This is a genomic window from Streptomyces sp. B93, from assembly GCF_018070565.1.
Taxonomy (GTDB): Bacteria; Actinomycetota; Actinomycetes; order Streptomycetales; family Streptomycetaceae; genus Streptomyces.
In genome coordinates this window covers 171,128-228,030 of the sequence record NZ_JAGPXL010000001.1, presented here as the reverse complement: position 1 = coordinate 228,030, position 56,903 = coordinate 171,128, and the positions used below count along the sequence as shown (strand labels likewise).

Annotated in this window: 51 protein-coding genes, 1 tRNA gene and 1 pseudogene (2 of these 53 running past the window's edge); 30 read left to right on the top strand and 23 right to left on the bottom strand. The window is 71.5% G+C overall.

Annotated features, from left to right (window positions below):
- A protein-coding gene (locus KBY47_RS01060) for an SDR family oxidoreductase (RefSeq protein ID WP_210918906.1) crosses the window boundary here: on the top strand, nucleotides 1-671 show its 3' portion. 91 nt of this gene lie to the left of the window's left edge; the window shows 671 of its 762 coding nt (coding positions 92-762); its start codon lies off the left edge, out of view; the stop codon is at nucleotides 669-671.
- A 1-nt stretch (nucleotide 672) separates the two neighbouring features.
- Entirely contained in the window at nucleotides 673-1,593 is a 921-nt protein-coding gene (locus tag KBY47_RS01055; RefSeq protein WP_210918905.1) for an SDR family oxidoreductase, read from the top strand.
- Between the two features lie 97 nt (nucleotides 1,594-1,690).
- Here KBY47_RS01055 and KBY47_RS01050 read toward each other — a convergent pair whose 3' ends face one another.
- Nucleotides 1,691-2,593: a hypothetical protein gene (locus KBY47_RS01050; RefSeq protein WP_210918904.1), complete on the bottom strand. Its 903-nt coding sequence runs from the start codon at nucleotides 2,591-2,593 to the stop codon at nucleotides 1,691-1,693.
- A 154-nt stretch (nucleotides 2,594-2,747) separates the two neighbouring features.
- Between KBY47_RS01050 and KBY47_RS01045 the strand changes: the two genes are divergently transcribed.
- The 4 genes from KBY47_RS01045 (at nucleotide 2,748) to KBY47_RS01030 (ending at nucleotide 7,957) form a co-directional block, all read left to right on the top strand.
- Complete coding sequence (locus KBY47_RS01045; protein ID WP_210918903.1) at nucleotides 2,748-3,098, top strand: chorismate mutase; 351 nt, start codon at nucleotides 2,748-2,750, stop codon at nucleotides 3,096-3,098.
- Between the two features lie 137 nt (nucleotides 3,099-3,235).
- On the top strand, nucleotides 3,236-3,775 hold the full coding sequence (locus KBY47_RS01040; RefSeq protein ID WP_210918902.1) for a two-component system response regulator: 540 nt from the start codon (nucleotides 3,236-3,238) through the stop codon (nucleotides 3,773-3,775).
- A gap of 67 nt (nucleotides 3,776-3,842) precedes the next feature.
- Nucleotides 3,843-6,338, top strand: a complete 2,496-nt coding sequence (pepN, locus tag KBY47_RS01035) for an aminopeptidase N (protein ID WP_210918901.1) — start codon at nucleotides 3,843-3,845, stop codon at nucleotides 6,336-6,338.
- Nucleotides 6,339-6,532: 194 nt separating this feature from the next.
- Nucleotides 6,533-7,957 carry a lysine N(6)-hydroxylase/L-ornithine N(5)-oxygenase family protein gene (locus KBY47_RS01030; protein WP_210918900.1) on the top strand — a complete coding sequence of 475 codons (1,425 nt, stop codon included), beginning with the start codon at nucleotides 6,533-6,535 and terminating at the stop codon, nucleotides 7,955-7,957.
- Nucleotides 7,958-8,002: 45 nt separating this feature from the next.
- Here KBY47_RS01030 and KBY47_RS01025 read toward each other — a convergent pair whose 3' ends face one another.
- Nucleotides 8,003-9,808, bottom strand: a complete 1,806-nt coding sequence (locus KBY47_RS01025) for a bifunctional UDP-sugar hydrolase/5'-nucleotidase (RefSeq protein WP_210918899.1) — start codon at nucleotides 9,806-9,808, stop codon at nucleotides 8,003-8,005.
- Nucleotides 9,809-9,996: 188 nt separating this feature from the next.
- Between KBY47_RS01025 and KBY47_RS01020 the strand changes: the two genes are divergently transcribed.
- The gene (locus KBY47_RS01020) at nucleotides 9,997-10,701 is read left to right on the top strand and encodes an SIMPL domain-containing protein (protein WP_210918898.1); all 705 of its coding nucleotides are present in this window, start codon (nucleotides 9,997-9,999) and stop codon (nucleotides 10,699-10,701) included.
- Between the two features lie 175 nt (nucleotides 10,702-10,876).
- A complete protein-coding gene (gene pyk / locus KBY47_RS01015) occupies nucleotides 10,877-12,307 on the top strand; it encodes a pyruvate kinase (protein ID WP_210918897.1) in 1,431 nt (476 codons plus the stop codon).
- A gap of 7 nt (nucleotides 12,308-12,314) precedes the next feature.
- Here pyk and KBY47_RS01010 read toward each other — a convergent pair whose 3' ends face one another.
- Both KBY47_RS01010 and KBY47_RS01005 read right to left on the bottom strand, forming a co-directional pair.
- Nucleotides 12,315-13,100: a helix-turn-helix domain-containing protein gene (locus KBY47_RS01010; protein WP_210918896.1), complete on the bottom strand. Its 786-nt coding sequence runs from the start codon at nucleotides 13,098-13,100 to the stop codon at nucleotides 12,315-12,317.
- Nucleotides 13,101-13,181: 81 nt separating this feature from the next.
- A tRNA-Leu gene (locus KBY47_RS01005) sits at nucleotides 13,182-13,265 on the bottom strand.
- Between the two features lie 99 nt (nucleotides 13,266-13,364).
- Between KBY47_RS01005 and KBY47_RS01000 the strand changes: the two genes are divergently transcribed.
- Nucleotides 13,365-14,021, top strand: a complete 657-nt coding sequence (locus KBY47_RS01000) for an ANTAR domain-containing response regulator (RefSeq protein WP_210918895.1) — start codon at nucleotides 13,365-13,367, stop codon at nucleotides 14,019-14,021.
- A gap of 88 nt (nucleotides 14,022-14,109) precedes the next feature.
- Here the strand turns inward: KBY47_RS01000 and KBY47_RS00995 are convergent, their stop codons facing one another.
- The 9 genes from KBY47_RS00995 to KBY47_RS00955 all read right to left on the bottom strand — a co-directional run bounded on the left by KBY47_RS00995 (nucleotide 14,110) and on the right by KBY47_RS00955 (nucleotide 24,112).
- Entirely contained in the window at nucleotides 14,110-14,826 is a 717-nt protein-coding gene (locus tag KBY47_RS00995) for an ABC transporter ATP-binding protein (protein WP_210918894.1), read from the bottom strand.
- Nucleotides 14,823-15,731, bottom strand: a complete 909-nt coding sequence (locus KBY47_RS00990; RefSeq protein ID WP_210918893.1) for an ABC transporter ATP-binding protein — start codon at nucleotides 15,729-15,731, stop codon at nucleotides 14,823-14,825. The genes KBY47_RS00995 and KBY47_RS00990 overlap by 4 nt, the downstream gene beginning before the upstream one ends.
- 5 nt (nucleotides 15,732-15,736) lie before the next feature.
- Complete coding sequence (locus KBY47_RS00985; RefSeq protein WP_210918892.1) at nucleotides 15,737-17,566, bottom strand: branched-chain amino acid ABC transporter permease; 1,830 nt, start codon at nucleotides 17,564-17,566, stop codon at nucleotides 15,737-15,739.
- A gap of 5 nt (nucleotides 17,567-17,571) precedes the next feature.
- Complete coding sequence (locus KBY47_RS00980) at nucleotides 17,572-18,504, bottom strand: branched-chain amino acid ABC transporter permease (RefSeq protein WP_210918891.1); 933 nt, start codon at nucleotides 18,502-18,504, stop codon at nucleotides 17,572-17,574.
- A 112-nt stretch (nucleotides 18,505-18,616) separates the two neighbouring features.
- On the bottom strand, nucleotides 18,617-19,846 hold the full coding sequence (locus tag KBY47_RS00975; RefSeq protein WP_210918890.1) for a branched-chain amino acid ABC transporter substrate-binding protein: 1,230 nt from the start codon (nucleotides 19,844-19,846) through the stop codon (nucleotides 18,617-18,619).
- Nucleotides 19,847-20,132: 286 nt separating this feature from the next.
- Complete coding sequence (locus KBY47_RS00970) at nucleotides 20,133-20,771, bottom strand: Tat pathway signal sequence domain protein (protein WP_210918889.1); 639 nt, start codon at nucleotides 20,769-20,771, stop codon at nucleotides 20,133-20,135.
- The gene (locus tag KBY47_RS00965) at nucleotides 20,768-21,148 is read right to left on the bottom strand and encodes a hypothetical protein (protein ID WP_210918888.1); all 381 of its coding nucleotides are present in this window, start codon (nucleotides 21,146-21,148) and stop codon (nucleotides 20,768-20,770) included. The genes KBY47_RS00970 and KBY47_RS00965 overlap by 4 nt, the downstream gene beginning before the upstream one ends.
- Before the next feature lie 114 nt (nucleotides 21,149-21,262).
- On the bottom strand, nucleotides 21,263-21,769 hold the full coding sequence (locus KBY47_RS00960) for a PaaI family thioesterase (protein WP_210918887.1): 507 nt from the start codon (nucleotides 21,767-21,769) through the stop codon (nucleotides 21,263-21,265).
- 63 nt (nucleotides 21,770-21,832) lie between these two features.
- On the bottom strand, nucleotides 21,833-24,112 hold the full coding sequence (locus tag KBY47_RS00955) for an FdhF/YdeP family oxidoreductase (RefSeq protein ID WP_210918886.1): 2,280 nt from the start codon (nucleotides 24,110-24,112) through the stop codon (nucleotides 21,833-21,835).
- Nucleotides 24,113-24,390: 278 nt separating this feature from the next.
- Between KBY47_RS00955 and polA the strand changes: the two genes are divergently transcribed.
- The 4 genes from polA (at nucleotide 24,391) to KBY47_RS00935 (ending at nucleotide 30,517) form a co-directional block, all read left to right on the top strand.
- Nucleotides 24,391-27,117 (top strand): DNA polymerase I, encoded by a 2,727-nt coding sequence (gene polA, locus KBY47_RS00950; RefSeq protein WP_210918885.1) that lies wholly within the window; start codon nucleotides 24,391-24,393, stop codon nucleotides 27,115-27,117.
- Nucleotides 27,118-27,460: 343 nt separating this feature from the next.
- Entirely contained in the window at nucleotides 27,461-29,215 is a 1,755-nt protein-coding gene (locus KBY47_RS00945; protein ID WP_210918884.1) for a lytic transglycosylase domain-containing protein, read from the top strand.
- 153 nt (nucleotides 29,216-29,368) lie between these two features.
- On the top strand, nucleotides 29,369-29,503 hold the full coding sequence (locus KBY47_RS00940; RefSeq protein WP_210918883.1) for an SPW_0924 family protein: 135 nt from the start codon (nucleotides 29,369-29,371) through the stop codon (nucleotides 29,501-29,503).
- Between the two features lie 21 nt (nucleotides 29,504-29,524).
- Entirely contained in the window at nucleotides 29,525-30,517 is a 993-nt protein-coding gene (locus tag KBY47_RS00935; RefSeq protein ID WP_210918882.1) for a DUF3068 domain-containing protein, read from the top strand.
- Here the strand turns inward: KBY47_RS00935 and KBY47_RS00930 are convergent.
- The gene (locus KBY47_RS00930) at nucleotides 30,507-33,305 is read right to left on the bottom strand and encodes an ATP-dependent RNA helicase (protein WP_210918881.1); all 2,799 of its coding nucleotides are present in this window, start codon (nucleotides 33,303-33,305) and stop codon (nucleotides 30,507-30,509) included. The two genes, KBY47_RS00935 and KBY47_RS00930, sit on opposite strands and share 11 nt — an antisense overlap.
- A 4-nt stretch (nucleotides 33,306-33,309) precedes the next feature.
- Complete coding sequence (locus KBY47_RS00925; protein WP_308404996.1) at nucleotides 33,310-34,143, bottom strand: class I SAM-dependent methyltransferase; 834 nt, start codon at nucleotides 34,141-34,143, stop codon at nucleotides 33,310-33,312.
- Nucleotides 34,144-34,524: 381 nt separating this feature from the next.
- On the opposite strand from KBY47_RS00925, the gene rpsA reads away from it, so the two are divergent.
- The 6 genes from rpsA to KBY47_RS00895 all read left to right on the top strand — a co-directional run bounded on the left by rpsA (nucleotide 34,525) and on the right by KBY47_RS00895 (nucleotide 39,536).
- Nucleotides 34,525-36,018 (top strand): 30S ribosomal protein S1, encoded by a 1,494-nt coding sequence (gene rpsA / locus KBY47_RS00920; RefSeq protein ID WP_210918880.1) that lies wholly within the window; start codon nucleotides 34,525-34,527, stop codon nucleotides 36,016-36,018.
- 149 nt (nucleotides 36,019-36,167) lie between these two features.
- A complete protein-coding gene (locus KBY47_RS00915; RefSeq protein WP_210918879.1) occupies nucleotides 36,168-37,106 on the top strand; it encodes a PAC2 family protein in 939 nt (312 codons plus the stop codon).
- A 52-nt stretch (nucleotides 37,107-37,158) separates the two neighbouring features.
- A complete protein-coding gene (gene coaE, locus KBY47_RS00910; protein WP_210918878.1) occupies nucleotides 37,159-37,779 on the top strand; it encodes a dephospho-CoA kinase in 621 nt (206 codons plus the stop codon).
- Between the two features lie 50 nt (nucleotides 37,780-37,829).
- A complete protein-coding gene (locus tag KBY47_RS00905; protein WP_210918877.1) occupies nucleotides 37,830-38,210 on the top strand; it encodes a M48 family metallopeptidase in 381 nt (126 codons plus the stop codon).
- 107 nt (nucleotides 38,211-38,317) lie between these two features.
- Nucleotides 38,318-39,007, top strand: a complete 690-nt coding sequence (locus KBY47_RS00900) for a bifunctional 2-polyprenyl-6-hydroxyphenol methylase/3-demethylubiquinol 3-O-methyltransferase UbiG (protein ID WP_210918876.1) — start codon at nucleotides 38,318-38,320, stop codon at nucleotides 39,005-39,007.
- Between the two features lie 61 nt (nucleotides 39,008-39,068).
- Nucleotides 39,069-39,536, top strand: coding sequence for a DoxX family protein (locus KBY47_RS00895; protein WP_210918875.1), 468 nt, complete (start codon nucleotides 39,069-39,071; stop codon nucleotides 39,534-39,536).
- Between the two features lie 4 nt (nucleotides 39,537-39,540).
- Here KBY47_RS00895 and KBY47_RS00890 read toward each other — a convergent pair whose 3' ends face one another.
- Nucleotides 39,541-40,272, bottom strand: a complete 732-nt coding sequence (locus tag KBY47_RS00890; RefSeq protein ID WP_247694012.1) for an RNA-binding S4 domain-containing protein — start codon at nucleotides 40,270-40,272, stop codon at nucleotides 39,541-39,543.
- 73 nt (nucleotides 40,273-40,345) lie between these two features.
- On the opposite strand from KBY47_RS00890, the gene KBY47_RS00885 reads away from it, so the two are divergent.
- Nucleotides 40,346-41,128, top strand: coding sequence for a uracil-DNA glycosylase (locus tag KBY47_RS00885; RefSeq protein WP_210918874.1), 783 nt, complete (start codon nucleotides 40,346-40,348; stop codon nucleotides 41,126-41,128).
- Between the two features lie 9 nt (nucleotides 41,129-41,137).
- On the top strand, nucleotides 41,138-42,103 hold the full coding sequence (pip, locus tag KBY47_RS00880) for a prolyl aminopeptidase (protein ID WP_210918873.1): 966 nt from the start codon (nucleotides 41,138-41,140) through the stop codon (nucleotides 42,101-42,103).
- 7 nt (nucleotides 42,104-42,110) lie between these two features.
- Here the strand turns inward: pip and KBY47_RS00875 are convergent, their stop codons facing one another.
- Together KBY47_RS00875 and KBY47_RS00870 are read right to left on the bottom strand one after the other, a co-directional pair.
- A complete protein-coding gene (locus KBY47_RS00875) occupies nucleotides 42,111-42,578 on the bottom strand; it encodes a GNAT family N-acetyltransferase (protein WP_210918872.1) in 468 nt (155 codons plus the stop codon).
- A complete protein-coding gene (locus KBY47_RS00870) occupies nucleotides 42,575-42,982 on the bottom strand; it encodes a RidA family protein (RefSeq protein ID WP_210918871.1) in 408 nt (135 codons plus the stop codon). The genes KBY47_RS00875 and KBY47_RS00870 overlap by 4 nt, the downstream gene beginning before the upstream one ends.
- Before the next feature lie 84 nt (nucleotides 42,983-43,066).
- Here KBY47_RS00870 and KBY47_RS00865 point away from each other — a divergent pair, with 84 nt between their 5' ends.
- The 5 genes from KBY47_RS00865 (at nucleotide 43,067) to KBY47_RS00845 (ending at nucleotide 48,361) form a co-directional block, all read left to right on the top strand.
- Nucleotides 43,067-43,828, top strand: coding sequence for a nucleotidyltransferase family protein (locus tag KBY47_RS00865; protein ID WP_247694011.1), 762 nt, complete (start codon nucleotides 43,067-43,069; stop codon nucleotides 43,826-43,828).
- A 137-nt stretch (nucleotides 43,829-43,965) separates the two neighbouring features.
- Nucleotides 43,966-45,852 (top strand): FUSC family protein, encoded by a 1,887-nt coding sequence (locus tag KBY47_RS00860; RefSeq protein ID WP_247694010.1) that lies wholly within the window; start codon nucleotides 43,966-43,968, stop codon nucleotides 45,850-45,852.
- Nucleotides 45,849-47,210 carry an amidohydrolase gene (locus KBY47_RS00855; RefSeq protein WP_210918869.1) on the top strand — a complete coding sequence of 454 codons (1,362 nt, stop codon included), beginning with the start codon at nucleotides 45,849-45,851 and terminating at the stop codon, nucleotides 47,208-47,210. The genes KBY47_RS00860 and KBY47_RS00855 overlap by 4 nt, the downstream gene beginning before the upstream one ends.
- A gap of 117 nt (nucleotides 47,211-47,327) precedes the next feature.
- On the top strand, nucleotides 47,328-48,017 hold the full coding sequence (locus tag KBY47_RS00850; protein ID WP_210918868.1) for a DUF899 domain-containing protein: 690 nt from the start codon (nucleotides 47,328-47,330) through the stop codon (nucleotides 48,015-48,017).
- 170 nt (nucleotides 48,018-48,187) lie between these two features.
- Nucleotides 48,188-48,361, top strand: coding sequence for a hypothetical protein (locus tag KBY47_RS00845; protein ID WP_210918867.1), 174 nt, complete (start codon nucleotides 48,188-48,190; stop codon nucleotides 48,359-48,361).
- A gap of 8 nt (nucleotides 48,362-48,369) precedes the next feature.
- Here the strand turns inward: KBY47_RS00845 and KBY47_RS00840 are convergent, their stop codons facing one another.
- The 3 genes and pseudogenes from KBY47_RS00840 to KBY47_RS00825 all read right to left on the bottom strand — a co-directional run.
- A complete protein-coding gene (locus KBY47_RS00840; RefSeq protein ID WP_374103046.1) occupies nucleotides 48,370-50,391 on the bottom strand; it encodes an ABC transporter ATP-binding protein in 2,022 nt (673 codons plus the stop codon).
- A 158-nt stretch (nucleotides 50,392-50,549) separates the two neighbouring features.
- Nucleotides 50,550-50,984 (bottom strand): hypothetical protein, encoded by a 435-nt coding sequence (locus tag KBY47_RS00835; RefSeq protein WP_210918865.1) that lies wholly within the window; start codon nucleotides 50,982-50,984, stop codon nucleotides 50,550-50,552.
- A 572-nt stretch (nucleotides 50,985-51,556) separates the two neighbouring features.
- Nucleotides 51,557-52,036 (bottom strand): annotated as a pseudogene (locus KBY47_RS00825) (ATP-binding protein); the annotation flags it as partial.
- A gap of 266 nt (nucleotides 52,037-52,302) precedes the next feature.
- On the opposite strand from KBY47_RS00825, the gene KBY47_RS00820 reads away from it, so the two are divergent.
- From KBY47_RS00820 to KBY47_RS00810, 3 genes are all read left to right on the top strand, one after another.
- Nucleotides 52,303-53,163 (top strand): helix-turn-helix transcriptional regulator, encoded by an 861-nt coding sequence (locus KBY47_RS00820; protein ID WP_210918864.1) that lies wholly within the window; start codon nucleotides 52,303-52,305, stop codon nucleotides 53,161-53,163.
- Entirely contained in the window at nucleotides 53,164-53,418 is a 255-nt protein-coding gene (locus tag KBY47_RS00815) for a DUF397 domain-containing protein (RefSeq protein ID WP_210918863.1), read from the top strand.
- A gap of 94 nt (nucleotides 53,419-53,512) precedes the next feature.
- Nucleotides 53,513-54,316 carry an SAM-dependent methyltransferase gene (locus tag KBY47_RS00810; RefSeq protein ID WP_210918862.1) on the top strand — a complete coding sequence of 268 codons (804 nt, stop codon included), beginning with the start codon at nucleotides 53,513-53,515 and terminating at the stop codon, nucleotides 54,314-54,316.
- Nucleotides 54,317-54,492: 176 nt separating this feature from the next.
- Here the strand turns inward: KBY47_RS00810 and KBY47_RS00805 are convergent, their stop codons facing one another.
- Nucleotides 54,493-55,980 (bottom strand): glutamate synthase subunit beta, encoded by a 1,488-nt coding sequence (locus KBY47_RS00805; protein WP_210918861.1) that lies wholly within the window; start codon nucleotides 55,978-55,980, stop codon nucleotides 54,493-54,495.
- A gap of 186 nt (nucleotides 55,981-56,166) precedes the next feature.
- Complete coding sequence (locus KBY47_RS00800; RefSeq protein WP_210918860.1) at nucleotides 56,167-56,646, bottom strand: DUF1772 domain-containing protein; 480 nt, start codon at nucleotides 56,644-56,646, stop codon at nucleotides 56,167-56,169.
- A 75-nt stretch (nucleotides 56,647-56,721) separates the two neighbouring features.
- On the opposite strand from KBY47_RS00800, the gene KBY47_RS00795 reads away from it, so the two are divergent.
- Nucleotides 56,722-56,903, top strand: the start of a protein-coding gene (locus KBY47_RS00795) for a uridine kinase (RefSeq protein ID WP_210918859.1). It continues 451 nt past the right edge of the window; the window shows 182 of its 633 coding nt (coding positions 1-182); its start codon is at nucleotides 56,722-56,724; its stop codon lies off the right edge, out of view.

Genomic DNA, 56,903 nt, shown 5'->3' with positions numbered 1-56,903 from the left:
CGCACGTGGTGAGCTGCGCCCGACGGCCCCCCGAAATCCCCGTGGACGGCGTGGAGTTCGTACCGCTCGACGTGCGGGACGCGGCGGCCGTGGGCGACTTCTTCGCCGCCCGGCACCGGGTGGACGTACTGGTCAACAACGCGGGCGGCGCCCCCCACCGGCTGCTCACCGACGCCGGACCCGAACGGCACGCCCGCGTCATCGAACTGAACCTCGTCGCACCGCTGATCACCTCCCTCGCCGCCCACCCGCACCTCAGACGGGCCCGGGGCAGCATCGTGATGGTCGGCAGCGTCAGCGGCGGACGGCCCTCACCCGGCACGGCGGCCTACGGCGCGGCCAAGGCGGGCCTGGAGAGCCTGGCCCGCTCGATGGCCGTGGAATGGGCACCCGAGGTACGCGTCAACACCCTCGTCGTCGGCATGGCCCGCACCGAGTCCGCCGCACCGCACTACGGCGGCCCCGACGGCATCGCGTCCGTCGCCCGCACCGTGCCGCTCGGACGGCTCGCCGAACCCGCCGACGTCGGCGCGGCGGCCGTGTTCCTCGCCTCCGGCGCCGCCGCCTACATCAGCGGGGCGAGCCTGCTGGTCCACGGGGGCGGCGAACGACCGGCCTTCCTCGACGCCGCCGAGTCGGACAACCCCGCACAGGACAGACAGGAGAGGTGAGATGGACGGGCACCGACTGTGCGACGGACGCGTCGTCGCCGTCACCGGAGCGGGCCGCGGCCTGGGACGCGCGCACGCCCTCGCCTTCGCCGCCGAGGGGGCACACGTCGTCGTCAACGACCTCGGAGTCGGCCTCGACGGCTTGCCCGGCGAGGACAGTCCCGCCGTACACGTCGTCGAGGAGATCCGCGCGGCGGGCGGCGAGGCCACAGCCCACGGCGGGGACGTGGCGACCGGCGAGGGCGCCGCGTCCCTGGTGCGCACGGCCGTGGACACCTACGGCAGGCTGGACACCCTCGTCAACAACGCCGGTTTCCTGCGCGACCGGATGCTCGTCAACCTCGCCGAGGACGACTGGGACGCGGTGGTCCGTGTGCACCTCACGGGACACTTCCTCCCCCTGAAGCACGCCGCCGCGTACTGGCGGGCCGAGGCGAAGGCGGGACGCACCCCGGCCGCGCGGGTCGTCAACACCAGCAGCGGCGCCGGACTCCTGGGCTCCGTCGGCCAGGGCAACTACAGCGCCGCCAAGGCCGGGATCCTGGGCCTCACCCTCGTGGCGGCGGCTGAGCTGGAACGCTACGGCGTCCAGGTCAACGCCATCGCACCGGCCGCCCGCACCCGGATGACGGAGACGGTGTTCGCCCACACCATGGCCGCCCCCGAAGGCCCCGGAGGCGCCTTCGACGCCATGGCACCCGAGAACGTGTCACCACTGGTCGTGTGGCTCGGCTCAGCCGACTCCTCCGGCGTCACCGGCCGGGTGTTCGAGGTCGAGGGAGGCCGGGTCACCGTGATGGAGGGATGGCGACACGGCCCCGGAACCGACAAGGGCGCGCGGTGGGCCGTCCGCGAGGTGGGGGAGACCGTACGGAAACTGCTGCCGCGGGCGGAGACACCAGGGGCGGTCCACGGGACATAGACACGCCCCCGCCCGACCGTGCCGCCCTCCGGCCCGACCGTGCCGCCCTCCGGCCCGACCGTGCCGCCCTCCGGCCCGACCGTGCCGCCCCCCGGCCCTACGTATCGCACTCCAGCACCGTCCGGCACAACCCGCACCGCGCCCGCACCCGCCCCCGTACCGGCACCCGGATCCGCTGGTGGCACGTCGGACACGGGAACGACACCCGCAGCGGACCGTGGCTGTCCGGAGAGAAGGCGTACGGGGCGTCGGGCACCGGCAGCGGCACGGGATGCCGGTGCTCCTGAGCCTGGCGCCGGTCACGCGCGTAACGGCGGCGGCCCGCCCAGCCCGCCGCCGTCAGCGGCGGCTGCCGCTCGTCCCGGCGGGCCAGCGCCATGCCCTTCACATACGCCGTGTACGCCTGCGCGCTGGTGAACCACGTCGACGGGTCCTCCCCGAACAGCAACGCCCGCTTGGCCAGCACGTACCCGAACTCCTCCGGCGTGAGATACCCCAGCTTCTGCGACGACGCCGCGTCCTCCCGGTACGCGTCCAGCAGCAGCCAGCCCGCGCCCAGATACGTCGTCGCCGTGTCCGTGAGGATCTCGTTGGCCCGCGTGCCCGGGAAGGACAGGTCCAGCCGGTGCAGATAGACATGCATGATCTCGTGGGCCAGCGCCGCGCCGATGTCCCTGCGGTGCGTGCGGAACCGGTCGTTCAGCTCCACGAAGTACTCCGGCCCCGCCGCCAGTTCGACGTTCGCCGCCTGCGTCATCTCACGGAAGCTCACGATCAGCCGGGCATCCGGCAACCGGTAGTGCCGCACCAGCTCACGCGCCACCCGCTGCGCCCCCAGATACAGATCATCGGTGTCGCAGAACGCCACATCGACCGGGGGCACACTCGTCGCGAACAACTGGACCGTGTCGTACGACAGCCGCTTGTACAGCGCGGTGATCGCGGCCCGCACCGTCTCCAGATGCGGGTAGCCGTGCTCGACCGGTCCGTCGTTCGCCACGCCCTTACCCCCAAGACGCTGTGAACCCGATTCCACTGTACGAGGGCCAGGCCGGAATACGACCGGACGGATCCGCCGCCCGCCACCCCTGCAACGCCCACCGGCCAGGGGGAGTTCCCCTCCCCGCGCACGGCCCCACGTAGGGTGAACCCCCATGACCACCAGCAACACCGGTACCGGTGACGTCGACCCCGCCGTCCGCGCGGAGCTGGCCCGGCTGCGGGACAGCATCGACAACATCGACGCGGCCGTCGTCCACATGCTCGCCGAACGGTTCAAGTGCACCCAGCAGGTCGGCCACCTCAAGGCCGCCCACCACCTGCCGCCCGCCGACCCCGCGCGCGAGGCACGCCAGATCGCCCGGCTGCGCGCCCTCGCCGAGAACGCCAAGCTCGACCCGGCCTTCGCTGAGAAGTTCCTCAACTTCATCATCGCCGAGGTGATCCGCCACCACGAGAGCATCGCCGGTGACACCCTCGACCAACCCACCTCGGTACGCGACTGACCTGGGCAGATGCCACGGGGTCGTGACATCGGGCCACACAGCGGGCATGCTGCGCTGTGCACTCCTTGTCAGCCGACGAGCACTCCACGTCAGCGGCACCCGCCTGCCCTGGGTGTCGCGCGGGAGGGAGGTCGGGCATGCCGCCGGACGCCAGGATCCTCATCGTCGACGAACACGAGGACACGCTGTACGCGCTGGAGAGCGCCCTCGCCCCACTCGGTCACCTCCTCGCCAGCGCCACCAGCGGCGACGAAGCCCTCAAACAGGTCCTCCGCGGCCGGGTCGGCCTCCTGCTGCTCGACGTCCGGCTGCCCGGCATCAGCGGCCTGGAGGTCGTGCGCTACCTGCGCCGCCTCGAACAGACCCAGCACATACCCGTCGTCCTGCTCACCGGCTTCGGCCCCGACCAGGAACTGGCCGCCACCGCCTTCCGCCTCGGCGTCGCCGACCTCGTACCCAAACCCGTGGACCCCTGGACCCTGCGCACCAAGGTCCGCTACCTCTACGACGCCCACCAGAGCCGACTGGCACTGCAACAGGAGATCCGCGAACTGCGCGCCCTCGTCAAGAGCGACCCGGCCCACCTCGACAGCGCCCCGGGCGACCCCCACGGCGAACCCGACGGCCCCGACGCGCGCGTGCCGGGCCAACGCGACCCCCAGCCGGACCGGACATAACCCCCGTATCGAGCACGGAACCCCTCCGCCCCTGTGCGCTGTCAGCGGCATCAGGCAGCATGTCTGCATGTCCGTACTCACGCGCGACGAAGCGCAGAACCGTGCCAGGCTCCTCGACGTCCACCGCTACACGATCGACCTCGATCTGACAGGCGGCGACGACACCTTCGACTCCAGCACCGTCATCCGGTTCACCGTCCGCGCTGACCAGGACGCCACGGACACCTTCGTCGAGGTCAAGCCCGCCGAACTGCGCTCCGCCACGCTCGACGGACACCCCCTCGACCCCGAGAGCCTCACCGAGAACCGCCTCCCGCTGAAGAACCTCACCCCCGGTGAGCACGAACTGCGCGTCACCGCACGCATGCGCTACTCCCGCACCGGCGAGGGCATGCACCGCTTCACCGACCCCAGCGACGACGAGACGTACGTCTACACCCAGATGTTCATGGACGACGTCCAACGCGTCTTCGCCGCCTTCGACCAGCCCGACCTCAAGGCCGTCTTCGACCTCACCGTCACCGCCCCCGAAGGCTGGACCGTCCTCGCCAACGGCATCACCGAACACCTCGGCGACGGCCGCTGGCAGGCCGCCCCCACCCCACCTGTCTCCACCTACCTCGTCGCCGTCGCCGCCGGACCCTGGCACTCCGTCCGCACCGAACACCGCGGCCTCCCCTTCGGCATCCACTGCCGCCGCTCCCTCGCCCCCCACCTCGACACCGACGCCGACGAGATCCTCGACGTCACCCGCGCGTGCTTCGACCGCTACCACGAGAAGTTCGACGAGCCCTACCCCTTCGACTCCTACGACCAGGCCTTCGTCCCCGAGTTCAACGCCGGCGCCATGGAGAACCCCGGCCTCGTCACCTTCCGCGACGAGTTCGTCTACCGCTCCGCCGTCACCGACACCGAACGCCAGACCCGCGCCATGGTCATCGCCCACGAGATGGCCCACATGTGGTTCGGCGACCTCGTCACCCTGCGCTGGTGGGACGACATCTGGCTCAACGAGTCCTTCGCCGAGTACATGGGCTACCAGACCGTCGCCGAAGCCACCCGCTTCACCGACACCTGGACCGACTTCGGCATCACCCGCAAGGCCTGGGGCTACGACGCCGACCAGCGCCCCTCCACCCACCCCGTCGCCCCCGAATCCGTCGAGGACACCGCCTCCGCCCTCCTCAACTTCGACGGCATCTCCTACGCCAAGGGCGCCTCCGCCCTGCGCCAACTCGTCACCTGGCTCGGCGAGAAGGACTTCCTCACCGGCATCAACAACCACTTCACCCGCCACAAGTTCGGCAACGCCACCCTCGCCGACTTCATCGACTCCCTCGCCGACGCCACCGAACGTGACGTCCACACCTGGGCCGACACCTGGCTGCGCACCACCGGCGTCGACACCCTCACCCCCCACATCACCCCCGGCGAGAACGGCGTCTGCACCCTCACCGTCGACCGCACCGGCACCCGCCCCCACCGCATCGCCGTCGGCCTCTACGACCAGGACCTCACCGACGAAGGCCGCCTCACCCTGCGCGAACGCGTCGAACTCGACATCCCGCAGCCCGACGGCACCCACCCCATCGGCAAACGCCCCGCCCTGCTCGTCCTCAACGACGGCGACCTCACCTACACCAAGATCCGCTTCGACCCGAAGTCGTTCCACACCCTCGACGAGAACCTCTCCGGCCTCCCCGACCCCCTCACCCGCGCGGTCGTGTGGAACGCCCTCAGGGACGCCGTCCGCGACGGCGAACTCCCACCCGCCACCTACCTCCACACCGCCCGCACCCACCTCCCCCACGAAACCGACCTCGCCGTCACCCAAGGCGTCCTCGCCTTCGCCACCACCCAGGTCGCCGACCGCTACACCGCCCCCGACGACCGCCCCGCCGCCCTCGCCACCCTCTCCTCCCTCTGCCGCGACCTCATCCGCCGCACCGAGGACGGCGACCACCCCGGACTGCGCCTGATCGCCGTACGCCACGCCATCGACGTCGCCGCCCAACCCGACACCCTCGCCGCCTGGCTCGCCGACGGCACCGTCCCCGGCGGCCCCGAACTCGACCCCGAACTGCGCTGGCGCATCCTCGGCCGACTCGCCGTCCTCGGCGCCACCGACGAGACCGCCATCGCCGCCGAACTCGACCGCGACCCCAGCGCCACCGGCCAGGAAGGCGCCGCCCGCTGCCGCGCCGCCCTGCCCGACCCCGACGCCAAGGACGCCGCCTGGCAGGCCATGTTCACCGGCGACGACCTCTCCAACTACCTGTTCACCGCCACCGCCCGCGGCTTCTGGCAGCCCGAACAGGCCGACCTGCTACGGCCCTACGTCACCCGCTACTACGAGGACGCCGTCGCCCTCGCCGCCCGCCGCGGGCCCGCCATCGCCGACGCCGCCGGACGCTGGGCGTTCCCCGTCCACGCCGTCGACGCCGACACCCTGCGCCTCGGCGAGGAATGCCTGCGCGACGCCGACCCCATCCCGGCCCTGCGCCGCAAGCTCATCGACCAACTCGACGACCTCGCCCGCGCACTGCGCGTCCGCCAGGCCTGACGACCCGCACGACCCTTACGACACACCGAGGCCCCCCGGGGGTGCCGCCCGCCAGCGCGCGACACCCCCGGGCCGCCCCGCCCCGTACCCCCTTTCGGGTGCGATCCCGGCCTTCCCCCCGCGCACCCGCCACTTCTCCGGACAAGCTGAAAGTCCACCTGCGGATCCCCGCCGCCCGCGCCCGGAGAACACCCATGAGCACGCCACCCCACCCCCCCGAAACCCCCCGACACCGCGTCGGCATCGGCAACGGCCCCGCCAACCTCTCCCTCGCCGCCCTCGCCCACCCCCTCCCCGAACTCGACGCCGTCTTCTACGAACAACGCCCCACCTTCGACTGGCACCCCGGCCTCCTCATCGACGGCACCCGCGTCCAAGGCCCCTTCCTCGCCGACCTCGTCACCCTCGCCGACCCCACCAGCCCCTGGACCTTCCTCAACTACCTCAGAAGCCGCGACCGCCTCTTCCCCTTCTACTTCGCCGAACGCCTCCACACCCAGCGCGCCGAGTACGACGCCTACTGCCGCTGGGTCGCCGACAACCTCCCCGGACTCCGCTTCCACCACCAGGTCGACGCCGTCCGCTGGAACCCCGAACGCGACGTCTTCGAGGTCGACCACACCCACCTCGACCCCGACGGCCGGGCCGAGACCCTCGGCCGCACCTACACCCGCAACATCGCCCTCGGCACCGGCACCGAACCCCACGTCCCCGACGCCCTGCGCCCCCTCGTCGACGCCCCCGGCGTACCCGTCGTCCACTCCGCCGACTACCTCGACCACCGCACCACCCTGCTCACCGCCGGGCACATCACCGTCATCGGCTCCGGACAGTCCGGCGCCGAGATCTTCCTCGACCTGCTCCGCCACCGCCCCCAAGGCCACGAAGCCCTCCACTGGCTCGGCCGCACCCCCGCCTTCGCCCCCAGGGAACACTCACGCCTCGGCCTCGAACACTTCACCCCCGACTACACCCGCTACTTCCACGCCCTCCCCGAACCCGCCCGCGACCACCTCCTCACCACCCAGTGGCAACTCCACCGCGGCATCGACACCGACACCCTCACCGCCATCCACGACGAGCTGTACCGCCGCACCCTCAACGGCGGCTGGCCCGACGCCGTACTCACCCCCGGCGTCCGCGTCCGCACCGCCGGACGCCTCGCCACCACCAAGATCGAACTCCACCTCGAACACACCCAACAGGGCACCCGCACCCGCCTCACCACCGACGCCGTCATCCTCGCCACCGGCCACCGCGAACGCCCCCTCGACCGACTCCTCGCCGGACTCGACCCCTATCTGCGCCGCGACAGCCACGACCGCCCACGCGTCGACGAGCACTACCGCATCGCCCTCGACCCCGCCGTCACCGCCTCCGGCTGCCACATCTACGTCCAGCACGCCCAACGCCACACCCACGGCATCGGCACCCCCGACCTCGGCCTCACCGCCTGGCGCAGCGCCACCATCCTCAACACCCTCACCGGCAAAGACCCCTACCCCCTCCCCCCACGCACCGCCTTCACCACCTTCGGCCTCCCACAACAACGGCCCCAGATCCCGCCGACCCGCCAGAACGAGGCAAGACCACTCACCCCCCTGGTCGACGGAATCTGAGGCCGCCCGCACCCGGAACACGCCCGGAAGGCGCTCAAGACGCGACTAGAACACCGGCGTACCGTCCCGCGTCAGCCTCCAGTCCACCGACGCGAAGTCCTCCGGGTCCAGCACACCCTTCGCCGTCACCCACTCCGCGATCCGCGTGCGGATCTCCGTCGACTCCGACCACAGCTCCGGCACCGACGCCACATGCGGGAACGCCCCACCACCGTTCGCGCGGTAGTTGTTCACCGCGAACACGAACTGCTGCGCGTCATCGAGCGCCACCCCGCCGTACGTCAGGTTCCTGATCCGCGAACCCGCCGCCTGCGCGATGTCGATGTCGTACGACAGACCCGACACATAGTCGTAGTTGTAGTCCGGACGACCGTTGGCGTTCGTCAGCTGGCTCACGTCCACGGCGGCACCCGCGGCCGTCCGCACGAAGTACTCCGCCGAATACTCCAGGTACGCCCGCAGCTGAGCCCCCGTCATCAGCTTCGCGACCAGCGTGTTGTCGTACACGTACAGGCTCGACAGATCCCGGATCGTCACCTCACCCGCCGGGATCTCCGACGTACGCGAGAACGGCGACGCCTGCGCGATCACCGGCAGCGCCGCGTACTCGGTCCCCGCCAGCGCCTCCCTCACCACGTCCTCCTGGACCTTGGTGATCAGGTCGATGATCGGGGCGTCCTTGTAACGGGCCTCGACCGTCGTCAGGGTCTCCGTCGCCGTGCCGACGACCTGGTTGACGTACTCCACGACCTTCGCGTGCTCGTCCGCCAGCAGCTTCGTGATCTTCGGATCGTCCTCGACCGTGTTGGAGTTCAGCACCTTCGCCGACACCGACTCCACACTCCAGCGCCCCTTGGCGAACACCAGCTCGAAGTCGAACACCGACATCCGCTGCGCGTACGCCAACGGCTCCGACAGCACCACCGTCTTACCGGTCCTGTCGTTGGTGACCCTCAGCTCCGGGATCTCCACATGCGCGTGCCCCACCAGGATCGCGTCGATGTCCGGCACCAGCCGCGCCACGTTCGCCGCCGCGTTCTCCACATGCGGCAACTGGTCACCGTACGACGACGTACCGGACGAACCCGAGTGCGCCGACACCACGACCACGTCCGCACCCATCGACTTCAGCCTGGGCACCCACTTCGCGGCCTGCTCCTCCAGACCCGGGAACGCCAGCTTGCCCTGCACGTACGCCTTGTCCCAGATCGCGATACCCGGGTTCGTCAGCCCCAGCACCGCCACCTTCACCGGCCGCGCCCCCGGCACCCGGAACGTCTTCATGAAGTACGGCGGGAAAGCGGGCTTCAGCGTCTTCGCGTCCACCGCGTTCGCCCCGAGCAGCGGGAAGTCGCACTGCTCCTCGAACTTGCGCAGCGTCTCGATGCCGTAGTTGAACTCGTGGTTGCCGAGCGCCACCGCGTCATAGCCGATGGCGTTCATCGCCTGCGCCATCGGATGCACCGGACCGCCCTCCGCGGTGATCGGGTCCACCTTGGCGTAGTAGTACGTCAGCGGGGTGCCCTGGATCGTGTCACCCGCGTCCAGCAGCAGCGTGTTGCGGCGGCCCTTCTCCGCACGGACCTGGTTCACCAGCGTGGAGATCCGGGCCAGACCCTGGGTGTTGCCCGCCGCGTCGGCGTAGTCGGCGTCCTTGAAGTAGTCCCAGTTGAAGACCCGGCCGTGCAGATCGGTCGTACCCAGCACGGTCAGCGAGTACCGCTTGCCGCCCTTCGCGCCCTTCCCGCCCCCGGCTGCGGCCGCCGCCGGAGCCGCCGCCGCACCGGCGATCGCCACCCCCGCCCCGGTCACGGCGGACTTCTTCAGGAACTTCCGGCGATTCAACGGCATGGCTCGTACTCCTCGGAGCGTGGTCGCGACGACGCGCGTAGATAACGCACGTGGATAACGCGCGTAGATTCTGACGCGTCCGCCACCAACGACAACAGCCCTCCAACGTTTCGATCTGGTGACCCGGCCTGTGCGTCCCCGTGCAGCATCCGGGCGCCAACCGCCCCACACCTGACAGAGTGGGACGTATGGCCACCCCAACCGCCCTGCCCTACGGCACCCCTGACGCCCCCCGCATCGCCGTGCGCGGCGAAGCCCACCTGGAAGTCGACCCCGAACTCGCCCGCATCACCATCACCGTCGGCGCCCGCGGCCGTGACCGCCGCACCGCCCTCGACGACCTCACCCGCCGCAACACCGCCGCCCTCGACCTCGTCAAGACCTACGGCGACGCTGTCGAACGCCTGGAGACCGGCACCTTCTCCATCACCCCCGAACTCACCAAACACGGGCGCGGCGAACGCGTCCGCACCTACCACGGCACCGTCCACATCACCGCCGAACTCACCGACTTCACCGCCCTCGGCGAACTCACCACCCGCCTCGCCGACCTCGAACTCACCCGAGTCGACGGCCCCTGGTGGACCCTCCGCCCCACCTCACCCGCCCACCGGCAAGCCCGCCAACAAGCCGTCACCGAAGCCGTCCAACGCGCCCGCGAATACGCCGACGCCCTCGGCACCACCCTCGCCGCCCTCGTCGAGATCGCCGACATCGGCGCCGAGAACCCCGAGGCGTACCGCAGCGCCGCCACCCCCGCCCGCATGCGCAACGTCGCCTACTCCGGCGCCGCCGAAGACCTCGCCGCCGTACCCCTCGACCTCGAACCCCAACGGCAACACGTCTACGCCACCGTCAACGCCCGCTTCACCATGACGCCGCCCACCCTCTAGCCGTACTGCACCGAAAAGACAGCCGAATTCGCGCGGCCCCTGCAATTCTTCATTCGCGCTCATCGGAGCGTCCCGCCGCACAATTCAACGCTTGTCAACACCCCTTCACTGAAAGGTTGTTGAGTCGTCATGCCGGACCAATTCCCTACCCATCGGTAAGGCCTAGGCTCGAAACATGCGCCGAGCAAAGATCGTCTGCACCCTGGGCCCCGCCACCGACTCCTACGACCAGATCAAAGCCCTGGTCGAAGCCGGAATGGACGTCGCCCGATTCAATCTCAGCCACGGCAGCTACGCCGACCACGAGGAGCGCTACCAGCGCGTACGCAAGGCCGCCGACGAAACCGGCCGCAGCGTCGGCGTCCTCGCCGACCTTCAGGGTCCGAAGATCCGACTCGGCCGCTTCACCGAAGGCCCCGTACTCCTTGAACGCGGCGACCACTTCACCATCACCGCCGAGGACGACGCCCAAGGCGACCGCACCTCCTGCGGAACCACCTACAAAGGCCTCGCCACTGACGTCACCCCCGGCGAACGCATCCTCGTCGACGACGGCAAGGTCTGCCTCGAAGTCACCGCCGTGGACGGACCCCGCGTCCACACCACGGTCGTCGAAGGCGGCATGGTCTCCGACAACAAGGGCCTCAACCTCCCCGGCGTCGCCGTCTCCGTCCCCGCCCTCTCCGACAAGGACGAAGCCGACCTCCGCTGGGCCCTGCGCACCGGCTTCGACGTCATCGCCCTCTCCTTCGTACGCAGCGGACGCGACGCCGACGACGTCCACCGCATCATGGCCGAGGAGGGCCGCCGACTCCCCGTCATCGCCAAGGTCGAGAAACCCCAGGCCGTCGACCACCTCGACGACATCGTCGCCGCCTTCGACGGCATCATGGTCGCCCGCGGAGACCTCGGCGTCGAAATGCCCCTCGAACAGGTCCCCATCGTCCAGAAGCGCGCCATCAAACTCGCCCGGCGCAACGCCAAGCCGGTCATCGTCGCCACGCAGATGCTCGACTCCATGATCGACAACTCCCGGCCCACCCGGGCCGAGGCCAGCGACGTCGCCAACGCCGTCATCGACGGCACCGACGCGGTGATGCTCTCCGGCGAGACCAGCGTCGGCAAGTACCCCGTCGAGACGGTCCGCACCATGGCCAAGATCGTCACCGCGGCGGAGGAGGACCTGCTCGCCAAGGGGCTCCCACCCCTCACCGAGAGCAACAAGCCCCGCACCCAGGGCGGCGCGGTCGCCCGCGCGGCGGCGGAGATGGGCGACTTCCTCGGCGCCAAGTTCCTCGTCGCCTTCACCCAGTCCGGCGACACGGCCCGCCGCCTCTCGCGATACCGCTCCCCGATCCCCCTGCTCGCCTTCACCCCCGACCCGGCGACGCGCTCCCAGCTCAGCCTGACGTGGGGCGTGGAAACCTTCCTCGGCCCGCACGTCGGCTCGACCGACGCGATGGTCGACCAGGTCGACGACCTGCTCACCCAGTACGCCCGCTGCGACAAGGACGACACGGTCGTCATCACGGCGGGCTCCCCGCCCGGCATGTCCGGCACGACGAACATGGTCCGGGTGCACCACATCGGCGAGGAGAGGCAGTAGACACCCTTCAGTACTTGGGCCCGACGTGGACGTCCATCAAGGCGACGGAGGCTTTGCGGGCGACGGACACGTTGAAGGGTGACCCGCCGCGGGTGCAGTGCGTCCACTCGATGCCGAGTCTGTCGAGGGTCCCGGTATAGAGGCGGCGGACGTCGTCCGACTTGTTGCTGAAGAAGTAGCGCGGATATTCGTAGCGCTTCTTCTCACCGGCGACGACGCGGGTCGTCCAGTTGGTGATACGGCATCCATCGGAGTGGATGAGGCCCCGGACGAATTCCCAGGGGTGCGTGTTGACGATGGCCTGCTGCCAGGGTTCGAGCACGATCGGGCGCTCGTGCTTCTTTCCGGACCCGTGCTGTGGGAACAGGCACCACATGTGCTTGGAGTACACCTTCACGTCCCGGCACCCCTTCCGGCGCACTCTGCACACCGAGTTGTGTGGGAACACCCTGCGCATGGCCGTCTCGCACTCCTCCATGAGCCCGGGATGCGCGTCGGCGCATGTGATGGACAGGCTGGGGGCCCGCTTGGCGCGGTTCTGGATGACGTGTCCATCGCCGAGGTACAGGCCCAGGAGGTAGGCGTAGGCGCGTTCGTCCAGCTCGCCCTCGCATCGCGGGCAGTGCGACTGATGCGCTCCCGGGCACTCCCCGCGCTTGGCCCGGTCCCGGTGCTTCCAGTAGCCGATCGTGCCGACCGGAACGTTGAGCTTGCGGGCCACGTCCGCGTTCTTCGTACCGCCGCGTAGCAGCGTGAGCGCCTGCTCCCGAACGGCTGTGCTGTGATCGTTCATGTGGCCACTGTGCGTCACGCGGGGTGACTCCGTGCAGCAGAAAGCGGAGAACCACGCGAACGTGATCCTCCGCTTCAGAGGTGCCGGGTGCGGGACTCGAACCCGCACGTCCTCTCGGACAGATGTGTTTGAGACATCAGCGTCTGCCTGTTCCGCCAACCCGGCAACAGCGCTGCTCGGAGTGTACCCGGTAACCGTCGAGGACTTCAGCTAGGTAGGCTCTTGTCAGCAGTACCTGCCTGCCCCGGAACAAGGAGCGCCCCAGTGACCGCCCCCGAGTCGCCCCAGCCCGTAGACGTGCCCGATGACGACAAGTCGCACGTTCCTCCGCTGACGACCCGTGTCGTCATCGCCGAGGACGAGGCGCTGATCCGGCTCGATCTGAAAGAGATGCTCGAGGAGGAGGGGTACACCGTCGTCGGTGAGGCCGGTGATGGTGAGGAGGCTGTCGAGCTGGCGCGTGAGCACCGGCCGGACCTGGTGATCCTCGATGTGAAGATGCCGAAGCTGGACGGTATCTCCGCGGCGGAGAAGATCACCGAGGAGTCCATCGCCCCGGTGCTGATGCTGACGGCGTTCTCGCAGCGCGACCTCGTGGAGCGGGCGCGGGACGCGGGTGCGATGGCGTATCTGGTGAAGCCGTTCAGCAAGAGTGATGTCGTACCGGCGATCGAGATGGCCGTCTCGCGGTACACGCAGCTGAAGGAGCTGGAGAAGGAGGTCGCTGATCTCAGTCAGCGGCTGGAGACGCGGAAGCTGGTGGACCGTGCGAAGTCGATCCTTCAGACGGAGTACGGGCTGACGGAGCCCGCGGCGTTCCGGTGGATTCAGAAGACGTCGATGGATCGGCGGATGTCGATGCAGCAGGTGGCGGAGGCGGTCATTCAGGACGCCGAGGAGAAGAAGGCGGCCAAGGGTTGATCTGACGCCCGACGCCCGGGTTGTACGACAGTGAGGCCCGCGCCCCCGGTTACGAGGGGGCGTGGGCCTCACTGTCGTACGGGTGTCGTCAGTCCTCGCCGAGGTAGGCCTTGCGGACCGACTCGTCGTGGAGGAGGTCCTGGCCGGTGCCGGAGAGGACGATCTTGCCGATCTCCATGACGTGGCCCTGGTCGGCGAGGGAGAGCGCGGCCTGGGCGTTCTGTTCGACGAGCAGGATGGTGGTGCCCTGGGACTTCAGCTCGGCGATGGTTGCCATGATCTTCTGCATCATGATCGGGGAGAGGCCCATGGAGGGCTCGTCGAGCATGAGGAGTTTGGGCTGGGACATCAGGGCCCTGCCCATGGCGAGCATCTGCTGTTCGCCGCCGGAGAGGGTGCCGGCGGCCTGCTTGCGGCGTTCCCCGAGGATGGGGAAGAGGTCGTAGGCGCGCTGGATGTCCTTCTCGATGCCGCTCTTGTCGCTGCGGAGGAAGGCACCGAGGCGGAGGTTGTCCTCGATCGTCATGCGGGGGAAGATGTGCCGCCCCTCGGGGGAGTGGGCGAGTCCCTGGGAGACGATCTGGTGGGCGGGGAACTTCTTGAGTGACTTGCCGTTGAACTTGATCTGGCCGCCGACGGGCTTGAGGAGCCCGGAGAGGGTGCGCAGGGTGGTGGTCTTGCCCGCGCCGTTGGTGCCGATGAGGGTGACGACCTGGCCGGCTTCGACCTTGAAGGAGATGCCCTTGACGGCTTCGATCTTGCCGTAGGCGACTCGGAGGTCCTCGACTTCGAGTAGTGCGGTCATCGGTCGTTCTCCTTGCCGGGCGCGGCGTCCGTCGTGGCGTCGGCGTGTGCTTCGGCGGCTTCGACTTCGGCGACTTCGGCGGCGCCGGGTGCGTTCTCGAAGGGTTCTCCGAGGTAGGCGGCGATGACGCGGTCGTCGCCCTGGACGGTGGCGGGGTCGCCTTCGACGAGTTTCTCGCCTTGGACGAGTACGGCGACGCGGTCGCAGAGGTTGAAGATGAACCGCATGTCGTGCTCGATGACGAGGACGGCGATGCCCTTGTCGCGGATGGCGAAGACGAGTTCCTCGGTGGCGCGGGTCTCCTGGGGGTTCATGCCGGCGGTGGGTTCGTCCAGGAGGAGGAGGCCGGGTTCGCTCGCGAGTGCGCGGGCGATCTCGAGCTTGCGCTGTTCGCCGTAGGGGAGGTTGCGGGCGAGGTGGTCGGCCTTGTCGGCGAGGCCGACGAACTCGAGGAGTTCCATGCCGCGTTCGCGGGAGGCGGCTTCGGCCTTGTGGAAGCCGGGGCCGCGCAGGAGGGCGGACCAGAGGCCTTCCTTGGTGCGGGTGTGGCGTCCGACGAGGACGTTTTCCAGGACGGTCATGTTGGCGAAGAGCCGGATGTTCTGGAAGGTGCGGGCGATGCCCGCGGCGGTGACCTTGAAGGACTTGGGCGGCAGGATGTCGCCCTTGTAGCGGACTTCTCCCTCGGTGGGGATGTAGAGGCCGGTGAGGCAGTTGAAGAAGGTGGTCTTGCCCGCGCCGTTGGGTCCGATGAGTCCGACGATCTCGCCGCTGCCGACGGTGAGGTCGACGTTGCGTACGGCGGTGAGGCCGCCGAAGCGCATGGTGACGCCGCGTGCGTCGAGGACGGGGGCGCCGGGGGTGGTGGCGTCGGGGGTGTTCTGGGTGGTGGTGTCGGTTGTCATGGTGGTCAGGCCCCTGCCTTGCTGAGGACTGTGGGCGGCTCGGCCTCTTCGTGGAATTCGAGCTGGCGGCGCCGGTTGGGGATGAGGCCCTCGGGGCGGAAGCGCATCAGGAGGACGAGTGCGAGGCCGAAGGCGAAGAGCTGGTAGTCGCCGAGGAACTGGAGCTTGGCGGGGATGAGGTAGAGCAGGGCGGCGCCGACGAGGGGGCCGCTGATGGTGCCCATGCCGCCGAGGACGACGGCGGCGAGGAGGAACGCCGAGTTGGGCGGGACGACGTGGGCGAACTGGTACTGCTCGGGGGTCACGGTGTAGGTGACGTGGGCCTGGACGGTGCCGGCGAGCCCGGCGAGGGTGGCGCCGAGGGCGAAGGCGATGAGTTTGACGCGGAAGCCGTTGATGCCCATGGCTTCGGCGGCGGTCTCGTCCTCTCGGATGGCGACCCAGGCGCGTCCGATGCGGGAGTCGGCGCTGCGGCGGAAGACCACGACCACGATGAGGGTGATCAGCAGCATCAGCAGGAAGTAGTTGGAGAACCGGCCGATGGTGACGCCGAGCATGTTGTGTTCGGCGCCGAAGTCGAAGCCGAGGATGTTGAGGTTGGGTACGGAGGAGATGCCGGCGGAGCCGTTGGTGATGTCGGGTCCGGAGGTGCCGTCGGTGTTGAGGACGGCGATGCGGAAGATCTCTCCGAAGCCGAGGGTCACGATGGCGAGGTAGTCGCCGCGCAGGCGCAGGGTGGGTGCGCCGATGATGACGCCGAAGACCATGGCGACGGCGGCGCCGAGGAGTGCGGAGAGCCAGAACGGCAGCTGGACGTCGAACGGTGAGGAGGGTGAGCCGGAGACCATGGCGGCGGTGTAGGCGCCGACGCCGAGGAAGGCGACGTAGCCGAGGTCGAGGAGTCCGGCGAGGCCGACGACGATGTTCAGGCCGAGGGCGACGGTGGCGAAGATGAGGATGTAGACGCCGATGGTGGCGTACTGGTCGTCGGACTGGGTGAAGGGGAAGGCGGCGGCGGCGACGAAGGCGCCGATCATGGTGATGTTGCGGTGTTTGACGGTGATCGCCGAGATCCGGCCCACGAGTCCGGCCTTGGCGATGGCGGCGAAGCCGAAGCCCGCGGTGATGAGGAAGCCGATGAAGAGTTCGTCGTACTCGGTGCCGATGCCGTAGGTGAAGACGGTGAGGCCGATGGCCATGACGGCGACGATGACGAGGATCTCGGCGTATGCGGGGAGTTGGCGGGCCGGGGCCTTGGTGGGGCCGGTGGCGATCGCGGCGCGTACGACGTTGAGGTTGTGGCGGGTGTTGTGGCGGAAGTGGTCCCAGCCGCTGTCGTCGGGGTCGATGGGGTCGGGCTCGGGCTTGTCGTAGGGGAGCGCGAGCGCGCCGACGAGGGCGGTGAGGGTGGCGAGGGCCGCTATGTAGCCGCCGGGTTCGAGGTTGACGACGCCGCCGAGCTTGGAGCTGATGGCGATGACGGTGTACCAGGCGGTGGCGAAGGCGCCGAGGGCGGAGAGCTTGAGGGCGCTGTCGGCTCCGGCGGGGGTGAGCCAGCCGAGGCCCTTGACGTCGTAGGAGGCGAGGCCGAAGAGGGTGGTGAGGGCGCCGCCGATGAGGACGAGGACCTGGAGGCCGCCCGGGTAGCCGTAGACGGTGAGGTCGCCGGGGAATTCGGCGGTCCAGGTCCAGGCGAGGAAGGTGGAGATGATGGTGAGGATGCCACCGACGGTGGCGAGGGCGCGTCCGATGGGCGCCGGGATGCCGATGAGGCCGGTGGGGGCGCCGGTGGTGGGGGTGTCGGCGCTTTCGGGTGCGGTGGTCTGTGTGGTCATCGGTGTCACGCCCTGTCCGCGACGCGCTCGCCGAGCAGGCCCTGTGGCCTGAACAGCAGTACGAGGATGAGGAGTACGAAGGCCCAGACGTCGGCCCAGGACTGGCTGCCGAGCTTGTCCATGCCGGGGATGTCGGCGATGTAGGCGGTGGACAAGGCTTCGGCGACGCCGAGGACGAGGCCGCCGAGCATGGCGCCGTAGATGTTGCCGATGCCGCCGAGGACGGCCGCGGTGAAGGCCTTGAGGCCGAGGATGAAGCCCATGCGGAAGTCGATCTGGCCGTACTTGAGGCCGTAGGCGACGCCGCCGACCGCTGCGAAGATCGCGCCGAGGGCGAAGGCGACCACGATGATGCGGTCGGTGTTGATGCCCATGAGTTTGGCGGTGTCGGGGTCCTGGGCGGTGGCCTGCATGCCGCGTCCAGTGCGGGTCTTCATGACGAAGTAGCCGAGGATGGCCATGCTGATGGGGGCGGCCAGGAAGAGGAAGATGTCACCGGTCTGGATGGTGACGTTGCCGAACTCGAAGGGTCCGCCCTCGATCTGGGGGAACTTCAGGGGGCGGTCTGCTTTGGGGTACCAGGCCCAGACCGCCTGCTGGAGTGCCAGTGAGAGGCCGATGGCGGTGATGAGGGGGGCCAGGCGGGGTGCGCCGCGCAGCGGGCGGTAGGCGAATCGTTCCGCTCCTACCGCGACGGTGACGGCGACGATCATGGCGCCTATCAGCATCAGGGGGAGGGCGATCACCATGGAGGTGCCGTCGGGCAGGATGTACAGATAGACCGTGATGGCGCCGAATGCCCCGGTCATGAAGATCTCGCCGTGGGCGAAGTTGATGAGCTGGACGATGCCGTAGACCATTGTGTAGCCGATGGCGACCAGCCCGTACATGGATCCCAGTAGCAGGCCGTTGACCAGCTGCTGCGGCAGTTCGTTCACCGCATGTCCTCCGAGACTTCGGATGTCGAGTGGATGGGGGCCGGATGCGAGTCCGCGCGGGGCGCCTGTGGTGCGGCGCCCCGCGCGGCTCTCAAGGTGATGCGGGGGTGGGTCAGCCGGTGTAGGTACCGGACTTGACGGCCTTCCACTCGCCGTTCTCGACCGCGTAGACCGTGAGCTGCTTGTTGGTCGTGTCACCGAACTCGTCGAAGGCGACCTTGCCGGTGACGCCGTCGAAGGAGACGTTCTGGACGGCGGCGGTGACCTGCGCGCGGGCGTCGTCGGGCAGCTTGCCGTCGTTGTCCTCGACGACCTTCTTCACGGCCTCGATGATCGACCAGGCGGCGTCGTAGGAGTAACCGCCGTAGGCCGCGTAGTCCTCCTTGTAGCCTCCGGCCTTGTAGGCGTCGACGAACTTCTTGGCGGAGTCCAGCTCCTCCAGCGGGGCGCCGACCGAGGTGGCGAGGTCGCCGTCGCTGTTGTTGCCGGCCAGCTCGATGAAGGTCGGGTCGAAGATGCCGTCGCCGCCGACCAGCGGGACCTTGACGCCCGCGGCCTTGATCTGCTTGCTGAGCGGACCGGCCTGCGGGTACTCGCCGCCGTAGTAGACGACGTCGGCGCCGGAGTTCTTCACCTTGGTGGCGACCGCGGAGAAGTCCTTGGTGTCGGGGTTGATGTGCTCGGTGCCGACGACCTTGCCGCCGAGCTTCTTGAACTCGTCGGTGAAGGTGGCGGCGAGACCGGCGCCGTAGGTCTTCTTGTCGTCGATGACGAAGACCTTGGTCTTCTTGGAGTCGTTGTAGACGTACTGCGCGGCGAACGGGCCCTGGATGGCGTCCGTGGTGGAGGTGCGGAAGTACGACTTGTACGTGCGGACCTTGTTGGTCTGCCAGTCGGGTCCCTGGGTGAGGCTGGGGCCAGTGTTGGCCGGGGAGACCTGGACCAGCTTGGCGTCGTCGAAGACCTTCTGCATGGACTCGCCGACGGAGGAGTTCAGCGGGCCGACGACGCCGATGACGTCCTTGTTGGCGACCAGCGTGGAGGCGTTCTGCTGGCCGGAGGACGGCTGGGCCTGGTCGTCGAGCGCCTGGATCTCGAAGGTGATGCCGTCGACGTAGTTGTCCTTGTTGGCGGTCTTGGCCGCGAGGTCGGCGGAGTTCTTGATGCCGAGACCCAGAGCGGAGAGGTCGCCGGTCAGCGGCGCGTCGACGCCGATGATGACCTTGGTGCCGCCGCTGCCGGAGTCCGAGCCGCCGTCGTCGTCGCGCGAGCCGCAGGCGGTGAGGGTGAGAGCTCCCGCCGCCAGCGCGGCGGTGATGGCGATGAGCGAACGTTGACGCACGATCAGTCCTTTCCCTGGCACGGCCCTTCCTCCTGGAAGCGGCCGAGTCGAGCGCTGGGCCGAAGTGACTTTCCGACGGCGCGGTGACTGGCGGTGACTCTAAGCGTGTGAGGGGAACGTGGAGGAGTATCTGGCCAAGGCTGTGACGCTCTTGTTATGACACGACGTAATGCAGAGCGGTACTGAGTGGGTGGAACCGCGGAATTCCGGCCGATTCGCCCTGTCCGAATAGTGAGAACTCCCAGGCCTCGCGCGGGTAGTTCAGGTGTCTCAGGGGTTTTGGTGATTACCGGGAATCGTTGCTACAGGCTACCTGTAGCGCCTCCGAGAGGTGTTGCGCGTAGCGTGCGCCGAGGATGAAACTGTGGGTTTGTATTGCACGCGTATTACGTAGAGTTACGTCCAGGAAAGGCAGACCGGCGTTCCCCGGCACTTTCCCGCATTCCGTGACCCGCATGTTGATCACGATCTTGCGTGAGGAACCCGCCTTGGTCCGAAAGGGCGGGCGGGGCGTCGAATCCACGATGAGGCCCGCGTAGGGCTGGGCGATGCCGGTCACGGTGACCGGGGGGCCGGACAGCACGCTCAGCACCACCTCGAAGCGGAAACCGGCCGCCGCGCCGGGGTCCTCGGCGGCCGTCTCGTTCAGATAGACGATGTCCACGACCTGCGACGGGTGCGGCGGTGCCGTCACGCGCGGTGCGGGCGAGGGGAGTGCCGGTACCGGCGAGGCCTGCGGCCGGGTCGCGTAGAGGTAGCCGCCGCCCGCGAGCAGGGCCATGGCGGCCACGGCAGCGAGGGCGGCCCGGCGGTGCCGTTCCGGCAGACGTCCGAGCGGCGCCAGACGGCCGGTGGGGGCGGGCCGCGGCGCCGGTTCCCGTACGTGGGTGTCCTCGCCCGGCTCCACGGGGCCGATGCCGCTCACTGCCATGGACCGTTGCTCGGGCCGCCGGTGCGGTACCAGTCGACGCAGCCCGCGCGGGCCCGGCGGTCGATCAGCGCGTCGGCGGCCGCGGTGCCGCGCCGCCGCTTCTCGGCCCGGGCGGCGTCCACGACCTCCCGCAGGATCTCGTACTGGCCGTTGGACAGGCCCATCGACTGGTAGTCGCCGTAGGTGTCGCCGTCCAGCACCTCGTGGGACCAGTGAGCCACGAGCCGGGCACACAGCTCCTCGGGCGGCGTGGGGCTCGCCGACGGGGTGCCCGCCGCGTCCCGGCCCGTGTCGTTCCCGCCCCCGCAACCGGCGGCGAGCAGCACCAGCACCACCACCGCCGACGTCCGGACGACCCCTCCCGCTGCCATGCCCCGACGCTACGGCGTATGGGGGGAGTTGGGCCAGAGGAGGGGGTGCTGTCGGCTGGCGGGGGCGTGCCGGAAGGGGGCTGTCGTGTCGGGGTGAGATCGGGTGGTGGTGCCTCAGGGGTGGACGGTCCCGCCGTCGCGGTCACTGAAGCGCTCCGCGTCGCTGCGGTTGACGTCGCGGAGCATGCAGGTCAGCCGGGCGCTGCACACGCGGCGGCCGTCCTCGTCGGTGATGACGATCTCGTATGTCGCCGTGGACCGGCCCCGGTGCAGGGGCGTGGCCACGCCGGTGACCAGGCCGGAGCGGGCGCCGCGGTGGTGGGTGCAGTTCAGGTCCACGCCGACGGCGATCTTCGAGGTGCCGCCGTGCAGCATCGAGCCGATCGAGCCGAGGGTCTCGGCGAGCACGGCGGAGGCGCCGCCGTGCAACAGGCCGTAGGGCTGGGTGTTGCCCTCGACCGGCATGGTGCCGACGACGCGGTCCGCCGACGCCTCCAGGATCTGCACGCCCATCCGGGTGCCGAGGTGGCCCGCGGAGAAGAGGGCCTGGAGGTCGACGCCGAGCGCGGCGTACTCGTCGATGACTTCCTGCGGGAACTTCACGTGCTGCTGCTCGCCCATGGGGCCGCGCTCCGTTCGTCGTCTGTCCGGTCGGCTGAATTCCGGCCTGCGCTGAGCAAACGCTCAGTCGGTCGCCGATTGTTCCAGACGGACCACGACGGACTTGCTGGCCGGGGTGTTGCTGGTGTCCGCGGTGGCGTCCAGCGGCACCAGGACGTTGGTCTCCGGGTAGTACGCGGCGGCGCAGCCCCGGGCGGTCGGGTAGTGCACCACGCGGAACCCGGGCGCCCGGCGCTCCACGCCGTCCTTCCACTCGCTCACCAGATCCACGTACGACCCGTCGGCGACCTTCAGCGCGCGGGCGTCCTCCGGGTTGACCAGCACCACCCGGCGGCCGCCCGCGATGCCGCGGTAGCGGTCGTCGAGGCCGTAGATCGTGGTGTTGTACTGGTCGTGCGAGCGCAGGGTCTGCAACAGCAGCCGCCCCTCGGGCAGTTCCGGGTACTCGACGGGGGCGGCGGTGAAGTTGGCCTTGCCGGTGGCGGTCGGGAAGCGGCGCTCGTCGCGGGGGGCGTGCGGCAGCACGAAGCCGCCGGGGCGGGCCACGCGCGCGTTGAAGTCCGCGAAGCCGGGCACCACGCGCGCGATGCGGTCCCGGATGGTCGCGTAGTCCTTCTCGAACTCCTCCCAGGGGACGACGCTGTCCGCGCCGAGCACCCGGCGGGCCATCCGGCACACGATCGCCGGTTCGGACAGCAGCTCGGGGCCCGCCGGGGCGAGGCGGCCGCGGGAGGCGTGCACCATGCCCATGGAGTCCTCGACGGTGACGAACTGCTCGCCGCTGCCCTGGAGGTCGCGCTCGGTGCGGCCCAGCGTGGGCAGGATCAGGGCGCGGGCGCCGGTGACGGCGTGGCTGCGGTTGAGCTTCGTCGACACGTGCACGGTCAGCCGGGCGCGCCGCATGGCCGCCTCGGTGACGTCGGTGTCGGGGGTCGCGGCGACGAAGTTGCCGCCCATGGCGAAGAAGACCTTGGCCTCGCCGTCGCGCAGGGCGCGGATGGCGCGTACGACGTCGTAGCCGTGCTCGCGCGGGGGAGCGAAGCCGAACTCCTTCTCCAGGGCGTCGAGGAAGGCGGGGGCGGGCCGTTCGAAGATGCCCATGGTGCGGTCGCCCTGCACGTTGGAGTGGCCGCGGACCGGGCAGACGCCCGCGCCGGGGCGGCCGATGTTGCCGCGCAGCAGCAGGAAGTTGACGACCTCGCGGATGGTGGGCACGGAGTGCTTGTGCTGGGTGAGTCCCATGGCCCAGCACACGATGGTGCGTTCGGAGGCGAGGACCAGGTCCAGGGCGCGGCGGATGTCCTGTTCGGTGAGGCCGGTGGCGGTGAGGGTGGCGGCCCAGTCGGCGGCGCGGGCGGCGGCGGCGAACTCCTCGTAGCCATGGGTGTGGTCGCGGACGAAGTCCTCGTCGACGGCGCCCGGGGTGTCGAGGATCAGCTTGTTCAGCAGGCGGAAGAGGGCCTGGTCGCCGCCGATGCGGATCTGGAGGAACAGGTCGGTGAGCGCGGCGCCGGTGGTGAGGCCCTTGGCGGTCTGCGGGTTCTTGAAGCGCTCCAGGCCCGCCTCGGGCAGCGGGTTGACGCTGATGATCTTCGCGCCGTTGGCCTTGGCCCGCTCCAGGGCGGAGAGCATGCGGGGGTGGTTGGTGCCCGGGTTCTGACCGGCGACGATGATCAGGTCGGCCTGGTGGAGGTCGTCCAGCAGGACGCTGCCCTTGCCGATGCCGATGGTCTCCGTCAGCGCCGAGCCCGAGGACTCGTGGCACATGTTGGAGCAGTCCGGCAGGTTGTTGGTGCCCAGTTCGCGGGCGAAGAGCTGGTAGAGGAACGCGGCCTCGTTGCTGGTGCGGCCCGAGGTGTAGAAGACGGCCTCGTCGGGGGAGCCGAGGGCGGTGATCTCCTCGGCGACGATGTCGAAGGCGCGTTCCCAGGTCACCGGCTCGTAGTGCTCGCCCCCTTCGGGGAGGTACATGGGGTGCGTCAGCCGGCCCTGCTGGCCGAGCCAGTAGCCGCTGCGGCCCGCGAGGTCGGCGACGGAGTGCGCGGCGAAGAACTCCGGGGTGACCCGGCGCAGGGTGGCTTCCTCGGCGACCGCCTTGGCGCCGTTCTCGCAGAACTCCATCGTGTGCCGGTGGTCGCCCTCCGGCCAGGCGCAGCCGGGGCAGTCGAAGCCTTCCTTCTGGTTGACGCGCAGCAGGGTGAGCGCCGTGCGCTTGACGCCCATCTGCCGCTGGGCGGCGCGCAGGGTGTGCCCGATGGCCGTGAGCCCGGCCGCCGTGTGCTTGGGGTCGGAGACCTTCGGCGCGTCCTGGACCGGATCACCCTGGGGCGGCTTCGTGGCCATCGCACGCTCTCCTTCGACTGCGCGGCTGTGTGTACTGCACGTGACTGCGTGGGCACTGCATCTGTGAGGTACGTCTCCGATCCTCGCACGCCGGACCGACAGCGGGACCGGCCGGTGCGCATGCCCGGCGCGAGCAAAGCTTGCGGGCGCCGCCGGGCGGGGGTGCGGTGGTGCGACTCCCGCGAGGGAGGGCGGGGGCGCGGTGGTGCGACTCCCGCGGAGGAGGGCGGGGGCGCGGGTGGGGCCGACTGTCAGTGGGGCGTGGCAGGATCGGGGGCGTGGCAGAGACAGCATCGAAGAAGACCGACAGCACCTCCGGCGGTGAGCGTCCGCGCCTGATGCTCATGGACGGGCACTCACTGGCGTACCGCGCGTTCTTCGCGCTGCCCGCGGAGAACTTCACGACCGCGACGGGCCAGCCGACGAACGCGATCTACGGCTTCGCGTCGATGCTCGCCAACACCCTGCGTGACGAGGCGCCCACGCACTTCGCGGTGGCCTTCGATGTCTCCCGCAAGACCTGGCGGTCGGAGGAGTTCACCGAGTACAAGGCGAACCGCTCCAAGACCCCGGACGAGTTCAAGGGCCAGGTCGAGCTGATCTGCGAGCTGCTCGACGCGATGCACGCCGAGCGGTTCGCGGTCGACGGCTTCGAGGCCGACGACGTGATCGCCACGCTCGCCACGCAGGCCGAGGCCGCCGGTTTCGAGGTGCTGATCGTCACCGGCGACCGGGACTCCTTCCAGCTGGTCAGTGAGCACACGACCGTGCTGTATCCGACGAAGGGCGTCTCGGAGCTGACCCGGTTCACCCCGGAGAAGGTGTTCGAGAAGTACGGTCTGACGCCCGCGCAGTACCCCGACTTCGCCGCCCTGCGCGGCGACCCCTCCGACAACCTGCCGGGCATCCCCGGCGTCGGGGAGAAGACGGCCGCGAAGTGGATCAACCAGTTCGGTTCGTTCGCGGAGCTGGTGGAGCGCGTCGAGGAGGTCAAGGGCAAGGCCGGGCAGAACCTGCGCGACCACCTGGAGTCGGTCAAGCTCAACCGGCGCCTCACCGAGCTGGAGCGGCAGGTGGAGCTGGACCGGGGCGTGAGCGAGCTGGGCCGCGCGCCGTACGACCGCAAGGCCGTCGCGATGGTGCTGGACACCCTGGAGATCAGGAACCCGTCCCTGCGTGAGCGGCTCTTCGCCGTCGACCCCGGCGCCGAGGAGGCGGAGACCACCCCGGTCGCCGCCGACGGCGTCGAGCTGGACGGCAAGGTACTCGGCACCGGCGAGCTTGCCCCGTGGCTGGCGGAGCACGGCACGGACGCCCTCGGTGTCGCCACCGTCGACACCTGGGCGCTCGGCAGCGGCTCGGTGGCCGAGGTGGCGCTGGCCGCCGCAGGGGGTGCCGCCGTCTGGTTCGACCCGGCCCTGCTGGACGAGGCCGACGAGCGCGCGTGGGCCGCCTGGCTGGCGGACGCGGGCCGCCCGAAGGTGTTCCACAACGCCAAGGGCGCGATGCGGGTCTTCGCCGAGCACGGCTGGGCGATCGAGGGCGTCGCGATGGACACCGCGCTCGCCGCCTACCTGGTCAAGCCGGGCCGCCGCTCCTTCGACCTGGACGCGCTGTCGCTGGAGTACCTGCACCGGGAGCTGGCGCCCGCCGCCGCGGCCGACGGCCAGCTCGCCTTCGGCACGGACGACGGCGCCGAGGCGGACGCGCTGATGGTGCAGGCCCGTGCGATCCTCGATCTCGGCCAGGCCTTCGAGGGCCGCCTGGAGGAGGTCGGCGCCGCCGGTCTGCTGCGTGACGTGGAGCTGCCCACCTCCGCGCTGCTGGCCCGCATGGAGCGGCACGGCATCGCGGCGGACCGGACGCACCTGGAGGCCATGGAGCAGATGTTCGCGGGCGCCGTCCAGCAGGCGGTGAAGGAGGCCCACGCGGCGGCCGGGCACGAGTTCAACCTGGGCTCGCCCAAGCAGCTCCAGGAAGTCCTCTTCGGTGAGCTGGCCCTGCCCAAGACCAAGCGGACCAAGACTGGCTACACCACGGACGCGGACGCGCTGGCCTGGCTGGCCACGCAGACCGACAACGAACTGCCGGTGATCATGCTCCGCCACCGTGAGCAGGCGAAGCTGCGGGTCACCGTCGAGGGCCTGATCAAGACCGTCGCGGCGGACGGCCGCATCCACACCACGTTCAACCAGACGGTCGCCGCGACCGGCCGGCTGTCGTCCACCGACCCCAACCTCCAGAACATCCCCGTCCGCACCGACGAGGGCCGGGCGATCCGCCGCGGCTTCGTCGTCGGTGAGGGCTTCGAGTCGCTGATGACCGCCGACTACAGCCAGATCGAGCTGCGGGTGATGGCCCATCTCTCCGAGGACGCGGGCCTGATCGAGGCGTTCACCTCCGGCGAGGACCTGCACACCACGGCCGCCGCCCAGGTGTTCTCGGTGGCGCCGGCCGCCGTCGACGCGGAGATGCGCCGCAAGATCAAGGCGATGTCGTACGGCCTGGCGTACGGTCTGTCGGCCTTCGGTCTCTCCCAGCAGCTGAACATCGAGGCGGCGGAGGCCCGCGCCCTGATGGACGCCTACTTCGAGCGGTTCGGCGGGGTGCGGGACTATCTGCGCCGCGCGGTCGACGAGGCCCGGGCGACCGGCTACACGGCGACCCTGTTCGGGCGGCGCCGCTACCTCCCCGACCTCAACAGCGACAACCGCCAGCGCCGCGAGGCCGCCGAGCGCATGGCGCTCAACGCGCCCATCCAGGGCACCGCGGCGGACATCGTCAAGATCGCCATGCTCAATGTCGACCGGGCGCTGCGCGAGGCGGAGCTGAAGTCCCGCATGCTCCTCCAGGTGCACGACGAGATCGTCCTGGAGATCGCCCCCGGTGAGCGCGAGGCCGCCGAGGAACTGGTCCGCCGCGAGATGGCGGGCGCCGTACACCTGCGCGCCCCGCTGGACGTGTCGGTGGGCGTCGGCGCGGACTGGGAGTCGGCGGCGCACTAGCGGACCGCACGGCGGCGGTGCACCAGGCGGTCGTACGGCGGCGGTGCACCAGACGGTCGTACGACGGGTCGCACCGGTCCCTCGCACGGCGGCGGCGCACCGGCCTCTCGCACGACGGCATCGCACTGGCCGGTCGTACGGCGGTGCCGGGACCCCTGGCGGCCCGGTACCGCACGACGCCCCACCGCCCGGCCAACGGGTTGTGGCCAACCGGTGAAAACCGGACGTGAACGGGTCCCGGCGCAAGGGAAGTTGTCGTAGGGTCGCCTGGGTCGCCACGCGCTAGCGGACGAGCACACGCAGAGGAACGGACGCTCGGACGTCCAGGGGAGGGGTTCACCGTATGGGGCCGCAATTCGGCAGGAGGCTGCGCAAGGGAGCGGCTACCACGGCCGTCGCCGCCGCGGCGGTCGCCGCGCTGTCCGCATCCCAGGCTCCGGGAGTGACCACCGACGCCGACGGCAGACAGGCCACCACCGGCGCGCAGCCCTCGCCGGACGCGTACGCGGAGGACAGCGCCACCGGCAACTCGCCGTACTACACGGACCTGCCCCCGCTGAACAGCCCCACGCCCTCGCCGAGCACCGGCACCACCCCACCGGTCACCGGTGAGGCCCAGGCGGGCATACCCGCGACCGTCCTCGACGCCTACAAGAAGGCGGCCACCCGGCTGCGGGAGAGCAAGCCCGGCTGCAACCTGCCCTGGGAACTGCTCGCCGCCATCGGCAAGGTGGAGTCCGGCCACGCCCGCGGCGGCAACGTCGCGGCGAACGGCACCACGCTCAGCCCCATCCGCGGCCCGCAGCTCAACGGCAACGGCTTCGCGAACATCAGCGACACCGACAACGGCCTGTACGACGGCGACAGTTCGTACGACCGCGCGGTGGGCCCCATGCAGTTCATCCCGTCCACCTGGTCGTGGGCGGGCCGCGACGGCAACGGCGACGGCGTCGAGGACCCCAACAACGTCTACGACGCGGCGCTCGCGGCCGGGCACTACCTGTGCCGGTTCGGCTGGGACCTGTCCACGCAGGCCGACCTCAACCGCGCCATCCTCAGCTACAACAACTCCTCGGACTACCTGAACACGGTCCTGTCGTGGCTGGAGTACTACCGCAAGGGCACCCACGAGGTCCCGGACGGCACCGGCTCCCTGCCCGGGAACCGCAGCGACGACCCCGCCGGAGCGAGCCCGTCGCCGACGCCGCCCGCGGCCTCGGACCGTCCGGGCTCGGAGTCACCGAGCGCGACGCCCAAGCCCACGCCCACACCGCCCGCCTCCGGTGGCGGCAGCGCCAGCCCGTCACCGACGCCGCCCGGCACCACCACCCCACCGCCGCCGACGCCCACCGAGACCGTGCACCACCTGGAGGACGCGGGCACCGCGACGCTCACCGCCATGGCGGGCGACACCTTCGGCGAGCGGATCAGCACCCGCGCGGAGACCAAGGACGGCACCGCCGTCGGCAAGGTCCGCGTCCGCTTCACGATCACCGGCTCCACCGACGCCACCTTCTCGACCGGCGAGACCGTCGCCACGGTCGTCACCGGCAGCGCCGGTATCGCCGTCGCCCCCGCGCTCCAAGCGGGCGAGAAGACCGGCGACTTCACCGTCCGCGCCACCGTCGTCGGCCGCACGCTCCCCGGCCTCGACTACGGCGCCGCCGTCACCGCCCGCGCCGCCGACACCCTCACCCGCGTCGGTGACACCGCGCTGACCTGCGTCACGGGCGGCGAGTTCGCCGAGCGGATCCAGCTCAAGGCGGCCTACAAGGGCGCGGTCGCCGACGGGGTGGCCGCCACCGCGACGCTGATCAAGTCGGCGGACGATCCCACGGCCAACGACCAGGGCCCCTACTTCAAGGACGCCGACGACACCGCCGTACGCACCCTGAGCCTGAAGACCGACGCCGACGGCCTGCTGAAGCTGCCGCAGCTGTACGCGGACGACACGGCCGGTACGTTCCTGCTGCGGGTCACCACCACCGGCGGGGCGACGCTGACGCTCGAACTGACCGTGACGGCCCCCGAGCCGACCCCGTCGCCGAGCGACTCCACCGGCGAGACCGCCAGCCCGTCGGCCTCACCGAGCGCCTAGACACCGCACGCCTCACCGAAGGGCGCCCCTCCGCCACCGGCGGACGGGCGCCCTTCGCCGTCCGCACGACGTGTTCTCATCTCACGCCGGCGTTGCTACGGTGCCCGGACCTGACGATGCGTCAGTGAACGTCCATCGTGTGGAGAGGACCGCATGCGTGCCCTGATCGCCGCCGCGACCGGCCTCCTCCTCGCGTTCGCCGTGGTCCTCACCCTCACCGCGCTCGGCACCCCGACCGGTGAGACCTCCCCGAAACCCCTGCTGACGACCGTGCCCGCACACCCCTGACCACCCGGGACGGAGGCCGAGATGCGCCGCAAGGCCGCCCTGGTCCTGCTCGCCCTCGCCGTGTTCTGCGCGGCGCTGTCCCCGCTGCTGCGCTGGTACGCCTTCCCGCGCCTCGCCAAGATCCCGCCGAACCAGTACCAGGACATGGTCCTGGAGGCACACGACGCCACCCTCCTCGACTACGGCACCCTGCGCGCCCGCAAGGTCCCCAAGGTCACCATCGTGCAGACCCTGCGCGGCGACGTCGCGGCCTCCGAACGCATCGAACGCACCGCGGGCCGGGACGTCGTCGTCTGGGACGGCCTGTCCTACGTCCAGGGACCCGACGGCGAGATGGTCTCCAAGATCCCCGAGCGGTACATCTTCGACGCCCACACCCAGGAACCCGTCCACGCCACCGGCGAGATGGTCGACGGCGACCCGGTCCGCCGCGAGGGCATCGAGTTCAAGTGGCCGTTCCTGACGGAGAAACGGGACTACGAGTACTTCGACGCCCAGGCCCGCGTCACCGCCCCCATCCACTACCAGGGCACCCAGGACTTCCGCGGCGTCGAGGTCTACTACTTCGAACAGACCATCCCCTGGACCAAGGTGCCCTTCCCCAAGGAGATGCCCGTCGAGGGGATCACCCCCGAGACGGTCGCCGAGACCGGCACCACCCGCTGGTACACCACCGTCCGCAGGTTCTGGGTCGAGCCGCTCACCGGCGCCCCCGTCTACGGCGAGGAGATCCACAAGGAGGAGCTGCGCGGCGGCACCCTCCTCGGCGGCCGGGAGAAGGTCACCGCCTTCTCCGGCCATGTGAAGATGCGCGAGGACTACATCCGCCACACCGTGGACCTGGTCAAGTCCAACCGCACCCTGGTCCTGCTGATGACCTCGTACCTGCCCTGGGGCCTGCTGACCCTCGGCGTGCTGCTGATCTCCCTGTCCCTGTGGCTGGAGGCACGCGGCCGCGGGACCGGTGCCCCGGCGCCCGGACGGACGGCGGAGCCGGAACCGCTCACCGCCTGAGGCGCGCGTTGGTGTGCCGGGTCGGCTCGGCGGTCGCGGGGTCCTCCGGCCACGGATGCTTCGGATACCGGCCGCGCAGTTCCGCCCGCACGCCCTTGTAGCCGTCCCGCCAGAACGACGCGAGATCGGCGGTGACCGCGGCCGGACGCCCGGCGGGGGAGAGCAGATGCACCAGCACCGGCACCCCGGCGACGGTCGGCGACCGCTCCAGCCCGAACATCTCCTGCAACTTCACCGCGAGCACCGGCTGTTCAGGATTCGAGTAGTCGATCCGGATCCTGGACCCACTCGGTACGGTGATCCGCTCCGGGGCGAGTTCGTCGAGCCGCGCGGCCTCCCCCGTCGCCCACGGCAGCAACCGGGCCAGCCCCGCCCCGGCGTCGATCCGCGCCAGGTCGGCCCGCCGCCGGGCCCGGCTCAGCTCCGGCTCCAGCCACTCCGCCACGCGCGCGTGCAGCGCCTCGTCGGAGACATCGGGCCAGGGCTCCCCGAGCCGAAGCCGCAGAAAGGCCAGCCGCCGCCGCAGCCCCTCCGCCTCCGCCGACCACCGCAACAACCGCAGCCCTTCCTGCCGCAGCCCTTCGGCAAGCGCCTCCCGTACGAGGCCGGGATCGGCGTCGCGCAACGACCGCACCGCCAACTCCACAGCCCCGAGCCGCTCGACCCGCCGCGCGACGACGTCCCCGTCGGCCCAGCGCACCTCGTCCCGCTCCGCCACCAGCGCCCCGGCCGCCCGACGGGCCACCCCCTCGTCCACCACGGCGGCGAGCCGCACGCGCGCGTGCCCCCTGCCGACCGGCCGATCGGCCACCGCCACAGCCAGCCACGGCGCCCCCCGCAACACCGACCCGTCCCGCACCTCGGCCCTGGTCCCCGACGCCATCACATACGACCCACCATCGGCCTTGCCCACCCGCTCGGGGAACGCGAGAGCGGCGACGATCCCGGCGGTGCCATCTTCTCCGGCGGCTGTCCAGGGCGCTGCTGCGGGGGTGGTGGCGCCATGGCGGGCGCTGGCCGGGACGGCGGAGCGGTCGGCGCGGCTGGCGTGCGCCCGAGCCGCCGGATCGTCTGCCGCGGCGCGCACGGCGTGGCCCGCCCCGCTCGCGTGGGCCGCTCCCCGCCCCGCCGGCGCTCCGCTCCCCGCGCGGTCCGCGCTTGCGCCCGCGGCGTCCGTCCCCGGGCGCGGCGGCGGGCCGTCCGTCTCCGGTGGGAGCGATGCGGCGCCCTGCGGTAGGTCCGACACGGTGCCCGTCCGTTCCGGGAGCGAGCCGCGCGGGCCGGTTTCCGTGGCCACGGCCAGCAGCCGCCGTACCTCCGCACGCCAGCGCCCCGCGTAGGCGTCGCCTCCGCGCCGTGCGGTACGCAGGGCGGCGGCGAGATCGTCGCCGTACTCGCGCGGCGGCTCCTCGCTGAGCAGGGCCACGACCTCGGCGGCCCGTTCCGCGCCGACCAGTGGTGCCGCGTCCAGCAGGGCCCGCCCCAGCCGGGGATGCAGGCCCAGGCGGGCCAGCCGCGCGCCCCGCTCCGTGGCGTGTCCGGCGGCGTCCACCGCGCCGACGGCCGTGAGCGCGGCCCGTGCCGCCGCCATCGCCCCGGCCGGGGGCGGGTCCAGCAGGGCGAGACCGGCGGCCTCGGGATCGCCCCAGCAGGCCGCCTGGAGCGCGAACGCCGTCAGGTCGGCCACCTTGATCTCGGGAGCCGGGAAACGCGGCAGACGCGCGTCCTCGGCCTCCGTCCAGCACCGGTACACCGTCCCCGGCGCCTCACGACCGGCCCGCCCGGCGCGCTGCCGGCCCGCCGCCCGCGAGGCACGCACCGTCGTCAGCGCGCTCAGCCCGCGCGCGTGGTCCACCCGCGGCTCACGCGCCAGCCCCGAGTCGACGACCACCCGCACCCCCGGAACCGTCAGCGAGGACTCCGCGACCGCGGTCGCCAGCACCACCCGGCGCCCGCCCCCCGGAGCCAGCACCGCGTCCTGCACGGCGGCCGGGGCCCGCCCGTGCACCTGGAGCACCTCCACCCCGCCCAGCTCCCCGAGGTGGGCGGCGACCCGCGCGATCTCCCCGACCCCCGGCAGGAAACACAGCACGTCCCCCGGCCGCTCGGCCAGCGCCCGCCGCACCACGGCCGCCACATGCGCCAGCAGCGCCGGATCGACCCGCATCCCGTGCGGCGGCCGCACCGCACGCGCGGGCGGCGCCCACACCACCTCCACGGGGTAAGAGACCCCCTCGGCCTCGACCACGGGGGCGTCGCCGAGCAGCCGCGCCCAGCCCCGCGCGTCGGTTGTCGCCGACGCCGCCACCAGCCGCAGCTCCGGCCGCAGCGTCTGCCGTACGTCCCACAGGAAGGCCGCCACGGTGTCCGCGTCCAGGTGCCGCTCGTGGCACTCGTCGAGGACCACCACGTCGACCCCGGCCAGCTCCTGGTCCCGCTGGACGCGCTGGAGCAGCACACCGGTCGTGACGACCTCCACGCGCGCGTGCCGCCCCACCACGCGCTCCCCGCGCACCGTGTAGCCGACGCTCTGCCCGACCTTCTCGCCCAGCAGCCACGCCATCCGCCGGGCCGCCGCCCGCGCCGCGATCCGCCGCGGCTCGGCGACCACGACCCGCCGCGCGGGCCCGTCGCCCAGCAGCCCGGCCAGCGCCAGCGGCACCAGCGTCGTCTTGCCGGTGCCGGGCGGCGCGACGAGCACGGCGGTGCCGGGCCCGTCCAGGGCCTCGGTCAGACCGGGCAGCGCGGCCCGTACGGGAAGGGCGTCCAGAGCGTCGTAGCGGATCACACGTTCAGTCTCGTACGCACACGAAGATCGCCGTCCCCGGGATCAGGCTGCCGCGCAGCGGGGACCAGCCGCCCCACTCGGAGGTGTTCCACGCGGGCCACTCCGGCTCCACCAGGTCCACCAGCCGGAAGCCCGCCGTGACGATGTCGCGGACGCGGTCGCCGAGCGTCCTGTGGTGCTCCACGTACACCGCCCGGCCCGCGTCGTCCTGCTCGACGTAGGGCGTGCGGTCGAAGTAGGAGGCGGCGACGGACAGCCCCTCGGGACCGGGCTCGTCCGGGAACGCCCAGCGGATCGGATGGGTCACCGAGAACACGAACCGCCCGCCCGGCCGCAGCACCCGCCGCACCTCGCGCAGCACCAGCACCGGGTCGGCGACGAAGGGCAGCGCGCCGTACGCCGAGCAGGCCAGGTCGAAGGAGGCGTCCGCGAAGGGCAGGGCACCGGCGTCCGCGCACACCAGCGGGAACGTCGCGCCGATGCGCAGGGCGTGCTGGAGCTGCCGGTGGGAGAGGTCCAGGGCGACCGGGTGGGCGCCCTGCGCGGCCAGCCAGCGCGAGCACTGCGCCGCTCCGGCCCCGATCTCCAGCACCGACCGGCCCGCCAGCCGCTCGGCGGGGCCGAGCAGCTCCGCCTCCACCTCGTCGAGGCCCTCGGGGCACCACACGAAGCGGTCGTCGCCGAGGAAGGTGCCGTGCTCGACCTGGTACTCGTCGGCGTTGCGGTCCCACCAGCCCCGGTTGGCGCGGGTACTCTCCGCGACCCCGGCGGCACGCCGGGTGGCCTCCGGTTCCTCGGGAGTCCCGGCGCCGGCACCGGTCGCGGTCTGGGACGTCACGGGCTCTTGGATGATCGGCTCCCTCGTCGTACTCTTCCGTCCAGCCCGGCCCGGTGTGTCACCGGAGGGACGCCGTGCGCCACGCGTGGCCTCGGTGGACAGCTCTTGTGCCGGTTATGCGGCGATCCGCCCCGGGTGGGCGGCTTCGCGCATTGACCCTGCCCGGCAGCCCCCGTATGCTACAAGTTGCGCTGCGGGCCTGCGCACCTCAGACGTAGCAGGCTGCGCTCGCATCTGTTGTATGTCCCCTCGGTTGTCGAGGCGCCATCACCAGTCACTGGTGAGGCGCTTCCTTGGCTGTCCGGCTTCATCAGAGCGAAACGGGCTCCCGGCGTAAGCAGTACCTACGACTTCAATGTCCGTACCGGAGCCCTTTCCCACATGACGAGCAGCACCGAGACCACCGCCACCACCCCGCAGGTAGCGGTCAACGACATCGGTAACGAGGAAGCCTTCCTCGCCGCGATCGACGAGACGATCAAGTACTTCAACGACGGCGACATCGTCGACGGCGTCATCGTGAAGGTCGACCGGGACGAGGTCCTGCTCGACATCGGTTACAAGACCGAAGGCGTTATCCCGAGCCGCGAGCTCTCGATCAAGCACGACGTCGACCCGAACGAGGTCGTCGCCGTCGGTGACGAGATCGAGGCCCTCGTCCTCCAGAAGGAGGACAAGGAAGGCCGCCTGATCCTCTCGAAGAAGCGCGCCCAGTACGAGCGTGCCTGGGGCACCATCGAGAAGATCAAGGAAGAGGACGGGATCGTCACCGGTACCGTCATCGAGGTCGTCAAGGGTGGTCTCATCCTCGACATCGGCCTCCGTGGCTTCCTCCCGGCCTCCCTGGTCGAGATGCGCCGCGTCCGCGACCTCCAGCCCTACGTGGGCAAGGAGCTCGAGGCCAAGATCATCGAGCTGGACAAGAATCGCAACAACGTGGTCCTGTCCCGCCGTGCCTGGCTGGAGCAGACCCAGTCCGAGGTCCGCCAGACGTTCCTCACGACCCTCCAGAAGGGTCAGGTCCGTTCCGGCGTCGTCTCCTCGATCGTCAACTTCGGTGCCTTCGTGGACCTGGGTGGCGTCGACGGTCTGGTCCACGTCTCCGAGCTGTCCTGGAAGCACATCGACCACCCCTCCGAGGTCGTCGAGGTCGGCCAGGAGGTCACCGTCGAGGTCCTCGACGTCGACATGGACCGCGAGCGCGTCTCCCTGTCGCTGAAGGCGACCCAGGAAGACCCGTGGCAGCAGTTCGCCCGCACCCACCAGATCGGCCAGGTCGTGCCCGGCAAGGTCACGAAGCTGGTTCCGTTCGGTGCGTTCGTCCGCGTCGACGAGGGCATCGAGGGTCTGGTCCACATCTCCGAGCTGGCCGAGCGCCACGTGGAGATCCCGGAGCAGGTCGTCCAGGTCAACGACGAGATCTTCGTCAAGGTCATCGACATCGACCTCGAGCGCCGTCGCATCAGCCTCTCGCTGAAGCAGGCCAACGAGTCCTTCGGTGCCGACCCGGCCTCGGTCGAGTTCGACCCGACCCTGTACGGCATGGCCGCGTCCTACGACGACCAGGGCAACTACATCTACCCCGAGGGCTTCGACCCCGAGACCAACGACTGGCTCGAGGGCTACGAGAAGCAGCGCGAGGAGTGGGAGCGCCAGTACGCCGAGGCGCAGTCCCGCTTCGAGCAGCACCAGCAGCAGGTCATCAAGTCCCGCGAGGCGGACGCCCAGGCCGCTGCCGAGGGTGGCGAGGCCGCCGCTCCGGCCGCGACCGGTGGTGGCTCGTACTCGTCCGAGGGCGGCGACAACTCCGGCGCCCTGGCGTCGGACGAGGCGCTGGCCGCGCTGCGCGAGAAGCTGGCCGGCGGCCAGAGCTGAACCGCGACAGCTGACTAGCTGACCGCCGAGGGCCCGCATCCGTCACGGATGCGGGCCCTCGCCGTTTTCTTGATCGGCTCCGGTCCGCCCGGGAATGCCCGTGGCCTGGGCCACGTTGTGCTCTACGGACACGAGGAGGAGCGGTCACAGTGCTTGATCCGCAGGGTTTGTACACGTGGGAGCCGAAGGGCCTGGCCGTGGTGGACATGGCGCTCGCCCAGGAATCGGCCGGACTTGTCATGCTCTATCACTTCGACGGATACATCGACGCGGGTGAGACCGGCGACCAGATCGTCGACGGACTTCTCGACTCGCTGCCCCACCAGGTCGTCGCCCGCTTCGACCACGACCGGCTGGTGGACTACCGGGCCCGCCGCCCGCTGCTGACCTTCCGGCGCGACCGCTGGACGGACTACGAGGAGCCCACCCTCGCGGTGCGGCTCGTCCAGGACGCCACCGGAGCCCCCTTCCTGCTGCTCTCCGGCCCGGAGCCGGACGTGGAGTGGGAGAGGTTCGCCGCGGCCGTCGAGCAGATCGTGGAGCGGCTCGGCGTCCGCCTCGCCGTGAACTTCCACGGCATCCCCATGGGCGTCCCGCACACCCGCCCCGTAGGGCTCACCCCGCACGGCACCCGCACCGACCTGGTCCCCGGCCACCGCAGCCCCTTCGAGGAGGCCCAGGTCCCCGGCAGCGCCGAGGCGCTCGTCGAGTACCGCCTCATGGAGGCGGGCCACGACGTCCTGGGCGTCGCCGCGCACGTGCCGCACTACATCGCCCGCTCGGCCTACCCCGACGCGGCCCTGACCGTCCTGGAGGCCATCACCGCCGCCACCGGGCTGGTCCTGCCGGGCCTCGCGCACTCCCTGCGCACCGACGCCTACCGCACCCAGACGGAGATCGAACGCCAGATCCGCGAGGGCGACGACGAGCTGACCGCCCTCGTGCAGGGCCTCGAGCACCAGTACGACGCCGTGGCGGGCGCCGAGAGCCGCGGCAACATGCTGGCCGAGCCGGTCGAGATCCCGTCGGCCGACGAGATCGGGCAGGAGTTCGAGCGTTTCCTCGCGGAGCGGGAGGGCGACAACTAGGGCGCCCGGGCCGGGGAACACCGTTCCGGCGGCAGGGCCTAAGCTGCCGTTCATGCTGAAAGTGGGCTTGACCGGTGGGATCGGCGCGGGCAAGAGCGAGGTGTCTCGGCTGCTCGTGGAGTGCGGCGCCGTACTGATCGACGCGGACCGGATCGCACGCGAGGTGGTCGAGCCCGGAACCCCCGGTCTCGCCGCGGTCGTACGCGCCTTCGGCGAGGAGGTGCTCACCGAGGACGGCAGGCTGGACCGGCCCAGGCTTGGCTCCATCGTCTTCGCCGACCCCGACCGGCTCGCCGTGCTCAACTCGATCGTGCACCCGCTGGTGGGCGCCCGTTCCCGGGAGCTGGAGGCCGCGGCGGCGGACGACGCCGTCGTCGTCCACGACGTGCCGCTCCTCACGGAGAACGGCCTCGCGCCGCTGTACGACCTGGTCGTCGTCGTCGACGCGAGCCCCGAGACCCAGCTCGACCGGCTCGTCCGACTGCGCGGCATGACGGAGGACGACGCCCGGGCCCGGATGGCCGCCCAGGCGACCCGTGAGCAGCGCCTGGAGATCGCGGACATCGTCATCGACAACGACGTACCCCTCGCGGAACTCCAGCGGCGGGTGAAGGACGTGTGGGCCGACCTGACCCGCAGGGCGCGGGTTCCCCGGGAGCCGCTCCAGGAATAACGGGCCCCGGTGCGGGCGTTGAATCCGGTCAGTGAGGGAAGGACTTTGCTGTGCCCGACACCAGCGGTTCGACCGGACGTACTCCGGAGACGCATGTCATCGACTACCGCGCCGCCGAGCAACTGCTCGCCGCGCGGGATCCGCGGGGCGCGGTGAAGCTGCTCGACGAGGTCATCGCCGCACACCCGGAGAACACGGCGGCGCGGCTGCTCCGTGCGCGCGCCTTCTTCGCCGCCGCGCAACTGCGGCCCGCGGAACTCGAGTTCAGCATCGTCCTGGAACGAGAGCCGGACAACGCCTACGCGCACTTCGCCCTCGCCCGTACCTATGAGCGTCAGGGGCGCCCTGACCAGGCCAAACGCCACTTCCGGCTGGCCGCCGCACTGGACCCGAAGCCGCAGTACCTGAAGGCGGCCCGCTTCGACTCCTGACTCCTCGCGCTCGCTTCCGGGGCTCTGCCCCCACCCGCCTTGTCGCTCGAACGGGTGAAGGTGAGGCGGGTGGGAACGGCCGTGCGGATGCGGGCCGTTGGACGGGCATGGAGCTGAAGACGCGAGCAGGACATCAGGGGACGGGACCCGGGGCCATCACCCCGGACGGCTGCGCGGTGGAGCTGTACTCACGGCTGACGATCGGCCCGGAGCCGGACATCATCGCCGCGGCCGTGCCCCCGGGCGCGCGCATCCTCGAACTGGGCAGCGGAGTCGGCCGCATGACCCACCCCCTGGTGGAGCGGGGCTTCACCGTCACGGCGGTGGACGAATCCCCCGAGATGCTCGCCCGGGTGCGCGGAGCGCGCACGATATGCAGTCCCATCGAGGACCTCGACCTGGGCGAGACGTTCGACGTCGTACTGCTCGCGTCCTTCCTCGTGCACACCGGTGACGTGGAGGTCCGGCGGGGACTGCTGCGCACCTGCGCACGGCACGTGGCCGAGGGCGGCTGTGTGCTCATCCAGCGGGAGGGCGCGGACTACCACTCCGACCTGCCGCGCGAGCGGGTCGACCCCGGCGGCTTCACCGTGCGCATCCTGTCGTCCGAGCCGGCCGGCGACGGCGTCCACTCGGTGCGGGCCGAGTATGTGTTCCCGGACGCGATATGGACCCAGACGTTCAGGGCGCGACCGTTGAGCAAGGACGAGTTCGAGCAGGCGCTGGGGGAAGCGGGCCTGACCGTCGACAGATATCTGACGGAGGACGGGATCTGGGTGCGGGCGATGAGTTCCTGACCGTCCCGGGGTCTTCCTCTGTGACCGCCCCACGGACCACCACCTCACACCGGAGACCCTGATGGCCGAGACCGCCGCTTCCGTTCCCTCTGCCGCTTCCCCCTCGACCGGCGTCGTGGTCGGGGAGTCCCCGACCGCCCGCGGCCGACGCGCCCGGATAGCGCTGCGCGCCCTCCAGGTGCTGATCGCCCTGTTCTTCGCGATCGCCAGTGCGCTGCCCAAGCTGATCGGGCACGCGTCGGCCGTGGAGAGCTTCGCCGAGATCGGCTGGGGCAGCGCGGGGATGTACACCATCGGCTTCCTCGAACTGGCCGGGGCGATAGCGCTGTTGACGCCCGTGCTCCAGTCGGTGTCGGCGATGGCGCTGAGCGCGCTGATGGTGGGCGCGTTCGTCGTCCAGGTCACCGTCTTCGACGGGGAGTACGCGGCGACTCCGCTGATTCTCATCGTGCCGCTCGCCCTCATAGCCTGGGCGCGGCGCGGTCAGAACGCGGAGCTGGCGCGGCTGCTGCGGCGTGCGGCGGCCTGACGGCTCACCGCCCGCGGCGGCGGGAGGGCCCGCCCGGCTCGTCGGTCCCGGCCCGGGTGCCGGATCCACCCCGGCTGCCAGGTCGACCCCGGCCGTTCGGGCCGCCCTCGCTGCCGGACCCGCCCTGTCCGGCAGGCCCGCTTGACCCTGGTGGCGGGGTGGTGCCGTAACCGCCCAGGCCGCCGAGGCCGCGGAGGCGTTCCAGCTCTCGGCGGTCGCGCTTGGTCGGGCGGCCGGTGCCGCGGTCGCGGATGCCGGGCGGGGCGATCGCCTCGCGGGGCGGGGGCGGAGGGCTGTTGTCGATGTAGCACTGCACGGCCACCGGGGCGCCGACCCGCTTGCGGATCAGGCGCTTGACCACGACGACCCGCTCCCGGCCCTCGTGCCGCAGCCGTACCTCGTCGCCGACGCGCACCGAGTGGGCGGGCTTGACCCGCTCGCCGTTCACCCGGACGTGACCGCCCTTGCAGGCGGCGGCGCCGATGGAGCGGGTCTTCACCAGGCGCACGGACCAGATCCAGCTGTCGATGCGTACGCTCTCGCCGCTCTGCGGACCGGCGGCCTCGGCGGCGGCCACCGCGGCGGCGACCTTCGGGTCGGTGCCCGTCCCGGCGCCGTCCCCGCCCCCGTCCTTGTCCACCGCTCGTCGCTCGTCCCGGACGTCCCCCACTGCCCGCACGTGCTGCTCGTCCCGCTCGTCATGCGGATCCTGGTGGTCCGCGCCTTCGGAAACCATGCCCTCGACCTTAGCTGCCCGGAGGAGCTGGGACGACGGCGTTTTCCCTGGCCCACGGCTCTACGGTGGAGGCATGGAAACAGGCACCGGCAGCGAAACGGGCGGCGGCCTCGCGGACCTGGACCAGCGGGTCGCCGGGTGCCGGGCCTGTCCTCGGCTGGTCGACTGGCGTGAGGAGGTGGCCCGCACCAAGCGGGCGGCCTTCGCGGACTGGACGTACTGGGGGCGCCCTGTTCCCGGGTTCGGTCCGGCGGACGCCCGGCTGCTGATCGTCGGGCTGGCACCGGCGGCCCACGGTGGGAACCGGACGGGACGGATGTTCACCGGGGACCGGTCCGGGGACGTGCTGTACCAGGCGCTGTACGACGTCGGCCTGGCCTCCCGGCCCACCGCCGTGAGCGCCGGGGACGGGCTGGAGCTGTACGGCGTCCGTGTCACCGCGCCCGTGCACTGCGCGCCGCCCGCCAACAAGCCGACGCCCGAGGAACGCGACACCTGCCGTCCCTGGCTGGTGCAGGAGCTGCGGCTGCTGCGGCCGACGCTGCGGGCGGTGGTCGTCCTCGGGGCCTTCGGCTGGCAGGCGGCGCTGCCCGCGTTCGCGGAGGCGGGGTGGACGGTGCCGAGGCCGCGTCCGGTGTTCGGGCACGGTGCACGGGTGCGGCTCGACGACGCGCTGCGGCCGGCGGAGGGGAAGGAGGAAGGAGGCGGCGGTCTGGACGTCTTCGGCTGTTTCCACGTCAGCCAGCGCAACACCTTCACGGGGCGGCTCACCCCGGAGATGCTGCGGGAGGTGCTGCGCACGGCGGCCGGTGCGGCGGGCGAAACGGGGCTGCGGGCGCCGGGAGGAGCGGGCTAGGGTCGCCGGATGCCCCTCTACCCTGAGATCGAACCGTACGCGCACGGGATGCTCGACGTCGGCGACGGCAACCGCCTGTACTGGGAGACGTACGGGAACCCGGACGGCAAGCCCGCGGTGACCCTGCACGGCGGGCCGGGGTCCAGCGGCAACGCCTACTTCCCGCGGCTGTTCGACCCCGAGGCGTACCGGATCGTGGTGCTGGATCAGCGGGGGTGCGGGCGTTCGACACCGTCGGCGAGCGTGTACGGCACCGACATGAGCGTCAACACGACGGCTCATCTCATCGCCGATCTGGAGTCGCTGCGACGGCACCTGGGGATCGAGCGGTGGCTGGTGTGGGGGGTGTCGTGGGGGTCGGTGCTCGGGCTGCGGTACGCGCAGACGCATCCCGGCGCGGTGTCGGAGCTGGTGCTGACCGGAGTGGCGACCGGTTCCCATGCCGAGGTCGCCCTGATGACGAGAGGGCTGGGCAGGATCTACCCCGAGGCCTTCGAGAAGTTCCTCGCCGGCCTTCCGGAGGGCGAGCGGGAGGGGAATCTCTCCGCCGCCTACAACCGGCTGCTCGAATCACCCGACGCCGAGGTGCGGGAGCGGGCGGCACGGGACTGGACCGACTGGGAGACGGCGGCGGCGGGGCAGCCGCCGCGTTCGGAGCCGCGTTACGAGGACCCGGTGTTCCGGATGGGCTTCGCCCGTACGGTCACGCACTACTGGGGCAACGACCACTTCCTCGGCGAGGACAACGACGACGGCGTGGTGCTGCGGGACGCGCATCTGCTGAAGGGCATCCCGGGCACCCTCGTCCAGGGCGGCCTGGACTTCGGCAACCTCCTCGGCATCGTCTGGCGCCTCCACCACGCCTGGCCCGGCAGCGAGCTGGTGACGGTGGACGAGGTGGGACACAACGCCGGCGCGCCGGGGATGGCGGAGGCCCTGGTGGCGGCGACGGACAAGTACACCGCCCGCCGCTGAGGCCTGCTCACCGGCCCGGTCGCCACACATAGCGCACGTCCGGTTCGCGCTCCTCGTTGCCGCTGCCGTCGGTGCGCTCCACGGCGAGGAAGCCATGACGCTCGTAGAAGCGGTGGGCCGGCTCGTTGACCTGGAAGGTCCACAGGGTGAGGCCGTCCGGCCGGCGTTCCTTGGCGAGGGCGACGAATCGGTCACCGATGCCACACCCACGCCAGCCGGGGTCGAGGTAGAGCTGTGACAGCAGCTCCCCGTCGAGCACCATCACCCCGACGAGCCCCGCGCCGGCCTCCGCCACCCATGTCTCACGCAGCGGCACCACCACATCCCGGAAGTAGGCGCGTACCTCGTCGTCGGTGCGCGGTCTGACGACGGTCGGCAGCGCGGCCGCGAAGGAACGCAGCCAGACGTCGGCGGCGGCGGTGGCGTCGGCGGCGGTGGCGCGGCGCAGGTGGACGGGTGCGGGGGCCGAGGTCATGAGGGCTCGGGGACGACGGCTGTGGCTGTGATTTCCACCAGTTGTCCGGTGTAGCCGAGGCAGGCCACGCCGAGCAGGGTGGATGAGTGCGGTCCGGTGCTGAGTCCCGACGCCTCGACGACGTCCCAGACGGCGGAGAGTGCCGCGGGGTCCGTGCTCACGACGTACACGTCGGTCGCCACGACGTGGGCCAGGTCGCTTCCCACGGCGCGCAGCTGCTCCTCGAGATTGGCGACCACCTGCTGGGCCTGGCGCACGGCGTCGCCCTCGCCGATCAGCTTGCCGTCGGCGTCCAGCGGTACCGCCCCGGCGAGGAAGGCCAGCTTGGTACCGGCTTCGACGACGGAGGCGTGGGAGTAGGTAGGCGGAGGGAAGAGGGTGGGAACGGTGACACGGCGGATCATCCGGCGGCTCCAGCTCACGAAGGGGACAGCTCGCCGATCATCCGTGCTGGCGGCTGGTCGCGCATCCGTATTTTGATGGCCCCCATGAGCGACGAAGCCGACTTCCTCACCACCGTCACCGCCCGCCTCGCCGGCCTCCCCGGCGTCCGGGGCGTCACCCTCGGCGGCTCGCGCGCCCAGGGCACGCACCGGCCCGACAGCGACTGGGACATGGCGGTCTACTACCGCGGCGCCTTCGATCCGGACGATCTGCGCGCCCTCGGCTGGGACGGTGAGGTGTCCGAGATCGGCGGCTGGGGCGGCGGTGTCTTCAACGGCGGGGCCTGGCTGACCGTCGAGGGCCGACGGCTGGACGTCCACTACCGGGACCTCGACGTCGTCGAGCGGGTGATGGCGGAGGCGGAGGTAGGACGGTTCCGGGTCGAGCCGCTGATGTTCCATCTCGCGGGGATCCCGACGTACCTGCTGATGGCCGAACTCGCCATCAACCAGGTGCTGTACGGCGAACTCCCGCGCCCCGTCGGCTACCCGGCGGCCCTGCGCGCAACGGCCCCCGGACGCTGGTACGGCACGGCGACCGCGACCCTCGCCTACGCCAGGGCGGGCCACGCCCCCAAGGGCGCCGTCACCCAGGTCGCCGGTGCGATCGCCCTCGCCGCGACACAGACGGCGCACGCGGTGCTGGCGGGGCGTGGGGAGTGGGTCACCAACGAGAAGGGGTTGATCGCGCGGGCCGGGCTGGGTGCCGTGGACGGGTTGGTGGGGACGCTGACGGCGGACCCGCGGGCGTTGGCCGACGCCGTCGACGCGGCCGAGGCGCTGTTGGCGCGGGCGTACCAAGGCTGAGCGCTCCGCGCTCGACGTCACACCCCCGCAATACGCCCGTTCCCTCTCCTCCAAGAAGTCGGCCTACCCTGGTTCCCACGATCCCCAGCCCGGCCACCGTCGTCCGAAGGCGTCCCGCCTCGACGACAGGAGTCTTGTTGCCGCGCCGTGTGAAGTCCGTACTGCCTCCGCTGCCTCTCTGGCTCGCCCATGCGCTCCGTGCCCAGCGGGGGCCCGTGCCGTGGAGCGCGGTGCTGCGGGGCGTGTTGGCCGCCGGGCCGTTGCTGGCGGTGGCCGTGGTGGCCGGGCGGGCCTCGGCCGGGGTCGTGGCGGCGATCGCCGCGATGCTGGCCGGGATCAATGACCGGCCCGGCGGGCGCCGGGTGTCGGTACGGCGGATCGGAGGGCCCGCGGTCGCCGGTGCCGTGGGGATGGCGGCGGGGACTGCCGCCGGGGCGCATCTCGGGGCCCTCGGGCTGGTGGCGGTGTTCGCCGGGCTCGGGTTGCTGGCCGGTGGGGTGAGTGCCGTGGGGCCCGTGGCGTCGGCGGCCGGGACGCAGTTGCTGGTCGCGTCGGCGGTCGGGGCGGGGATGCCGTTGCCGGAGCCGGGGTGGGCGCGGGCGGTGGCGTTCCTCGCCGGGGCCGGGTGGCTGCTGGCGTTGCGGGTGGTGCTGCCGACGCCGGGTTCGTTCGGGGCGGGGGCCGGTGACTATCGGTTCGACGGGGAGCGGGCCGCCGTCGCCGACGTGTACGACGCCGTCGCCGCGCTGCTGGACGCCGTAGGAACCGAGCGGGCGCGTGGGCGGCGGGCCGCGCTGACCGCGGCGCTCGACCAGGCGCAGGACGTCCTCGCGGGGCCCCGGCTGCGGCGGTACGCCAGTTCGGCGGCCGAGCGGCGGCTGCACGCGCAGTACGCCGCCGCGTTGCCGCTCGCCGAGGCCGCGACCGCGCTGGCCTGGGCGGGGGAGAGGGTGTCCGCGCGGGCCGCCGAGGGGCCGCGGCGGCTGGCGGCGGCCGTGCGCGGCAGCACGCACACCGGGCCGCTGCCCGCACCCTGCCGGTCGGTGCCCGCGCTGCGCGCCCTCGACGACGCGCTGCTGCACGCCGCCGAGGCGTTCGACCAGGCGGACGGCGGCGATCTGCACACCCGGCGCAGGAGCGCGCGGGAGGTGGCGCGGATCGTGGTCGGGGGCGCGGGGCGCGAGTACGGGCTCCGGGTCGCCCTCAGTTACGGGGCCAGCGCCGCTGTCGCGCTGGCGCTGTACCACGCCCACTGGTACGGGCAGCACACCCACTGGTACTGGCTGCCCGCGACCGCCGTGTTCCTCGTCAAGCCCGACCTCGGGCCGCTGGCCTCGCGGGTGCTGTGCCGGGCCGCCGGGACCGTGCTCGGGGCGCTGCTGTTCGCCGTCCTCGCCGCGGTGCTGCCGGACCCGGCCGGGCTCGTCGCCCTCGTGGCGGTCAGCGGGGCGCTGATACCGGTCGCCACCCGGCACTTCGCCGCCCAGACCGCCGTGGTGACCGTCCTCGTCCTCGCGCTGGTCATGGTCGGCGGGGAGCCGCAGGCGTCCGTCAGCCGGATCGCGGAGACGCTGCTGGCCTGCGCGATCGTGCTGATCGTGGGGCATCTGCCGATGCCGGGGAAGCGGGGCGGGACGGTGCGCGCCCGGCTCGCGGCGGCGGGCGGCGCCGCGTACGCCTACCTCGCGCACGTCAGGGAGCACCCCGAGGACCGGGCGCGCCGCTGGGTGCTGCGCCGCGAGGCCTACCGTGCCCTCGCCGAGGCGCGCACCGCCGTCGCCGTCGCCGCCGCCGAACTGCCCGCCCTCGCACGGCACACCGAGGGCGCGGACAAGGTGGCGGCGCTCCTCGAACGGCTCGTCGACACCACCACCGCCTGCGCCGTGCACCTCGACGACACCGGACGGCTCACGCCCCGCCACACCGAGCGACTCGCCGGGCTGCTGGACGAGTTGGCCGGGCTGGCGGACATGCCGGAAACCGTCGACCCGCGGGGCCCTGACCGTCGTACGTTGAGCGCATGACGTCTTCTCGCGCCGACCTCGTCATCAGCGGATGCGCCGTCCTCCTCCACGACGACCCCGACGACCCCGAGACGACCGGGTTCCGGGAGGACGCCGCGATCGTCGTGCGGGACGGGGCGGTGGAGGCGGTCGTCGGTGCCGCCGACGCGGACGGGCTGGCCGCCGTGGAGCGGATCGACGCGCGGGGGCAGGTCGCCATGCCGGGGCTGGTCAACTGCCATACCCACGCCCCGATGGTCGCGCTGCGCGGCGTCGCGGAGGATCTGCCGACCGAGGAGTGGTTCAACGACGTCGTCTGGCCGATCGAGTCCAATCTGACCCCCAGGGACGTCGAGTTGGGCGCGCGGCTGGCCTGCGCGGAGATGATCCGTGGCGGCGTGACCTGCTTCGCCGACCACTACTTCGCCATGGACGCGGTCGCGGCCGTCGTCGCCGAGTGCGGGATGCGGGCCCATCTGGGCGAGGCGTTCTTCTCCTCGCAGGGGCCCGAAGGGCGCGAACGGTCACTGGATTTCGCGCTGCGCGCGCGGGGCGCGGCCGACGGGCGGATCACCACCACGCTCGCCCCGCACGCCCCCTACACGGTGGACGACGCCGATCTCGCCGCCACCGCCGCCCTCGCCCATGAGCACGGGCTGCCGGTGCACCTCCACGCCGCCGAGAACCGTGACCAGACCGAGGCCAGCCTCGCCCGCCACGGCCGCACCCCCATCGAGGTGCTGGCGGACACCGGCCTGCTCGACACCGACACGCTCATCGCCCACGGCACCGGCATCGTCGAGCGGGACCTGCCCGTGCTGGAGCGGGCGAGCGGACGGGTCGCGGTGGCGAGCGCGCCGCGCGGCTATCTGAAGTTCGGCTGGCCCGCTACGACACCCGTGCGGGCGCTGGCCGCCATCGGGGTGCCCGTCGGTCTCGCCACGGACGGCGCGGCCTCCAACAACTCCCTCGACCTGTGGGAGTCGATGGCGCTCACCTCCCTGGTGCAGAAGTCGGCCGAGGGGGACCCGCGCTGGCTGACCGCACGGCAGGCGCTCCACCACGCCACCGTGCAGAGCGCCCGCGCGGTCGGCCTCGGCGACACCGTCGGCCGGATCGCGCCGGGCCGCCGCGCCGACCTCGTCCTCGTCGACCTCACCGGCCCGCACACCCAGCCCGTGCACGACCTCGCCGCGACGCTGGTGCACAGCGCCCGCGCCTCCGACGTACGCACCACGATCGTCGACGGGCGGATCCTGATGCACGACCGGGAACTGCGCACCCTCGACGTGCCGTCGATCGTGGCGGAACTGGGCGAGCGGCTGCCCGCGCTCCTCGACCGGAGCCATGGGCGGCGCATCCAGGAATACGACAACTGAGGAAGTCCGGCCATGGGGGAGTCCGACCCGGCCCGGAAAAATCTTCGCGCGACAGCGATGAGTTCCGCCGCGCCCCGCGGTCACCAGACGCGACGGGTTCGTCACACAGGAGGATACATGTCGCTGCCGGACATCGTCTCGCGTGCCGAGTGGCGCCGGGCGCGCGAGGAACTGCTGGTCAAGGAGAAGGCGGCCACCCGCGCGCGGGACGCGCTCAACGCCGAACGGCGGCGGCTGCCGATGGTGGAGATCGAGGAGGAGTACGTCTTCGAGGGCGGCGACGGCAAGGCCACCCTGCTCGACCTCTTCGAGGGGCGGCAGCAACTCGTCGTCCACCACTTCGTGTTCGCGCCGGAGCGGGACGCGGGCTGCCGCTGCTGTTCCGCGTTCCTGGACCAGGTCGGCCATCTGGGCCATCTGCACGCGCGGGGAACGTCGTTCGCGGCGGTGTCCAGGGCGCCGTACAGGAGGATCCTGCCGTTCAAGGCGCGGATGGGCTGGACGGTGCCCTGGTACTCGTCGTACGGCAACGACTTCGACCGTGACTTCGGGGTGACCCTGGAGCAGGACGGCGAGCCGGCCGAGCGGCCGGGGATCAGCTGCTTCCTGCGGGACTTCGACCGGGTGTTCCACACCTACTCGACGTACGGACGCGGCCTGGACGGGCTCGGCTCCACCACCAGCTTCCTCGACCTGACCGCCCTGGGGCGGCAGGAGGAGTGGGAGGAACCCGAGGGGCGCGCGTCGGCGTTCGGGGCGCCCGCGGGCAGTGAGCGCATCCGTTATCACGATGAGTACGAGGAGTGACGCGGAGTGTGGTGATCCCTGGGCGCACCGTCGCCGGAACCTCACACTCCGTGTTGAACACGTGTCAACTACGTCTCAGTCGCGTCACTTCGCGAGGCGATTCCCAGCCGGACGGCGTTAACTCCTACAGGAACTCCTGTGAGTACGACGTTTTCCGGAGGTGCAGGGTGGTGAACGGGCGAACAGTGCTCGAACGCTTTCCCGCGGGCGGGCCGAGAGGATCATGGCCCGCGGAGGAGTTCGCGCACGCGCGGCGGCTGGAAGGGCTGCCCGCCGAGGTCGTCATGGACCTCGCCACGGACACGTTCCTGGTGATCGTGCGCGGCGGTGACGCCGCCGACTGACGCGCGGCTCAGCTGGACTCCGAGGTCGGCAGCCGCTCGGCGACCGCGGTGAACTGCTCCGCCTGGAGCGCGTACAGCTCGGCGTAGACCCCGCCGCTCGCCAGCAGTTCGTCCGGAGTCCCGGATTCCACCAGCCGCCCCCGGTCCAGCACGTGCACCAGGTCGGCGTGGCGTACGGACGCCAGCCGGTGCGTGATCAGTACGACCGTCTGGCCGGTCCCCGCCAGGGACCGGATCCGCTCGAAGACCTCCAGCTCGGCACGGGCGTCCAGGGCCGCCGTCGGCTCGTCCACGATCAGGACGCGGCCCCCGCGGTAGGCCGCCCGGGCGATCCCGAGCCGCTGCCACTGCCCACCCGACAGGGAGTGCCCACCGCTGAAGTGGCGGGCCAGCAGGGTGTCCAGGCCGCGCGGCAGGTCCGCCACCACGCCCCGCGCGCCCGCCTCCCGCACCGCCTCGGCCAGCCGGTCCTCGGTGAGCGGCGCCGAGGAGCGGCCCACGGCGACATTGACCCGCGCGGTGAACGGCCAGCGCTTGAAGTCCTGTGCCACCATCGCGATCCGCTCGGCCAGCCGGTGCCGGTCCGCGGTCGCCGTGTCGACGTCGTCCCACAGCACACGGCCCTTGTCCGGGGTGTACAGCCCCGCCAGTAGCTTGACCAGGGTCGTCTTGCCCGAGCCGTTCTCGCCGACCAGCGCGACGATCTTGCCCAGGGGGATGGTGAGGGTGACACCGTCGAGGGCGGGGCGGCGCGGCTTGCCCCCGGAGTCCGGGTGCTCACCCGGGTAGGTGAAGCTGACGTCCTCGAAACGGATCTCGCGCGGGGCCGCGGGCAGGGCCGTCCCGCCGACCGGGATCAGCCGGGTCTCCGCCTCGCTGTGCAGCCGCTGGAGGTCGCCGACGAACAGGGCCTCCTCGTGCAGCGCGTTCACCTCGACGACCAGGGTGTCCAGGTTCGCGGAGCCGGTACGGATCGCGATCACCGCCGTACCGGCGACGGACAGTGCCATCGAGCCGGTCAGCAGCAGGCCGCCCAGCGTCGCGTACGTCGCCACCGTCGCCAGGCCCGTCCACAGCGCGGCGATGAGACCGGTGCGGGCCGCCAGCCGGGCCAGCCGGGCCTGCTCCGCCTCCGCCGTCTCCGACATCGACCTGAAGTGCCGCAGCAGGAACGGGCCCACCCCGTGCACCCGGATCTCCGGCGCCGCCTCCGGCTCGATCAGCAGCGAGGCGAGCAGCCGTCCCGCGCGCTCGTGCTGCACCCACGCGTGGAACGACTCGTACCGGCGCCGAGCTATGGTCAGCGCGCTCCACGCGCTCGGCAGCGTCATCGTCACCAGCAGCGGCAGCAGCGCCGGATGCAGCACGGTCAGCACGCTCGCCGCCGCGACCAGCGAGATCATCGCGTTCACCACGTGCGTGGCGTACGAGATCATGCGGCGGGCCGAGGCGGCGCCGTACTGCGCGGTGTCCAGCAGCTTGTGGAAGGCGTGGTCCTCGATCGCCGTCAGCTCCACCGACGCCGCGCGCTGAAGGTACTGCTCGGTCGCCACCCGCTCCACCTTCGGCTCCAGCCGTCCGGTGGCGTACGTCGACGCGGCGCGCAGCAGCGCCGAGAGCAGCGCCACGGCGGCGACCGTGGTCAGGGCGGGGGCCGCGTCGCGCAGCCGGTCCTCGATCGGGCCGCCCGCGAGCAGTCGGCCCAGCACGCTGTTCACCGCGAGGAGACTGACCGCCTGGGCCGCGCCCCGGCCGGTCTCGGCGGCGATGACCGCCCGGGTGGCCCGCCGGTCGGCCTGGCGGGCGAGGCGGAAGCTGGCGGAGAGGAGGGCGGGGAGGCGGATGATCATCGCCCGGAAGTTCAGCTCCAGGAAGGCGTCCGAGTGCTGGTTCCAGCCGGTGTCGTAGCGGAGGGGGCCGCCGAAGAGGAGACGTTCCGAATCGGAGACGCCGGGGTGGTCGGCGTCGGACGCCCCGGGCTCGTCCGGACGGCCCCCCTGTGTGCCGTCTGCCCGTGCCTTTCCTGCCACCGGGGACCTCCCTCGCATCCGCACCGGCCGTGGGTGAACGGCCACTATCGCGGCGTGGACCGGGCGCCGGGCAGGGCGCGCGACGGGGGGAGGCGGGCGCGCGGGCGTACGCCAGCCGGGCGGGGGTACGCCGTCGGATGCGCGGGCGCGGTGTGCGGCTAGGCGGTGATCGGGCGGGACCAGGTGGGTGTGGTGCCCATGGCCTGGCACAGGGCCAGGTAGAGCGGGATCGGCGGGGTGTACGGAACCGTGCCGTCCGGTCGGTGGATGAGACGCGTGACCTCAGGGACGAGGGCGCCGGTCGCGTACTGCGCGGGGGCGGGCCAGTCCATGGCGTAGTCGGAGTCGGACGGTACGAGCCACCACCAGCGTGACTGGTCGGCGTAGACGCACCCGACGCGTGGCAGCCGGGGCGTGATCAGGGGGCCCAGGTGTGCGGGCGCGGCCACCGCGTCGCAGCCCAGGGGGGCCGTCATTCCGTCGGGCAGGGACAACCGGAGCTGCGGATCCCTCGCCGGGACGCGCGAGGCGCGACCGAGGCGGACCAGCGTGTCCAGGCTGAGCACCGCGCCGCCGCCGGGGGCAGCCGTCATGGGCGGTGCCCTTCCGGGCGCTGGCGGTGCGGGGGTATGCCCGGGAGCAGCGGCTGCCTGGTCGGGTGGTGGGTGATCGGCTGGGCCCCGGTCCACTGGCGGGCGGGGGACTGGGGCCCGGTCCGCTGACAGGCGGCGGGGTTCCCCTCGTCCTCGTCGCCCGAGCCACCGGACTCACCCGGCTTCGGACGCGCGCCCCAGCCGAGGTCGTCCCGGGGGGAGAGGGCGTTGCCGGGGGGTGGTGGGGTCGGGCGGGGGGCGTGATCCGGGGGCGTGCCGTGGCCGGGGATCGTGCTGTGCGCCGGGGCCGAGCCGTGGGCGGGGGCCGTGGCGTGCCCCGGAACCGAGCTGTGCGCCGGAACCGAGCTGTGGGCCGGAGTCGGACCGTGCGCCGGGGCCGAGCCGTGGCCGGGGGCCGTGCCGTGCCCCGGAACCGAGCTGTGGCCCGGAGTCGGGCCGTGCCCCGAGGCCGAGCTGTACCCCGGAGTCGCGCCCTGCCCAGGTACGGAGCCCTGGCCGGGGACCGAGTCGTCCTCGGGCACGGTCAGGCCGTCGTCCTGAGTGGCCGTCCCGCGTGTCAGCTCCGCCCAGACCAGCAGGCCGGGGCCGTGTTCCAGGGCGCCCCAGGCCCGGCAGAGGGCGTCGACGAGGAGCAATCCCCTCCCGTGCTCCTCCTCGGGCCGACTCGGAGACGGGTGGGGCTCGCCCGGCGCGCATCCCTCGTCACGCACGGCTATCCGCACCAGGTCGTCGCTGTCGTGCAGCTCGCACACCACCGTCGCGCTCGCGGTGTGCACGATCGCGTTGGTGACCAGCTCGGAGACGACCAGCGCCGCCGTGTCGCAGGTGTCCTCGCACACCGACCAGCCGGTCAGCCGGGCACGCGTCAGGCGTCTCGCCTGGGCGGGAGAGCCCGGATGGGCGGCCAGTTCGAAGCGGAACCGGCGCTCGGAAGGGGCCCCGGCGGGGCCGGCTCCCGTGGTGGCGCCAAGGCCGGATGAGCCCATGGCGGCGTCTGTTCCTAAGGGCGCGGACGGAATCACGCTTGCCACTATCTCCCCGTCGTGAACACTTGGCAAGTGTCACTCTGAAAATTGCAGAGTGCTGTGTGACGTAGTGGAAGCCCATGGCACACTGCTCGCAACAGCACGTCGAACGGCGCCACTTGGGACCGCCGAAGGTCTGGCCGAAGGTGTCCGATCGGTCCGTTTTCCTGCGGATCGGCGCGCAATTTGAGGGCATGTGTCAGGTCAGTTCTTCGAAAGGGTCTTCGAATGGCGCCGTCGGGCTGTGCGCGATTCCCTGCTGGAGGTGGAGCGTGAGTGAGCCACGGTCCGCGCCGACGGTCGGCCAGGTCGTCCTCGGCCGACGCCTGCTGGACCTGCGAGAACGCGCGGGCCTCAAACGTGAGGAGGCCGCCCGCGTGCTGCGGGTCGCCCCCGCCACGGTCCGCCGCATGGAGATGGCCGAGGTCGCGCTCAAGATCCCGTACCTCCAACTGCTCCTGAAGGCCTACGGCGTTCCCGACGACGAGGCCGAGGCCTTCGTCCATCTGGCCGAGGAGGCCAACAAACCCGGTTGGTGGCAGCGCTTCCACGACATCCTTCCCGGCTGGTTCTCCATGTACGTCAGCCTGGAGGGCGCCGCCGCCCTGATCCGCAGCTACGAACCCCACTTCGTGCCCGGACTCCTCCAGACCGAGGACTACGCCCGTGGCGTCTTGACCTCGGGCGCCGTCGGTCAGGCGAGTCCCGAGGACATCGACGGGCACGTCGCGCTGCGCATGCAGCGCCAGGCGCTCCTCACCCGGGAGGACGCCCCCCGGATGTGGGTCGTGATGGACGAGACCGTGCTGCGCCGCCAGGTCGGCGGCCCGGAGGTGATGCGCGCCCAGATCGACAAGCTGCTCGACATCACGAAGCTGCCCAATGTGACGTTGCAGGTCATCCCGTTCGCCACGGGACCGCACCCCGGCACGTACGGGCCCTTCGTGCTGTTCCGATTCGCCATGCCGGAACTCCCGGACATGGTCTACAGCGAGTACCTGACCGGCGCCGTCTACCTGGACGCGCGCTCGGAGGTGGCGACCTACCTCGAGGTCATGGACCGCATGGCGGCGCAGGCCGCTACGGCACATCGCACGACCGAGATCCTCAAGGATCTCCGCAAGGAGCTGTGAATGGATCGCATCAAGCCGCGCATTCGCGTCTACAACGGCATGCCCGCGCGTGAGCTGGGCAGCGAAGGCTGGCACAAGCCGTGGAGCGGCGGCAACGGCGGGAACTGCCTGGAGGCCATGAAGCTCGCCGACGGCCGGATCGCCGTCCGGCAGTCCACCGATCCGGACGGTCCGGCGCTGATCTACACGACGGACGAGATGACGGCCTTCATAGAAGGCGCCAAGGCGGGGGAGGCGGACTTCCTGCTGTCCTGAACCGCACCCCTGCTTGTTGTTCAGAAGAACCGCGATTCCCGTACGTTGGCACTGAGTTGATCATTAACTGCTTGAGACCCTTATGGAGTGCGTCATGACCGGGCAGCACCACATCGAGATCGACACCAGCAAACCGCACCCCGCACGGATGTACGACTGGTACCTCGGCGGCAAGGACAACTACCCCGTCGACGAGGAGATGGGGCGTCAGATGCTGGCGCTGGACCCGCGCGTGCCGGTGATGGCGCGGGTCAACCGGGCGTTCATGCACCGCGCCACCCGCTGGCTGGCCGGGCAGGGCGTCCGGCAGTTCCTGGACATCGGCACGGGCATCCCGACCGAGCCGAACCTGCACCAGGTCGCCCAGCAGGTCGCCCCCGACGCACGCGTGGTCTACTGCGACAACGACCCCATCGTGCTGGCCCACGCCGCGGCGCTGCTGCGCAGCACGCCGCAGGGGATGACCGAGTACCTCCAGGCCGACGTGCGGGACCCGGCTGCCATCATCGACGGGGCGAAGAAGGTCCTCGACCTGGACCGACCGGTGGCCCTCTCCCTCATCGCGCTGCTGCACTTCGTCTCCGACGCGGACGGCGCGCACGAGCTGGTGAACCGGCTGCTGGCCGAACTGCCCTCCGGCAGCTACCTGATGATGACCCACGCCACCGGCGACTTCACGCCGGAGGAGTCGGCGGCGGCGACGGAGAAGCTCAAGGCGGCGGGCATCACCCTCGCCCTGCGCTCCCGCACCGAGTTCGCCCACTTCTTCGACGGCCTCGAACTCGTCGACCCCGGCGTCGTCGTGGTCCCCGACTGGCACCCGGAACTGGGCGAGCCGGTCCCGGGGCAGGACGACGGGGTGATCCCCGGGTACGGCGCGGTGGGGCGCAAGCCCTGACCGGAGCGGGGTGCTGAGCCTGGGCCCGGGTCCGTTTCGGGGCTTGGGCCTCGGTCGGTTCCGGGCCTGGGCCTCGGTCTGTTTCCGGTCCTGGGCGTGGGCCCTTGGCGCTGTGCCTAGGGCTTGTGCCGGTGCCGGTAGCCGGTGCCTCTGCCTGCGCAGGGCGGGGCCGTCCGTCATACGGCCATGGGACGGTCGTACGGTCCGATCGGCGCCGGAAGCCGGGAGCTGCCCGTCAGATGGCGGTCGACGGCCGCCGCCACCGCCCGCCCCTCGGCGATCGCCCACACGATGAGCGACTGCCCGCGCGCGGCGTCCCCCGCGGCGAACACCCCGGGCACATTGGTGGCGAAGGACGCGTCCCGGGCTATCGTCCCGCGCGGGTCCAGCTCCAGCCCCAGCTGGTCGATCAGCCCGTCCGTCCGGTCCGGGCCGGAGAAGCCCAGCGCGAGCAGGACGAGGTCGGCGGGGAGCGCCCGGCCGGTGCCGGGCAGCGGGCGGCGCTGTGCGTCGACCTCCACCAGGTGCAGTGACCGCACATGACCGTCCGCGTCACCGGTGAGCCGCAACGTCGACGCCGCGAACAGCCGCGCGTCCGCGTCCGCCGCCGGTGCGGTGCCCAGCGCGCGGGCCTCCTCGTGGGCGGCCGACAGCCGGTAGATCCGGGGGTACGTCGGCCAGGGCTCGGTGTCCTCGTCGCGCTCCGTGCCCGGCTGGGCGTAGATGTCCAGCTGGGTGACGGACGCGGCACCCTCCCGTACGGCCGTGCCCAGACAGTCCGCGCCGGTGTCGCCGCCGCCGACGATGACCACGTGCTTCCCCGCGGCCGACAGCGGGGAGGTCCGCAGATCGCCCTCACACACCCGGTTGGCCAGCGGCAGGTACTCCATCGCCTGCCGGACTCCGGTCAACTCGCGCCCCGGCACGTCCAGTTCACGCCACGCCGTCGCCCCCGTGGCGATCACGACGGCGTCGTACCGCGCCCGCAGCTCCGCCGCCCCGACGTCCCGGCCGACCGCCGTGGACGTACGGAACTTGGTCCCCTCCGCCCGCATCTGTTCCAGGCGCCGCTCCAGATAGTGCTTCTCCATCTTGAACTCGGGGATGCCGTACCGCATCAGCCCGCCGAGCCGGTCGTCCCGCTCGTACACGGCGACCGTGTGCCCGGCCCGGGTGAGCTGTTGCGCGGCGGCGAGCCCGGTGGGACCCGACCCGATCACCGCCACCGTCCGCCCGGACAGCCGGTCCGGTGGCCGCGCCTCAGTGAACCCCTCCTCCCAGGCCCGGTCGGCGATCGCGCACTCGACGTTCTTGATGGTGACCGCGGGCTGGTTGATGGCGAGCACACACCCCGCCTCGCACGGCGCGGGGCACAGCCGCCCGGTGAACTCCGGAAAGTTGTTCGTGGCGTGCAGACGGTCGCTCGCCCGCCACCAGTCCTCCCGGGAGACCAGGTCGTTCCACTCGGGGATCAGATTGCCCAGCGGACACGCCTCGTGGCAGAACGGGACCCCGCAGTCCATGCAGCGGTCGGCCTGCTTGCTGACGATCGGCAGCAGGGCGCCGGGGACGTACACCTCGTCCCAGTCCCGGACCCGCTCCTGGACGGGCCGCCGGGGCCAGTCCTGCCGAGGCGTGGTCATGAAACCCTTGGGATCGGCCATGGCCGTCTCCCTACGTCTTCCGGGCGTACGCCCCTGTCGCCGCGCACGCGGACCGTCGGCCGTGCGTCGTCGGGCGGCACGCTTTCGGCCACGATACGTCTCTTCCGCCTGGTGCGCAGAGGGCCGGACAGCGCTTTCTGCGAGGTGCGGGGCCTGGTGCCGCCGACGCCTGCCGGTGGGCCGGGTTCAGATGAGCGCCAGCACGCAGGCGACCGCCGCGAGGGCCGAGGCGACCGTCCGGACGTGGTTCCACAGCGTCCACTGGCGCACATATATGGGCCAGTACGCGTCCGCCTCCGCCGTACCCGCCTCCAGCCGGAGCAGCCGGTCGTTGCGGGGCACGTTGGCGCCGACCGTGACCCCGAAGGACCCCACGAGCTGGAGCCCGCTCCCCACCAGCAGCGCCACCGCTCCCTCGTCCGGCCACACCACCAGCGTCACCACCGCGATCACCGCGGACAGCAACGCCGTCCCCAGGAACACCGCCATGAACGCCGGACGCACCGCCGCCACGTTGATCGCCTTCATCGCCGCGACGCCCTGCGCGGGCGGCAGCGCCGCGAGCCCTCGCATCACGAACGTCGAGAAGGCACAGAACACCCCGGCCACCAGGCCGTTCCCCACCACACCCAGCACCGTCAGCACCAGGAACGGCCCGTCGATCATGTCGTTTCCCCTCCGTCAGCGTGCGTCCGGGCTCGCGCCCGGCTGTTCTCCCGCCACCACAGGCATGATGGCCGTGTGCGACTCGAAGCGATCACGTGGGAACGGCTCGGCGAAGGGCTCGCCGAGCGGCTGCTCGACCTGAAGCCGGAGGACGGCAGCCCCTGGACCCGTGTCGCCTTCGACGGCGCCCCGGCGGCGCGCCCGGGTGACCTCGCCGAGCGGGTCCACGAGGCGCTGCGGATACGCGGCCGTCCCTC

Bases quoted from the DNA above. Each gene is read 5' to 3' on its own strand.
- KBY47_RS01055 (WP_210918905.1), top strand. From the start codon at position 673: ATGGACGGGCACCGACTGTGCGACGGACGCGTCGTCGCCGTCACCGGA.
- KBY47_RS01045 (WP_210918903.1), top strand. From the start codon at position 2,748: ATGACCACCAGCAACACCGGTACCGGTGACGTCGACCCCGCCGTCCGC.
- KBY47_RS01040 (WP_210918902.1), top strand. From the start codon at position 3,236: ATGCCGCCGGACGCCAGGATCCTCATCGTCGACGAACACGAGGACACG.
- pepN (WP_210918901.1), top strand. From the start codon at position 3,843: ATGTCCGTACTCACGCGCGACGAAGCGCAGAACCGTGCCAGGCTCCTC.
- KBY47_RS01030 (WP_210918900.1), top strand. From the start codon at position 6,533: ATGAGCACGCCACCCCACCCCCCCGAAACCCCCCGACACCGCGTCGGC.
- KBY47_RS01025 (WP_210918899.1), bottom strand. From the start codon at position 9,808: ATGCCGTTGAATCGCCGGAAGTTCCTGAAGAAGTCCGCCGTGACCGGG.
- KBY47_RS01020 (WP_210918898.1), top strand. From the start codon at position 9,997: ATGGCCACCCCAACCGCCCTGCCCTACGGCACCCCTGACGCCCCCCGC.
- pyk (WP_210918897.1), top strand. From the start codon at position 10,877: ATGCGCCGAGCAAAGATCGTCTGCACCCTGGGCCCCGCCACCGACTCC.
- KBY47_RS01010 (WP_210918896.1), bottom strand. From the start codon at position 13,100: ATGAACGATCACAGCACAGCCGTTCGGGAGCAGGCGCTCACGCTGCTA.
- KBY47_RS00995 (WP_210918894.1), bottom strand. From the start codon at position 14,826: ATGACCGCACTACTCGAAGTCGAGGACCTCCGAGTCGCCTACGGCAAG.
- KBY47_RS00990 (WP_210918893.1), bottom strand. From the start codon at position 15,731: ATGACAACCGACACCACCACCCAGAACACCCCCGACGCCACCACCCCC.
- KBY47_RS00985 (WP_210918892.1), bottom strand. From the start codon at position 17,566: ATGACCACACAGACCACCGCACCCGAAAGCGCCGACACCCCCACCACC.
- KBY47_RS00965 (WP_210918888.1), bottom strand. From the start codon at position 21,148: ATGGCAGCGGGAGGGGTCGTCCGGACGTCGGCGGTGGTGGTGCTGGTG.
- KBY47_RS00960 (WP_210918887.1), bottom strand. From the start codon at position 21,769: ATGGGCGAGCAGCAGCACGTGAAGTTCCCGCAGGAAGTCATCGACGAG.
- KBY47_RS00955 (WP_210918886.1), bottom strand. From the start codon at position 24,112: ATGGCCACGAAGCCGCCCCAGGGTGATCCGGTCCAGGACGCGCCGAAG.
- KBY47_RS00945 (WP_210918884.1), top strand. From the start codon at position 27,461: ATGGGGCCGCAATTCGGCAGGAGGCTGCGCAAGGGAGCGGCTACCACG.
- KBY47_RS00940 (WP_210918883.1), top strand. From the start codon at position 29,369: ATGCGTGCCCTGATCGCCGCCGCGACCGGCCTCCTCCTCGCGTTCGCC.
- KBY47_RS00935 (WP_210918882.1), top strand. From the start codon at position 29,525: ATGCGCCGCAAGGCCGCCCTGGTCCTGCTCGCCCTCGCCGTGTTCTGC.
- rpsA (WP_210918880.1), top strand. From the start codon at position 34,525: ATGACGAGCAGCACCGAGACCACCGCCACCACCCCGCAGGTAGCGGTC.
- coaE (WP_210918878.1), top strand. From the start codon at position 37,159: ATGCTGAAAGTGGGCTTGACCGGTGGGATCGGCGCGGGCAAGAGCGAG.
- KBY47_RS00900 (WP_210918876.1), top strand. From the start codon at position 38,318: ATGGAGCTGAAGACGCGAGCAGGACATCAGGGGACGGGACCCGGGGCC.
- KBY47_RS00895 (WP_210918875.1), top strand. From the start codon at position 39,069: ATGGCCGAGACCGCCGCTTCCGTTCCCTCTGCCGCTTCCCCCTCGACC.
- KBY47_RS00890 (WP_247694012.1), bottom strand. From the start codon at position 40,272: ATGGTTTCCGAAGGCGCGGACCACCAGGATCCGCATGACGAGCGGGAC.
- KBY47_RS00885 (WP_210918874.1), top strand. From the start codon at position 40,346: ATGGAAACAGGCACCGGCAGCGAAACGGGCGGCGGCCTCGCGGACCTG.
- pip (WP_210918873.1), top strand. From the start codon at position 41,138: ATGCCCCTCTACCCTGAGATCGAACCGTACGCGCACGGGATGCTCGAC.
- KBY47_RS00875 (WP_210918872.1), bottom strand. From the start codon at position 42,578: ATGACCTCGGCCCCCGCACCCGTCCACCTGCGCCGCGCCACCGCCGCC.
- KBY47_RS00870 (WP_210918871.1), bottom strand. From the start codon at position 42,982: ATGATCCGCCGTGTCACCGTTCCCACCCTCTTCCCTCCGCCTACCTAC.
- KBY47_RS00865 (WP_247694011.1), top strand. From the start codon at position 43,067: ATGAGCGACGAAGCCGACTTCCTCACCACCGTCACCGCCCGCCTCGCC.
- KBY47_RS00855 (WP_210918869.1), top strand. From the start codon at position 45,849: ATGACGTCTTCTCGCGCCGACCTCGTCATCAGCGGATGCGCCGTCCTC.
- KBY47_RS00850 (WP_210918868.1), top strand. From the start codon at position 47,328: ATGTCGCTGCCGGACATCGTCTCGCGTGCCGAGTGGCGCCGGGCGCGC.
- KBY47_RS00835 (WP_210918865.1), bottom strand. From the start codon at position 50,984: ATGACGGCTGCCCCCGGCGGCGGCGCGGTGCTCAGCCTGGACACGCTG.
- KBY47_RS00815 (WP_210918863.1), top strand. From the start codon at position 53,164: ATGGATCGCATCAAGCCGCGCATTCGCGTCTACAACGGCATGCCCGCG.
- KBY47_RS00810 (WP_210918862.1), top strand. From the start codon at position 53,513: ATGACCGGGCAGCACCACATCGAGATCGACACCAGCAAACCGCACCCC.
- KBY47_RS00805 (WP_210918861.1), bottom strand. From the start codon at position 55,980: ATGGCCGATCCCAAGGGTTTCATGACCACGCCTCGGCAGGACTGGCCC.
- KBY47_RS00800 (WP_210918860.1), bottom strand. From the start codon at position 56,646: ATGATCGACGGGCCGTTCCTGGTGCTGACGGTGCTGGGTGTGGTGGGG.